General features: G+C 69.8%; 56 protein-coding genes, 2 tRNA genes, 1 other RNA gene and 1 pseudogene (1 of these 60 only partly in view). 27 read left to right on the top strand and 33 right to left on the bottom strand.

The annotated features are described in order from the left end of the window. Window positions 1–658, top strand: the 3' portion of a protein-coding gene (locus C9J87_RS00290) for an HAD family hydrolase (protein WP_010831317.1). It extends 140 nt beyond the left edge of the window; the window shows 658 of its 798 coding nt (coding positions 141–798); its start codon lies beyond the left edge, outside the window; it ends in the stop codon at window positions 656–658. Window positions 659–921: 263 nt separating this feature from the next. On the opposite strand, the gene C9J87_RS00285 is transcribed toward C9J87_RS00290, so the two are convergent. Continuing rightward, window positions 922–1,647, bottom strand: coding sequence for a Fic family protein (locus C9J87_RS00285; protein ID WP_107704442.1), 726 nt, complete (start codon window positions 1,645–1,647; stop codon window positions 922–924). 28 nt (window positions 1,648–1,675) lie between these two features. On the opposite strand from C9J87_RS00285, the gene C9J87_RS00280 reads away from it, so the two are divergent. The 4 genes from C9J87_RS00280 to C9J87_RS00265 all read left to right on the top strand — a co-directional run bounded on the left by C9J87_RS00280 (window position 1,676) and on the right by C9J87_RS00265 (window position 6,269). After that, window positions 1,676–2,530: a class I SAM-dependent methyltransferase gene (locus C9J87_RS00280; RefSeq protein ID WP_107704441.1), complete on the top strand. Its 855-nt coding sequence runs from the start codon at window positions 1,676–1,678 to the stop codon at window positions 2,528–2,530. Between the two features lie 27 nt (window positions 2,531–2,557). Further along, on the top strand, window positions 2,558–3,925 hold the full coding sequence (locus tag C9J87_RS00275) for a calcium-binding protein (protein ID WP_107704440.1): 1,368 nt from the start codon (window positions 2,558–2,560) through the stop codon (window positions 3,923–3,925). Then, on the top strand, window positions 3,922–5,199 hold the full coding sequence (locus tag C9J87_RS00270; protein ID WP_107704439.1) for a hypothetical protein: 1,278 nt from the start codon (window positions 3,922–3,924) through the stop codon (window positions 5,197–5,199). Before C9J87_RS00275 ends, C9J87_RS00270 begins: the two co-directional genes overlap by 4 nt. A 104-nt stretch (window positions 5,200–5,303) precedes the next feature. Then, on the top strand, window positions 5,304–6,269 hold the full coding sequence (locus tag C9J87_RS00265; protein ID WP_084622978.1) for an IS481 family transposase: 966 nt from the start codon (window positions 5,304–5,306) through the stop codon (window positions 6,267–6,269). 13 nt (window positions 6,270–6,282) lie between these two features. On the opposite strand, the gene C9J87_RS00260 is transcribed toward C9J87_RS00265, so the two are convergent. From C9J87_RS00260 to C9J87_RS00245, 4 genes are read right to left on the bottom strand one after another with little or no spacing between them, the layout of a single operon-like run. After that, complete coding sequence (locus C9J87_RS00260; protein ID WP_010831313.1) at window positions 6,283–6,681, bottom strand: hypothetical protein; 399 nt, start codon at window positions 6,679–6,681, stop codon at window positions 6,283–6,285. 1 nt (window position 6,682) lies between these two features. After that, a complete protein-coding gene (locus tag C9J87_RS00255; protein ID WP_107704438.1) occupies window positions 6,683–7,891 on the bottom strand; it encodes a hypothetical protein in 1,209 nt (402 codons plus the stop codon). After that, window positions 7,891–8,250, bottom strand: coding sequence for a hypothetical protein (locus tag C9J87_RS00250; protein WP_010831311.1), 360 nt, complete (start codon window positions 8,248–8,250; stop codon window positions 7,891–7,893). Before C9J87_RS00250 ends, C9J87_RS00255 begins: the two co-directional genes overlap by 1 nt. Window positions 8,251–8,265: 15 nt before the next feature. Continuing rightward, window positions 8,266–8,865 (bottom strand): hypothetical protein, encoded by a 600-nt coding sequence (locus tag C9J87_RS00245; RefSeq protein ID WP_010831310.1) that lies wholly within the window; start codon window positions 8,863–8,865, stop codon window positions 8,266–8,268. 228 nt (window positions 8,866–9,093) lie between these two features. Between C9J87_RS00245 and C9J87_RS00240 the strand changes: the two genes are divergently transcribed. The 7 genes from C9J87_RS00240 to acs all read left to right on the top strand — a co-directional run bounded on the left by C9J87_RS00240 (window position 9,094) and on the right by acs (window position 17,042). After that, a complete protein-coding gene (locus C9J87_RS00240; RefSeq protein ID WP_010831309.1) occupies window positions 9,094–10,212 on the top strand; it encodes a sensor histidine kinase in 1,119 nt (372 codons plus the stop codon). Then, window positions 10,209–10,922, top strand: coding sequence for a LytR/AlgR family response regulator transcription factor (locus tag C9J87_RS00235; RefSeq protein WP_198016925.1), 714 nt, complete (start codon window positions 10,209–10,211; stop codon window positions 10,920–10,922). The genes C9J87_RS00240 and C9J87_RS00235 overlap by 4 nt, the downstream gene beginning before the upstream one ends. Beyond that, a complete protein-coding gene (locus C9J87_RS00230; RefSeq protein ID WP_107704437.1) occupies window positions 10,919–11,287 on the top strand; it encodes a hypothetical protein in 369 nt (122 codons plus the stop codon). The genes C9J87_RS00235 and C9J87_RS00230 overlap by 4 nt, the downstream gene beginning before the upstream one ends. Continuing rightward, window positions 11,284–12,807 (top strand): sodium/solute symporter, encoded by a 1,524-nt coding sequence (locus C9J87_RS00225; RefSeq protein ID WP_010831306.1) that lies wholly within the window; start codon window positions 11,284–11,286, stop codon window positions 12,805–12,807. The genes C9J87_RS00230 and C9J87_RS00225 overlap by 4 nt, the downstream gene beginning before the upstream one ends. A 134-nt stretch (window positions 12,808–12,941) precedes the next feature. Continuing rightward, window positions 12,942–13,307: a DUF485 domain-containing protein gene (locus C9J87_RS00220; protein ID WP_036489953.1), complete on the top strand. Its 366-nt coding sequence runs from the start codon at window positions 12,942–12,944 to the stop codon at window positions 13,305–13,307. Next, window positions 13,307–14,914, top strand: a complete 1,608-nt coding sequence (locus C9J87_RS00215) for a solute symporter family protein (protein ID WP_036489951.1) — start codon at window positions 13,307–13,309, stop codon at window positions 14,912–14,914. The genes C9J87_RS00220 and C9J87_RS00215 overlap by 1 nt, the downstream gene beginning before the upstream one ends. A 154-nt stretch (window positions 14,915–15,068) precedes the next feature. After that, window positions 15,069–17,042 carry an acetate--CoA ligase gene (acs, locus tag C9J87_RS00210; RefSeq protein ID WP_107704436.1) on the top strand — a complete coding sequence of 658 codons (1,974 nt, stop codon included), beginning with the start codon at window positions 15,069–15,071 and terminating at the stop codon, window positions 17,040–17,042. 84 nt (window positions 17,043–17,126) lie between these two features. Here acs and nhaA read toward each other — a convergent pair whose 3' ends face one another. Then, window positions 17,127–18,515 carry a Na+/H+ antiporter NhaA gene (gene nhaA / locus C9J87_RS00205; protein WP_010831301.1) on the bottom strand — a complete coding sequence of 463 codons (1,389 nt, stop codon included), beginning with the start codon at window positions 18,513–18,515 and terminating at the stop codon, window positions 17,127–17,129. Between the two features lie 196 nt (window positions 18,516–18,711). Here nhaA and C9J87_RS00200 point away from each other — a divergent pair, with 196 nt between their 5' ends. Continuing rightward, complete coding sequence (locus C9J87_RS00200) at window positions 18,712–19,122, top strand: phage holin family protein (RefSeq protein WP_010831300.1); 411 nt, start codon at window positions 18,712–18,714, stop codon at window positions 19,120–19,122. 6 nt (window positions 19,123–19,128) lie between these two features. Here the strand turns inward: C9J87_RS00200 and C9J87_RS00195 are convergent, their stop codons facing one another. The 4 genes from C9J87_RS00195 to nth are packed head-to-tail and all read right to left on the bottom strand — an operon-like array spanning window position 19,129 to window position 22,233. Beyond that, on the bottom strand, window positions 19,129–20,304 hold the full coding sequence (locus tag C9J87_RS00195; RefSeq protein WP_010831299.1) for a MarP family serine protease: 1,176 nt from the start codon (window positions 20,302–20,304) through the stop codon (window positions 19,129–19,131). Between the two features lie 5 nt (window positions 20,305–20,309). Beyond that, window positions 20,310–21,011 (bottom strand): NUDIX hydrolase, encoded by a 702-nt coding sequence (locus C9J87_RS00190; protein ID WP_051204083.1) that lies wholly within the window; start codon window positions 21,009–21,011, stop codon window positions 20,310–20,312. Beyond that, window positions 21,008–21,517 carry a TlpA family protein disulfide reductase gene (locus tag C9J87_RS00185; protein WP_157953072.1) on the bottom strand — a complete coding sequence of 170 codons (510 nt, stop codon included), beginning with the start codon at window positions 21,515–21,517 and terminating at the stop codon, window positions 21,008–21,010. The genes C9J87_RS00190 and C9J87_RS00185 overlap by 4 nt, the downstream gene beginning before the upstream one ends. Beyond that, window positions 21,514–22,233 carry an endonuclease III gene (gene nth, locus C9J87_RS00180; protein ID WP_107704434.1) on the bottom strand — a complete coding sequence of 240 codons (720 nt, stop codon included), beginning with the start codon at window positions 22,231–22,233 and terminating at the stop codon, window positions 21,514–21,516. The genes C9J87_RS00185 and nth overlap by 4 nt, the downstream gene beginning before the upstream one ends. A gap of 136 nt (window positions 22,234–22,369) precedes the next feature. On the opposite strand from nth, the gene C9J87_RS00175 reads away from it, so the two are divergent. Both C9J87_RS00175 and C9J87_RS00170 read left to right on the top strand, forming a co-directional pair. Further along, window positions 22,370–23,047, top strand: coding sequence for a Crp/Fnr family transcriptional regulator (locus C9J87_RS00175; RefSeq protein ID WP_010831295.1), 678 nt, complete (start codon window positions 22,370–22,372; stop codon window positions 23,045–23,047). 11 nt (window positions 23,048–23,058) lie between these two features. Then, window positions 23,059–24,078, top strand: a complete 1,020-nt coding sequence (locus tag C9J87_RS00170) for an aminotransferase class V-fold PLP-dependent enzyme (protein ID WP_107704433.1) — start codon at window positions 23,059–23,061, stop codon at window positions 24,076–24,078. A gap of 91 nt (window positions 24,079–24,169) precedes the next feature. Here C9J87_RS00170 and C9J87_RS00165 read toward each other — a convergent pair whose 3' ends face one another. From C9J87_RS00165 to C9J87_RS19855, 5 genes are all read right to left on the bottom strand, one after another. After that, complete coding sequence (locus C9J87_RS00165; protein ID WP_010831293.1) at window positions 24,170–24,697, bottom strand: TIGR03086 family metal-binding protein; 528 nt, start codon at window positions 24,695–24,697, stop codon at window positions 24,170–24,172. A 39-nt stretch (window positions 24,698–24,736) separates the two neighbouring features. Next, entirely contained in the window at window positions 24,737–25,537 is an 801-nt protein-coding gene (locus tag C9J87_RS00160) for an MBL fold metallo-hydrolase (RefSeq protein ID WP_010831292.1), read from the bottom strand. A 64-nt stretch (window positions 25,538–25,601) separates the two neighbouring features. After that, complete coding sequence (locus C9J87_RS00155; protein ID WP_107704432.1) at window positions 25,602–26,450, bottom strand: NUDIX hydrolase; 849 nt, start codon at window positions 26,448–26,450, stop codon at window positions 25,602–25,604. A 4-nt stretch (window positions 26,451–26,454) separates the two neighbouring features. After that, window positions 26,455–26,916, bottom strand: a complete 462-nt coding sequence (locus C9J87_RS00150) for a RidA family protein (RefSeq protein WP_107704431.1) — start codon at window positions 26,914–26,916, stop codon at window positions 26,455–26,457. Beyond that, complete coding sequence (locus C9J87_RS19855; RefSeq protein ID WP_198016924.1) at window positions 26,916–27,071, bottom strand: hypothetical protein; 156 nt, start codon at window positions 27,069–27,071, stop codon at window positions 26,916–26,918. The genes C9J87_RS00150 and C9J87_RS19855 overlap by 1 nt, the downstream gene beginning before the upstream one ends. A 98-nt stretch (window positions 27,072–27,169) precedes the next feature. Here C9J87_RS19855 and C9J87_RS00145 point away from each other — a divergent pair, with 98 nt between their 5' ends. After that, entirely contained in the window at window positions 27,170–27,565 is a 396-nt protein-coding gene (locus tag C9J87_RS00145; RefSeq protein WP_010831289.1) for a low affinity iron permease family protein, read from the top strand. Here C9J87_RS00145 and C9J87_RS00140 read toward each other — a convergent pair. Next, window positions 27,562–29,010 (bottom strand): purine-cytosine permease family protein, encoded by a 1,449-nt coding sequence (locus C9J87_RS00140; RefSeq protein ID WP_107704430.1) that lies wholly within the window; start codon window positions 29,008–29,010, stop codon window positions 27,562–27,564. The two genes, C9J87_RS00145 and C9J87_RS00140, sit on opposite strands and share 4 nt — an antisense overlap. A 100-nt stretch (window positions 29,011–29,110) precedes the next feature. Continuing rightward, a complete protein-coding gene (locus tag C9J87_RS00135) occupies window positions 29,111–30,148 on the bottom strand; it encodes an LLM class flavin-dependent oxidoreductase (RefSeq protein ID WP_107704429.1) in 1,038 nt (345 codons plus the stop codon). Between the two features lie 97 nt (window positions 30,149–30,245). On the opposite strand from C9J87_RS00135, the gene C9J87_RS00130 reads away from it, so the two are divergent. Beyond that, window positions 30,246–31,601: an MFS transporter gene (locus C9J87_RS00130; protein ID WP_107704710.1), complete on the top strand. Its 1,356-nt coding sequence runs from the start codon at window positions 30,246–30,248 to the stop codon at window positions 31,599–31,601. Here the strand turns inward: C9J87_RS00130 and C9J87_RS00125 are convergent. Beyond that, the gene (locus C9J87_RS00125; RefSeq protein WP_010831285.1) at window positions 31,561–32,238 is read right to left on the bottom strand and encodes a 3-oxoacid CoA-transferase subunit B; all 678 of its coding nucleotides are present in this window, start codon (window positions 32,236–32,238) and stop codon (window positions 31,561–31,563) included. The genes C9J87_RS00130 and C9J87_RS00125 overlap by 41 nt on opposite strands. Next, entirely contained in the window at window positions 32,238–33,005 is a 768-nt protein-coding gene (locus C9J87_RS00120) for a CoA transferase subunit A (RefSeq protein ID WP_107704428.1), read from the bottom strand. The genes C9J87_RS00125 and C9J87_RS00120 overlap by 1 nt, the downstream gene beginning before the upstream one ends. Window positions 33,006–33,134: 129 nt before the next feature. On the opposite strand from C9J87_RS00120, the gene C9J87_RS00115 reads away from it, so the two are divergent. The 3 genes from C9J87_RS00115 to C9J87_RS00105 are packed head-to-tail and all read left to right on the top strand — an operon-like array spanning window position 33,135 to window position 36,147. Then, window positions 33,135–33,896 carry an IclR family transcriptional regulator gene (locus tag C9J87_RS00115; RefSeq protein WP_107704427.1) on the top strand — a complete coding sequence of 254 codons (762 nt, stop codon included), beginning with the start codon at window positions 33,135–33,137 and terminating at the stop codon, window positions 33,894–33,896. 32 nt (window positions 33,897–33,928) lie between these two features. Next, a complete protein-coding gene (locus tag C9J87_RS00110) occupies window positions 33,929–34,948 on the top strand; it encodes an ArsA-related P-loop ATPase (protein WP_232819789.1) in 1,020 nt (339 codons plus the stop codon). Further along, window positions 34,945–36,147, top strand: a complete 1,203-nt coding sequence (locus C9J87_RS00105) for an ArsA family ATPase (protein ID WP_107704425.1) — start codon at window positions 34,945–34,947, stop codon at window positions 36,145–36,147. Before C9J87_RS00110 ends, C9J87_RS00105 begins: the two co-directional genes overlap by 4 nt. A gap of 36 nt (window positions 36,148–36,183) precedes the next feature. Here C9J87_RS00105 and C9J87_RS00100 read toward each other — a convergent pair whose 3' ends face one another. Further along, window positions 36,184–36,471: a WhiB family transcriptional regulator gene (locus C9J87_RS00100; protein WP_107704424.1), complete on the bottom strand. Its 288-nt coding sequence runs from the start codon at window positions 36,469–36,471 to the stop codon at window positions 36,184–36,186. Between the two features lie 233 nt (window positions 36,472–36,704). On the opposite strand from C9J87_RS00100, the gene C9J87_RS00095 reads away from it, so the two are divergent. Continuing rightward, window positions 36,705–39,098, top strand: coding sequence for a penicillin-binding protein (locus C9J87_RS00095; RefSeq protein WP_036491832.1), 2,394 nt, complete (start codon window positions 36,705–36,707; stop codon window positions 39,096–39,098). 3 nt (window positions 39,099–39,101) lie between these two features. Here the strand turns inward: C9J87_RS00095 and C9J87_RS00090 are convergent, their stop codons facing one another. Further along, window positions 39,102–39,560, bottom strand: a complete 459-nt coding sequence (locus C9J87_RS00090; RefSeq protein WP_010831278.1) for a GatB/YqeY domain-containing protein — start codon at window positions 39,558–39,560, stop codon at window positions 39,102–39,104. A 26-nt stretch (window positions 39,561–39,586) separates the two neighbouring features. Between C9J87_RS00090 and C9J87_RS00085 the strand changes: the two genes are divergently transcribed. Both C9J87_RS00085 and C9J87_RS00080 read left to right on the top strand, forming a co-directional pair. Then, window positions 39,587–40,522 (top strand): metallophosphoesterase, encoded by a 936-nt coding sequence (locus C9J87_RS00085; protein WP_232819788.1) that lies wholly within the window; start codon window positions 39,587–39,589, stop codon window positions 40,520–40,522. Between the two features lie 80 nt (window positions 40,523–40,602). Further along, window positions 40,603–40,679, top strand: a tRNA-Pro gene (locus C9J87_RS00080). Window positions 40,680–40,734: 55 nt separating this feature from the next. On the opposite strand, the gene C9J87_RS00075 is transcribed toward C9J87_RS00080, so the two are convergent. After that, the gene (locus C9J87_RS00075; RefSeq protein WP_107704423.1) at window positions 40,735–41,175 is read right to left on the bottom strand and encodes a MarR family winged helix-turn-helix transcriptional regulator; all 441 of its coding nucleotides are present in this window, start codon (window positions 41,173–41,175) and stop codon (window positions 40,735–40,737) included. 90 nt (window positions 41,176–41,265) lie between these two features. On the opposite strand from C9J87_RS00075, the gene C9J87_RS00070 reads away from it, so the two are divergent. Both C9J87_RS00070 and C9J87_RS19850 read left to right on the top strand, forming a co-directional pair. Next, complete coding sequence (locus C9J87_RS00070) at window positions 41,266–41,877, top strand: sigma-70 family RNA polymerase sigma factor (RefSeq protein ID WP_107704422.1); 612 nt, start codon at window positions 41,266–41,268, stop codon at window positions 41,875–41,877. A 206-nt stretch (window positions 41,878–42,083) separates the two neighbouring features. After that, window positions 42,084–42,914, top strand: coding sequence for an ABC-2 transporter permease (locus C9J87_RS19850; protein ID WP_198652181.1), 831 nt, complete (start codon window positions 42,084–42,086; stop codon window positions 42,912–42,914). A 3-nt stretch (window positions 42,915–42,917) separates the two neighbouring features. Here C9J87_RS19850 and C9J87_RS00060 read toward each other — a convergent pair whose 3' ends face one another. From C9J87_RS00060 to ffs, 7 genes are all read right to left on the bottom strand, one after another. Beyond that, window positions 42,918–43,967 (bottom strand): aspartate-semialdehyde dehydrogenase, encoded by a 1,050-nt coding sequence (locus C9J87_RS00060; RefSeq protein WP_107704421.1) that lies wholly within the window; start codon window positions 43,965–43,967, stop codon window positions 42,918–42,920. Continuing rightward, entirely contained in the window at window positions 43,964–45,235 is a 1,272-nt protein-coding gene (locus C9J87_RS00055; protein ID WP_036489941.1) for an aspartate kinase, read from the bottom strand. The genes C9J87_RS00060 and C9J87_RS00055 overlap by 4 nt, the downstream gene beginning before the upstream one ends. 63 nt (window positions 45,236–45,298) lie before the next feature. Further along, the gene (locus C9J87_RS00050; RefSeq protein WP_010831271.1) at window positions 45,299–45,904 is read right to left on the bottom strand and encodes a DUF5063 domain-containing protein; all 606 of its coding nucleotides are present in this window, start codon (window positions 45,902–45,904) and stop codon (window positions 45,299–45,301) included. Continuing rightward, the gene (gene recR / locus C9J87_RS00045; RefSeq protein ID WP_010831270.1) at window positions 45,897–46,496 is read right to left on the bottom strand and encodes a recombination mediator RecR; all 600 of its coding nucleotides are present in this window, start codon (window positions 46,494–46,496) and stop codon (window positions 45,897–45,899) included. Before recR ends, C9J87_RS00050 begins: the two co-directional genes overlap by 8 nt. A 9-nt stretch (window positions 46,497–46,505) precedes the next feature. Beyond that, window positions 46,506–46,916 (bottom strand): YbaB/EbfC family nucleoid-associated protein, encoded by a 411-nt coding sequence (locus C9J87_RS00040; protein WP_107704420.1) that lies wholly within the window; start codon window positions 46,914–46,916, stop codon window positions 46,506–46,508. 40 nt (window positions 46,917–46,956) lie between these two features. Further along, complete coding sequence (locus tag C9J87_RS00035) at window positions 46,957–49,239, bottom strand: DNA polymerase III subunit gamma and tau (protein WP_198652179.1); 2,283 nt, start codon at window positions 49,237–49,239, stop codon at window positions 46,957–46,959. Between the two features lie 115 nt (window positions 49,240–49,354). Next, window positions 49,355–49,445, bottom strand: an RNA gene (gene ffs / locus C9J87_RS00030) — signal recognition particle sRNA small type. Between the two features lie 116 nt (window positions 49,446–49,561). Between ffs and C9J87_RS00025 the strand changes: the two genes are divergently transcribed. Next, a tRNA-Ser gene (locus tag C9J87_RS00025) sits at window positions 49,562–49,651 on the top strand. A gap of 76 nt (window positions 49,652–49,727) precedes the next feature. Here C9J87_RS00025 and C9J87_RS00020 read toward each other — a convergent pair. Further along, the gene (locus C9J87_RS00020) at window positions 49,728–50,957 is read right to left on the bottom strand and encodes a tyrosine-type recombinase/integrase (RefSeq protein ID WP_198652177.1); all 1,230 of its coding nucleotides are present in this window, start codon (window positions 50,955–50,957) and stop codon (window positions 49,728–49,730) included. Between the two features lies 1 nt (window position 50,958). Then, the gene (locus C9J87_RS19545) at window positions 50,959–51,546 is read right to left on the bottom strand and encodes a helix-turn-helix domain-containing protein (protein ID WP_157953071.1); all 588 of its coding nucleotides are present in this window, start codon (window positions 51,544–51,546) and stop codon (window positions 50,959–50,961) included. A 106-nt stretch (window positions 51,547–51,652) separates the two neighbouring features. On the opposite strand from C9J87_RS19545, the gene C9J87_RS00015 reads away from it, so the two are divergent. Next, the gene (locus C9J87_RS00015; protein WP_198652175.1) at window positions 51,653–51,844 is read left to right on the top strand and encodes a helix-turn-helix domain-containing protein; all 192 of its coding nucleotides are present in this window, start codon (window positions 51,653–51,655) and stop codon (window positions 51,842–51,844) included. Window positions 51,845–52,724: 880 nt separating this feature from the next. On the opposite strand, the pseudogene C9J87_RS00010 reads toward C9J87_RS00015, so the two are convergent. Together C9J87_RS00010 and C9J87_RS00005 are read right to left on the bottom strand one after the other, a co-directional pair. After that, window positions 52,725–53,037: pseudogene (locus C9J87_RS00010) on the bottom strand (transposase); the annotation flags it as partial. 157 nt (window positions 53,038–53,194) lie between these two features. After that, a complete protein-coding gene (locus tag C9J87_RS00005) occupies window positions 53,195–54,997 on the bottom strand; it encodes a putative bifunctional diguanylate cyclase/phosphodiesterase (protein WP_157953070.1) in 1,803 nt (600 codons plus the stop codon). Between the last annotated feature and the right edge of the window lie 161 nt (window positions 54,998–55,158).

Genomic DNA, 55,158 nt, shown 5'->3' with positions numbered 1-55,158 from the left:
CGTCTACCTCGTCGGCGGCGCCGACCACGACCAGATGGAGAAGATGCGCCGCTTCATGTCGGCGATGTGCGCGGGCTGGGACGTCGCCACCGTGCGCGAGATCGTCGCCGACACGCTGCACAACATCGTCGATCCGCTCGTCTACGACGAGGCGGTCAGCCTGATCGAGGAGCACCACCTCGCCGGCCGGGACGTCGTGATCGTCTCCACCAGCGGCTCGGAGGTCGTCGGGCCGATCGGCGAGATGCTCGGCGCCGACCGGGTCGTGGCGACCCGGATGGAGATCGTCGACGGGAAGTACTCCGGCGAGATCGAGTACTACGCCTACGCCGAGGAGAAGGCCCGCGCCATCGAGGAGCTGGCTCGTGTCGTCGGCTACGACCTCGAGAACAGCTATGCCTACAGCGATTCCGTCACCGACGTGACGATGCTGGAGGCCGTCGGCCACGCCCACGCGGTCAACCCCGACAAGGAACTCCGCAAGATCGCCGTCGAGCGCGGCTGGCCGGTGCTCGTCTTCAACAAGCCGGTCGAGCTGCGCAGCCGGGTGCCGTTCCCGCCGGCCAGGCAGACGCTGGCCGCCCTGGCCGTCGGGGGCGCCCTCGCCGCGGGCGGTGTCATGTGGGCGAACGCCCGCAAGCGGCGCGTCGACGAATAGCGGGCACACATCATCGGCGCGCGATGTCAACCCTTGTGAGTGGGCTCCGGACGGCGTACAAACGAAGACAACAACTCAAGAGTTTGCACGTGAGCCGGGTACCCACGCGGCGATCTAGCCTCTCGAAGAGGTCGCGTGTCACCGGGAATTGCCCGGGACCGCAGTTAGAACATGCACGCCTGATAGCCGAGTCTTCACGTGTCAGCGACGGCATCCGATCCCCGTGGTCGGATGCCGTTCGCATTTCCCGGCCGAGAGCTGGCCTATTCGGCCGTACGGCGCAGCGGGGACGCCTCAGCACCCGCGGCGAACGCCTCGGCGGCGTAGATCACCCACGCGTGCACGCCCCGCGGCCCGACCTCGGCGTAGGCCCGCAGGTTGGACTCGTACTGCGCGCGCAGGGCCAGGTGTCCCGCCTCGGGGACGACCAGCGACTTCGCATCGACGCCGCGCGCCACGAGCACCAGCCGCTCGAGCGCGCGGGCGACGATGCCGTTGTGCGAGGCGAAGGGCGCGGCGGTCGCGACGTCCGCGTGCACGATGGCTGCCACGAGCAGCGCCGGGGCGGCGGTGTCGGACAGCAGCAGCTCGGCGACCCCGCGCAGGCGGTCGGCGGAGGCCGCGTCCCGCGGGCGTCCCAGCGACTCGGACGGCAGCGAGCCGCCCGCGACGACCGCGTGCAGGCGGGCGATCGCCTGCAGCGGGGCAGTCCGGAGCAGCGGGGCCAGCGCCAGCTGGGAGGACGAGAGCCGCAGCGCGTCCTGGGCGATCGCGTCGCCGTCGCCGGCGCGGATCTCGGCCAGCGACGAGGCCGACCCCTCGAGCACGGCCGTGGCGTGGGCGCCGCGCAGCAGCGACTCGGCCGTCATCTCGGGTGAGGTGCGGCGCAGTCCGCGGTCGCGCAGCATCACGTCGATGCCGTCGCGCGCAGCGGCGTACGCCGATGGCACGCCTTCGAGGTCCACGAGCCAAGCGACGGGGTCGGTCATGGAGGAGGACGCTAGTAGCCTGAGCCGGATGACTGACGAGCAGCCCGACATGAAGCGGCTCTCCGGGGCCTTCGGACCCGTGGCCGAGGCCTATGACCGCGGCCGCCCCTCCTACCCCGCCGACGCGGTCGCGTGGCTGCTCGACGGCGACGCCAAGATCGTGCTGGAGCTCGGCGCGGGCACCGGCAAGCTGACCCGACAGCTCGTCGACCAGGGCCACGCCGTCTTCGCGACCGAGAAGGACCCGGCGATGCTCGCGGTGCTGCGGGAGCAGGTCCCCGAGGTGAGCGCCAAGGTCGCCGACGCCGAGCAGATCCCGGCCAACGACCGCAGTGTCGACGTCGTGGTCGCGGCCCAGGCCTTCCACTGGTTCGACCACGACCTGGCCGTGCCGGAGATGGCGCGGGTGCTCAGGCCCGGGGGCCACGTCGCGCTCGTCTGGAACTTCTTCGACAAGCGGATCCCGTGGGTGCGCAAGCTGCTCGACGTGATGGGCGAGCAGATGCACACGTCGGGCTCGCAGGAGGTCCTGGCCGAGAGCGAGCTCTTCGAGGACGTCGAGGCCAAGACCTTCGCCTTCTGGCAGGACGTCACCCGCGACACCCTCGTCGACATCGTCGCGTCCCGGTCCTACATCGCCTCGCTGCCCGCGGAGGAGCGCGAGGCCAAGCTCGACGCGGTGCGTGCGCTCTACGACGACTACGGCCGCGGCCACGACGGCATGCAGCTGCCCTATGTCGTCGAGTGCTTCCGCGCGAAGGTCATCGACCAGCGCGACGAGGCGACCGAGGTCGCAACCGAACCCGGGTCGGGCGCATCACAGGAAGGTCCGATCATTTCGGACGGCACTGACACCGACATGCTGCTGATCGACTTCCGCTAGGCAGCTCCACTGTCCCGGGGGCATCTCATGCGTCGTACGACGACACTCACCGCACTTCTGCTAGGAGCCACGCTCCTCGCCCCCACCGGCGGCGCCAACGCCGTCGGCGAGACCTGTCGCGGCGAGGCCGCGACCATCGTCGGCGCGAAGAACCAGACGGTCACCGGCACCGACGGTCGCGACGTGATCGTCACCAACGCGGCCGCCAAGGTCGACGCGGGGGCAGGTGACGACCTGATCTGCGTCACGGCGCCCTCCATGTCGGAAGGTGCCTACATCGACGCCGCCGTCGATGCCGGGCCGGGCAACGACGTGGTCGATGCCTCGGGGGCCGGGAGCACCCGGCTCAAGGCCGTCCTCGGTGCGGGCGCCGACGAGTTCCTCGGCGGCCCCTCCTACGACGTCGTCTACGGCGGCCTGCTGGCAGCCGACGGCTATGCCGGCGGCATCGACATCGAGCGCGACGTGATCGACACGGCGGGTGACATCGACGCCATCACCAGCGGCACGCCCGCCCCGGCAGGCCAGGTCACGACCACCCCGAATCCCGACGTGGTCGTCGGCGGCGAGGGAGATGACTCCCTCGGCGTCCACGGGCCACTCACGGCCGAGGGACGCATCGACGGCGGCGGCGGGCGGGACAACTTCGGCCTCGAGGTCGACGCCGCGACCTGGCAGGTCTCGACGGCCACGGGAGCCACCCGCGACGGGGTCGCCCACTCCCGCTGGACCGGGCTCGAGAGCGTCGGCATCCGCAGCGTCCAGCCGGGCGCGCGCCTCACCGTCGTCGGCGGCTCGGGCGAGGACGCCGTCTCGATCTACGGCGCCGCCGCGGCGACCTATGCCGTCGACCTGGCCGCCGGGGACGACCTGCTGGAGCTCTCGGTCGCACCCTCGACCGGCAGCAGCGTCGCGCTGGGCGACGGGCACGACAGGCTGACGACCCACACCGAGCGCGCTGTCGTCGACCTGTCCGAGGGCGTCTTCTCCCTGGACGGGTCAGCACCGTCCTCCCTCACCGGGGTGGAGGACGTCTTCGCCGAAGGCCGCGAGGCCGACCTCACCGGCGACGACGGGGACAACCGCCTCATCGGCGGGCCGTGCTCGGTGAAGCTCGACGGGCGCGGAGGCAACGACATGCTGTACCGGTTCCCCTTCGAGGGCACCCCGCCCGACTGCGTCGACGAGCCCGTCCGCCTCAAGGGCGGCGCGGGCAAGGACTTCCTGCGGGCCTCCAACAACGACGACCGGCTGTTCGGCGGTCCCGGCAGGGACAAGCTCGATGCCAGCAGCGGCAACGACCGCATCTTCGGCGACGCCGGCCGCGACGTCGGCATCGGCAGCAAGGGCCGCGACCTGTGCCGCACCGAGGTCCGCAAGTCCTGCGAGCGATGAGCACCGCACGCACCACGTCGCTGGCCGCGCTGCTGCTCGGCGCCTCGCTCGCCGTACCCACCGCCCCGGCCGCGGCCGCCGGGGAGACGTGTCGCGGTGAGGCGGCGACCATCGTCGGAGACGGCAGTCCGATCAGGGGCACCGACGGTCGCGACGTGATCGTCACCAACAACTCGCAGTCGGTCTTCCCCCGCGGCGGCGACGACCTCGTCTGCGTCACCGGCAAGCCGATGGGTGCCCGCGTCACGCGGCGCCTGACCGTCAACGCCGGTGACGGCGACGACGTCGTGGACGCGACGCTCGCGCCGCGCGGCTGGCCGGTCGAGGCCAACCTCGGTCCCGGCGCCGACGAGTTCCACGGCAGCCCGGTCTCCGACCACGACACCGTCTCCGCCGGCCCTCGGGGTGAGACCGACCGTGACGTCCTCCACGGCGGCGGCGGTCGCGACACGCTCATCAGCCACGGCGGCCCCGACGAGGTGTACGGCGACGCCGGCGGCGACTTCATCGACGCCCCCGACACCATGCCCCTCGGCGGGGTGATCGACGGTGGAGCGGCTCGGGACGCGGTGGTCCTCGACCTCGGTCGCGCCACCTGGCAGGTCGACCTGGCCACGGGGGCGACCCGCGACGACGTCCGGACCCACACGTGGTCCTCGATCGAGAAGCTGACGGCGACCCGGGCGGACGGCCACCTCATCCTCACCGGCTCCCCCGGACCCGACGAGGTCGCCGTCCTCACGCGTCGCGGCAGCATCCCGCTGGTGGACCTCGACACGGGTCGCGGGGACGACGTCGTGCAGGTCATCGGCGGCCTCGAGGACACGAGCGGGCTCGACCTCGGCCGCGGCAGCGACCAGGTCCGGCTCGAGCGCGACGGCTACCTCTCGCTGTCCCTGCGGGCCGGCACGCTGGTGATGGACGGCGTGGCCGACGTGCGCGGTGTGGAGCACGCGACGGCCTACGCCCGCGAGACCGTGCTGATCGGCAGCGACCGCCGCAACCGGCTGCGCGGGGGTCAGTGCGACACGCGGATCCAGGGTCGGGGCGGCCCCGACGACATCACCTGGGGCACGAGCACGACCATCCACATCGACTGCGAGATCGCGCGGTCCACGGTGCTCCACGGTGGCGGCGGGGCCGACACGATCGTCGGCTCCTGGGCTCCCGATCGGATCGACGCAGGCCCGGGTCGGGACACGGTGGACGGTGGTCGGGGCGCGGACCTCTGCGCATCGGCCGAGCGGCGTACGAGCTGCAAGGGCAGGCCCTAGTTGTACCCGGCCAGGACGTTGGTAGCAGCGTGCCTGGTTGAACGAACGAGAACCCCCGAGTGGGATGTGGCTTGTCTAAGGCCCACTCCAACCCGGAGGTTCTCGTGTCCCACGGTAGTGCTCGGTTGACCGTTCACGGTCGTCGACTGATCGTCCAGCGGTATCAGGCTGGCTGGCCCAAGGCCCACATCGCCGCCGCGATGGGGGTGTCTCGCAAGTGCGTGAAGACCTGGATCGACCGCTACGCCGACGAAGGCGAAGCCGGTTTGATCACGCGCTCGTCTCGACCGCACTCGATGCCGGCCAAGACCAGCGACGAGGTCGAACAGAAGGTCCTCGCTGCCCGTGTCGAGCATCGTGACGGGCCCGACGTCCTCGGTCCGAAGGTCGGGGTCTCGGCCCGGACGGTGTCACGAATCCTGCGGCGCCATGACGTGCCCTATCTGCGCGAGTGTGACCCGATCACTGGTGAGGTGATCCGGTCTTCGAAACAGACTGCTGTGCGTTACGAACGCGAGCGACCCGGCGAGCTGGTGCACATGGACGTCAAGAAGCTCGGCAAGATCCCCGACGGTGGTGGTTGGCGAGCCCACGGCCGTGGAGCCGACTCGATCCAACGCGACCGGTCCGCAAAGGTCGGCTACGACTACGTCCACTCACTCGTCGACGACCACTCCCGACTGGCCTACTCCGAGGTCCTGCTCGACGAGAAAGGCCCGACCTGCGCCGACTTCCTCGAACGCGCCATCGCCTACTTCGCTACCCACGGCATCACCCAGATCGAACGACTGATGACCGACAACGCGTGGGCGTATCGGTGGTCGCTGCGCAAAGTCTGCGCCGACCACGACATCAAGCAGAAGTTCATCAAGCCCCACTGCCCCTGGCAGAACGGGAAAGTTGAGCGCCTCAACCGGACCCTGGCCACCGAGTGGGCCTACCGCCAGGTCTTCATCAGCAACGACGACCGCGCCGCCGCTCTTGCGCCCTGGCTCGAGCACTACAACACTCAACGACGCCACAGCGCACTCGGAGGGCTTCCGCCGATCAGCCGGCTGCTACCAACCTGATGGCCGGGTACACCTAGTCGGGCGGCTCCTCCTCGTCCAGCTTGCTGAAGATGCCGCCCAGCTCGACGCCCGCGAGCTTCATCGCCTCGTTGATCAGCCGGTGACCACCCGCGTGCTCCTCGGGGGCGAACCAGAAGTCCTCCCAGGACAGCACTCCTTCACGCACGCGGCGATTGAGCGATCGGTACTCCACGGGTGCGGCGTCGCGACCGGTGATGGCGTGGAGGGTCGCTGCTAGCGAGGGGTCCAACCCCTCCTCACGTTCGCGGACGCGACTCTCCTCGAGAGCCACGTCGATCTCCTCGAGGAAGCCCAGCATCCGGCGCTCGGAGTCGTCCGCCGCCATGTTCCGCAGGAGTTCGCCCATCTCCGCGCGGGGTGGTTGCGGGGTGGAGGCGTCGTACATGTCCATGTCAGGCGCCTCTCGGCTTTCCCTCGGCGGGTGGCGCATACAGGGGGGAGGGCAATGACTTGCGCCAGGTCTCATACATTTCGTAGTAGCGCTTGCTGGACACGCCCGGCTCCGGCGCATCCAGCCAGTTCTGGGAGTAGTCGACCTGTCCGGTGATCGGGTTGCGCGGCACGTTCAGCGACGGGTCGCCGGGAATGTAGGGCAGGTGCGCCATGCCTGGCGGGGGTGTCACACACGCCTCGGCCCACGAGGGGTGGACATATCCGCTGTTGTTGACGAGGTCGTCGCTCTTGTCGTCGATCGCCTCCTCCGCGGCCTTGCCCTCCTCGGTCTCACTGAAGTCGGGCTTCACATCAGTGAGGTTGTTGGACACGTCGCTCAGGTCAGGAGCCTTGATGTCACTCAGCGGTGAGCCGAGAGCCACCGTCGGCAGCTGCTTGACCATCTCGGTGACCTTCTTGAAGGCGTCGAGGCGATCGGCCTGGGTCTGCGCCCACGTCTCGATCTCTGCCTTGAGCTCGAAGCACTTGTCGATCGTGGCGATGCACCACTTCACGTCATCGACCACGTCGGTGATCACGGACAGGCCGTGTTGGGCCAGATCCTTGATCAGTAGTGCGGCTGAGGCCCAGCCACCCAGGAAGCGCTTGCCCACGACCTTCGCCAGCTTGAGAAGCTTCTTGCCCATCTCGATGAGCATCTTCTCGACCTGGATCGCGATCTTCTCCGACACCTTGGCGATCGAGTTGAAGACGATCGATCCGGAGGAGACCGCGCTGCCGACGCCCGACATCACCAACTTGTAGGCAGCCAACTGCCCGGCGAAGGCGAGGTTGGTCTCGCCCTTGAAGGCGAGCGTGGAGGTGAGCGCCAAGGTCCCGAAGTTGTCGCCCCAGGCGTCCATCCCCTTCTTCAGGGTCTTGCACGCAGCGTCGTTCTGCTGGATTCGGTAGTAGTTCCCCGACAACGGGAACACGACATACTCGTCAAGGCTCTTCTCGGTCAGCCGCGGCAGTCGCTCGCTGCGACCGGCGTCCGACAGCCAGCCGTTCACCTTGTCGATCCCGGTGTTGCACTTGTCGCGGACGGAGTCGAAGCCGTCGCGGATCTCGCCGTAGGTCTTGTCGTGGCCCTTCAGTTGCTGCTTTCCCTCTGGAGGCTCGACGAGAATGTCGGACAGCTCCTTGAGGTCACCCAACCGTGCCGCCATCAGCTCTCCACCACGTCGAGATACGCCTTCAGGTAGCCCTGCCCCTGAATGCCGTCGGCCTCCTCGATTTCCTTGGCCGACACCGCCAACGATGCGACGAGCGCTTCCCAGCGCTCGTCGAAGGTCTCGCGGAGGTCTCCGAAGAGTTCGCCGCACGTGTCCATCATGTCGGCCAACGGTTTCAGCACGCACAGGTCGTAGTCGAAGCCGGACTTGTCGAAGACCTGGTCCTTCGCATATTTCTCGATCTCGCGCGCCTGGTCCCCCGCCGTCTTCAGATCCTCGAAGTACTTCGGCAGGTCATCCCACCTGATCACCAACGCGACGGCGTCGTTCGTGGTGCTGTCTCCATCACCCATGTCGGCTCTTCCTGCTCAGCTCGCGTAGACCGCGAGGATCTGTTCGGCGATTGCACCCAGGTCGTCGACAGACTTCATGTCGTCGGGAATCACCTCGGACACGGACACTTCGATCAGCCGCCCGCCGATCACCGTGCCTGCGTGGCCGGCCTCGGGAACCGGCTGGGTGGCCACGAGGCCAGGCTTTCCGCCCGGCAACTCAGCGTCACGGACTGCAAAGGCATCGGCGGGGTGGTTCCAGGTCTCTGCGTACTTCGTGAACGACTGCTTGGTCGGCTCCGATCCCCAGGTGATCTGGAACTCGACTCCGGGAAGGTCGGCGCCGCACGCCTGGATGCCCGTGGACCAGTCCGTGACCGCGGCAACCTCGGTGCCTGTGACCGCGGCCAGTTGGTCAGCGGTGATCGCGTTGCACCACTGCTTGGGCTTGTCGGGCGACAGAGCGGCTCCGGCACCTGCGACGGGTCCCTCGGCGGCCGACTCGGACAGGTCGTCCGACGACGTTTCCGAGGACGGTGCCTGGCTCGGCGCTGAGGTGCTGTCGGGGTCCGACGTCTCGTCGGAGTCATCGGTGCATCCCGCAGCAAGAACGGTGACAAGGAGGGCGGCGCACATAGGCATCAGTCGTCGCATGACAGGCACCTTCCCCACGCTGCGCGCCGTTCAAACTTCGAAAGCCTGGGGTGCCCCGAGCGATGAGGCTCCAAGGCTTTCCCGGTCGACAGCCCGAGTTCGGTCTTCACCGACGAGGTCTACAGCGAGTACGGCGAGGAGCTCGACGCGATCTTCGACCGGGCGGCGGCTCTGCTCTGCACCCGCGTGCTCAGTCGCTAGGGTCACCGCATGCGACGGTGGCGGCGTACTCACCTGGGCACGGAGGCCGACCGCGCCACGTTCCGCACCCTCCACACCGCCTCGCTGGCGGCACCGGCCCTCCGCGAGGGCCTCACCGAGGCCAGCGCCGAGCGCAGCGTGCGACACCTGCGGACCCTCCTCGGCACCCCCGCAGCGGCCCTGACCGACACCAGCGGCGTGCTCGCCTGGGAGGGCCTGGGCCACCACCACGTCGCCGAGACCACCCAGGTCATCGCTGACCTGTCCGACGGCGCGCCCACCCGGATCGCCGCGACCATTGAGTGCAGCGACCCGCGCTGCCCGGTCCGCCAGCTCGTCATCAGCCCGCTGGTCGTCGAGGAGGTGATCGTCGGCGCGCTCGTCGTCGGCGCGCCCAACGCGACCGGCAGCCTCGTGCGCGCCGCCAACGAGGTCGCCGCCTGGGTCTCCGGCCAGCTCGAGCTGGCCCGGCTCGACGACTCCCGCACCGCCCTGATGGAGGCAGAGGTGCGGGCCCTGCGCGCACAGATCAGCCCGCACTTCATCTACAACTCGCTCGGTGCGATCGCCAGCTTCGTGCGCACCGACCCCGACCGGGCGCGCGAGCTGCTGCTCGAGTTCGCCGACTTCACCCGCTACTCCTTCCGCAGCCACGGCGACTACACGACGCTGGCCGAGGAGCTCCGTTCCGTCGAGCGCTACCTGCTGCTGGAGCAGGCCCGCTTCGGTGACCGGCTCAAGGTGACGCTGCGGATCGCGCCGGAGGTGCTGCCCGTCGCCGTACCCTTCCTGTGCATCCAGCCGCTCGTCGAGAACGCCGTTCGCCACGGGCTCGAGGCCAGCGCCGACAAGGCCGACGGGGTCGGTCGGCTCTCGATCACGGCGCGTGACCTCGACCAGGAGTGCCTCATCGAGGTCGAGGACGACGGCACCGGCGAGGACCCCGAGCGGGTCCGGCGCGCCCTGGCCGGCGACGCCTCGATGGACTCCGTCGGACTCGGCAATGTCGACGCGCGGCTGCGCAACGCCTTCGGCGACGACTACGGTCTGGTGGTCGAGACGGCCCCCGGCGCCGGCACCAAGGTCATCGTCCGGGTCCCCAAGTTCGCCCCCGGAGTGCAGCTGTGAGCCCCTTGAACGTGCTCGTCATCGATGACGAGCGGCCCGCGCTCGACGAGCTGATGTTCCTGCTCGAGCGCGACCCGCGGGTCGGCCGCGTGCAGGGGTGCGACTCCGCGACCGAGGCCCTGCGGGTGCTGCAGGACCTCGTCGTCGACGCGGTCTTCCTCGACATCCAGATGCCCGGCCTCACCGGGCTCGACCTGGCGCAGGTCCTCTCCCGGTTCAAGGCGCCGCCGCCGATCGTCTTCGTCACGGCCCACGACGAGCACGCGGTGGAGGCCTTCGACCTGCACGCCGTCGACTACGTCCTCAAGCCGGTGCGCGAGGAGCGCCTCGCCGAGGCCGTGCGCCGCATCGTGGCCGCGACCGCCCCCGTCCCGAGCGGCGACACCCAGATCCCGGTCGAGCGAGGGGGCGTCACCCGCTTCATCTCCCGCAGCGAGGTCACCCACGTCGAGGCGCAGGGCGACTACGCGCGCCTGCACACGGCCCACGACTCCCATTTGGTGCGTACGCCGCTGTCGACCCTGGCCGACGACTGGGCCCAGGCAGGCTTCGTCCGGATCCACCGCTCGCTCCTCGTCGCGCTGGCCCACGTCTCCGAGCTGCGGGTCGACTCCGGGCGGGCCAGCGTCGTGGTCGGCGGCCGGGAGCTGCCGGTCAGTCGCCGCCACACCCGCGAGCTGCGCGAGCTCCTGACCCGCCAGCAACCGTGAGGGAACGCGTCCGGGTCACCGGCCCGCCCCGGCGCCGGGCACCGACCACGCATCGCTCGGGCACCCGCGAGATCGACGCCGGCACCGAGCTCGGTCGCGTCTACATGGAGTCGCTGCTGGGCGAGCAGCTGCGCCTCGCGCTGCGCATCCTCGGACTGCTCGCGGCAACCGTCGGGATCCTGCCGCTCGCCTTCCACCTCGTGCCCGGGCTCGCGGAGGTGCGGCTCGGGCCGATGCCGTTGTCGTGGCTGCTGCTCGGCTTCCTCGTCTATCCCTGGATGCTGACGCTCGGCTGGCTCTACATCCGCCGCTCGGAGGCCAACGAGCGCGACTTCGCCACGCTCGTCGAAGAGGTGGAGCGATGAGCACCGAGGTCGTCCCGGGCTTCGTCGCGGTCGTCCTCGTCACCGTCGCCACCTTGGCCATCGGCACGTGGGGGCTGCGGTTCTCGCGGACCACGAGCGACTTCTTCGTCGCCTCGCGCACGGTCCGGCCGGGGCTCAACGCGAGCGCCATCGGCGGCGAATACCTCTCCGCCGCGTCGTTCCTCGGGGTCGCCGGCCTGGTCCTCACCTTCGGTGCCGACATGCTCTGGTACCCCGTCGGCTGGACGGCGGGCTACCTCGTCCTGCTCGTGCTGGTGGCCGCTCCGTTGCGCCGCAGCGGGGCCTACACGCTGCCCGACTTCGCGGAGGCGCGGCTCGGCTCGCGCGGCGTGCGAGCGCTCTGCTCGGTGCTGGTCGTCGCCATCGGCTGGCTCTACCTCCTGCCGCAGTTCCAGGGTGCCGGGCTGACGCTGCAGGCCGCGATCGACGCGCCCACCTGGGTCGGCCCGCTCGTGGTCGCCGCCGTCGTGCTGATCAATGTCGGCTCGGGCGGGATGCGCTCGATCACCTTCGTGCAGGCCTTCCAGTACTGGCTCAAGCTCACCGCGCTGCTCCTCCCCGCCTGCGTGCTGCTGGCGGTGTGGGCCGGCGACGGCGCCCCCAACCCGACGATGGGTGCCGGGGCGGGCGCCGACTACTGGTCCCTGCCTCTCGGGGAGGGCGGCGCCCAGGGCCTCTACGTCACCTACTCGCTGATCGTCGCGACGTTCCTCGGCACCATGGGCCTCCCCCACGTGGTCGTGCGGTTCTACACCAACCCCGACGGCCGCGCGGCCCGCCGTACGACCCTCGTCGTGCTCGCCCTGCTCGGCGCGTTCTACCTCCTGCCCCCGGTGTACGGCGCCCTCGGCCGCATCTATGCCACGGACCTCGCGACGGCCGGCTCGGACGCGCTGGTCCTCGAGCTGCCGCGGCTGATGGTCGACGGCATCCTCGGCGAGGTGCTGACCGGGCTGGTCACCGCGGGCGCCTTCGCCGCCTTCCTCTCCACCTCCAGCGGGCTCTCCATCGCGGTCGCCGGGGTGCTCTCCCAGGACGTGACGGGACGCCGGTTCGGCACCCATCGCCTCTCCGGCATCGCCGCCTTCCGGGCCGGCGCGGTGATCGCGGTCGTCGTGCCCGCCTGGGTCTCGATCGCCGCGCCCGACGTCGGTGTGGCCCGCACGGTCGGGCTCGCGTTCGCGGTCGCCGCCTCGACGTTCTGCCCGCTGCTGCTCCTCGGGATCTGGTGGCGCGGGCTGACGGCCGCCGGGGCGATCGCCGGGCTCGTGGTCGGCGGGGTCGGGTCCGGTCTCGCGGTCGGCTGGACGCTGGTCACGTCCGAGACCACGGGGTGGGTCGCCGTGCTCCTCGGGCAGCCGGCGGCCTGGAGCGTGCCCGCGGCCCTCGCCACGATGGTGCTGGTGAGCCGCGCGACCCGCAGCCGGGTGCCGACGCACGCGGGTCGGTTCATGGTCCGGCTGCACACGCCGGAGTCCGTGGACCTCCAGCGCACCTGACCGTTCGTCGCGCCCAGACGACCGTTCGCCGACGCGCGCACGCCATCCGGCGACGTACTCGCACGTCACTCTGCCGTCGCCCCCGCGGCCAGTGCCACGGTGACGGTGATCACATCCACGCGAAGGAGACCGTCGTGTCCGAGACACCCCATGACCAGGCTGCGCGCCACGATCCGGTGTACGACCGGCTCGCCGCGACAGCCGAGTTCGAACAACTGCGCAGTCGCTATCGCGGCTTCGTCATCCCCGCGACCGTCGCGTTCCTGGCGTGGTACCTGCTCTACGTCGTGATGTCGAACTGGGCCGGCGACTTCATGAGCACGAAGCTCGTCGGCAACATCAACGTCGCCCTCGTCTTCGGGCTGCTGCAGTTCGTGACGACGTTCGGGCTGGCCTACTTCTACAGCCGCTTCTCGACCAGCCAGCTCGACCCGCTGGCCCGTGGCCTCGAGCAGGCCTACACCGACGAGGTCGGCACCGACGGAAAGCGTGGCCAGTGATGAGCGACCAGGCGTTGACCACCTTCCTCTTCCTGTCCGTCGTCGCGCTGACGATCGGGATCACCTTCTGGGCCAGCCGCCAGACCAAGACGGCCGCCGACTTCTACTCGGGCGGTCGCTCCTTCTCGGGCTTCCAGAACGGTCTCGCGATCGGCGGCGACTACATGTCGGCCGCGTCGTTCCTCGGCATCTCCGGCGCCATCGCGGTCTACGGCTACGACGGCTTCCTCTACTCCATCGGCTTCCTGGTCGCGTGGCTGGTGGCACTGCTGCTCGTCGCCGAGATGCTGCGCAACGCCGGTCGCTACACGATGGCCGACCAGCTCGCCTTCCGGATGAACCAGCGCAAGGTGCGTACGGCGGCGTCGCTCTCGACCGTCGTCGTGTCGATCTTCTACCTGCTCGCCCAGATGGTCGGCGCGGGCACGCTCGTCGCGCTGCTGCTCGGCGTCGACAGCCAGGCGATCAAGAACATCACCATCATCGGCGTCGGCGTGCTGATGATCTTCTACGTCACCGTCGGTGGCATGAAGGGCACGACCTACGTCCAGATCACCAAGGCCGTCCTGCTGATGCTCGGCTCGGCGCTGATCGTGGTGCTGGTGCTCGCGGAGTTCAACTTCAACCTCTCCTCGCTGCTCGGCGCGGCCGCGGAGAACTCCGGCAAGGGCGACGCGTTCCTCCAGCCCGGCCTGCAGTACGGCAGCACCTTGACCTCGCAGATCGACTTCCTGTCGCTCGGCCTGGCGCTCGTGCTCGGTACGGCGGGGCTGCCGCACATCCTGATCCGCTTCTACACCGTGCCGACCGCCAGGGACGCCCGGAAGTCGGTGCTGTGGGCGATCGGCCTGATCGGTGCCTTCTACCTGATGACGCTGGTGCTGGGCTTCGGCGCGGCGGCCATGCTCGACCGCGACGTGGTCGACCCGGCAGCGGGTGGCAACCAGAACCTCGCCTCGCCACTGCTCGCCGAGGCCGTCGGCGGTGGCGAGGGGTCCACCGGTGGCGCGATCCTGCTGGCCCTGATCGCGGCGGTCGCGTTCGCGACCATCCTCGCCGTGGTCGCCGGGCTGACCCTCGCGTCGTCCTCCTCGGTGGCCCACGATCTCTACAAGGGGGTCTTCAAGAAGGACCAGCCCGTCTCCGAGAAGGAGGAGGTCAGGGTGGCGCGGATCGCGGCCTTCGCGATCGGCGCGATCGCGATCGTGCTGTCCATCCCGGCCCAGCGGCTCAACATCGCCTTCCTGGTCGCGCTGGCCTTCGCGGTCGCTGCGTCGGCCAACCTGCCGGCGATCATCTACAACATGTTCTGGCGGCGCTTCAACACCCGCGGCGCCACGTGGAGCATCTACGGCGGCCTCATCTCCGCCGTGGGCCTGGTGGTGCTGTCCCCGGTGATGTCGGGGCTGCCCACGTCGATGTTCCCCGACGCGGACTGGGCGATCTTCCCGCTCAACAACCCGGGCATCGTGTCCATCCCGCTCGGGTTCCTGCTCGGCTACATCGGCACCATCACCAGCCGTGAGCCCGAGGCGGAGGACCGCTTCACCGAGCTCGAGGTCCGCGCGCTCACCGGTGCCGGCGCCGAGAGCGCCGTACACCACTGATCCACTCACCGGGTCGAGTGATGAGCTCCTGGCGGACGCCGCGACCTCATCGCTCGACCCGGTGCTGGATCTGCCTGAACGACGGGTGGTCGCAGTCGCGGCGCCCGAGTAGTTTCAACACCGACTGCCGACGCACAGAACCACAGGAGATGTCATGGCCGACCAGACCCTCGAGAACCTCAGCACCGAGGAGCGCCGCTTCGAGCCGCCGGCCGACCTCGCTGCCGACGCCAACGTCAAGGAGGAGGCCTACGACCGGGCCGCCTCCGACCGGGAGGCCTTCTGGGGCGAGGCCGCCGAACGCCTCGACTGGGGCCAGCGGTGGGACCAGGTCCTCGACTGGTCCAACCCGCCGTTCGCGAAGTGGTTCGTGGGCGGCACCCTCAACGCGGCCGTCAACTGCGTGGACCGCCACGTCGACGCCGGCAACGGCGACAAGGTCGCCCTCCACTGGGTCGGCGAGCCCGAGGACGACACCCGCGACATCACCTACGCCGACCTGATGGACCAGGTCTGCCGCGCCGCCAACGCGCTCACCGAGCTCGGCGTGCAGAAGGGCGACCGGGTCGCGATCTACATGCCGATGATCCCCGAGGTCGTGGTCGCGATGCTGGCCTGCGCCCGCCTCGGCGCCCCGCACACCGTGGTCTTCGGCGGCTTCTCCGCCGACGCGCTCGCCTCGCGCGTGATCGACTGCGGGGCGAAGGTCATCCTCACCGCCGACGGCGGCTACCGCCGCGGTGCGCCGAGCGCGCTGAAGCCGGCCGTGGACGAGGCCGTGGCCAAGGTCGCCGCCAGTGGCGTAGAGAGCGGCGTCGAGCACGTCGTCGTCGTCCGCCGCACCGGCCAGGACATCGCGTGGGACGACACCCGCGACGTGTGGTGGCACGACGTGGTGGACGCCGCGTCGGCCGAGCACGACGCGCCGATGCACGACTCCGAGCACCCGCTCTACGTCATGTACACCTCCGGCACGACCGGCACCCCCAAGGGCATCCTGCACACGACGGGCGGCTACCTCACCGGCACGTCCTACACGCACTGGGCGGTCTTCGACCTCAAGGACGACGACGTCTACTGGTGCACCGCCGACGTCGGCTGGGTCACCGGCCACTCCTACATGGTCTACGGGCCGCTCGCCAACGGCGCGACGCAGGTGATGTACGAAGGCACTCCCGACGCCCCGCACAAGGGCCGCTGGTGGGAGATCATCGCGAAGTACGGCGTCACGATCTTCTACACCGCGCCCACCGCGATCCGGACGTTCATGAAGTGGGGCGACGACATCCCCGCCCAGCACGACCTGTCGTCGATCCGCCTGCTGGGCTCGGTGGGTGAGTCCATCAACCCCGAGGCCTACATCTGGTACCGCAAGAACATCGGCGGCGACCGGACCCCGATCGTCGACACCTGGTGGCAGACCGAGACCGGGCAGATCATGATCAGCCCGCTGCCGGGCGTGACCGCCGGCAAGCCCGGCTCGGCGATGAAGGCCCTGCCCGGCATCTCGATCGACGTCGTCAACGACGAGGCCGAGTCCGTCGGCAACGGCAACGGCGGCTACCTCGTGATCCGCGAGCCGTGGCCGGCGATGCTGCGCACCCTGTGGGGCGACGACCAGCGGTTCATCGACACCTACTGGTCACGCTGGGACGGTCTCTACTTCGCCGGCGACGGCGCCAAGCTCGACAACGACGGCGACATCTGGTTGCTCGGCCGCGTCGACGACGTCATGAACGTCTCCGGCCACCGCCTCTCCACCACCGAGATCGAGTCGGCGCTGGTGTCCCACCCGAAGGTCGCCGAGGCGGCCGTGGTCGGGGCGGCCGACGACATGACCGGCCAGGCCGTCTGCGCGTTCGTGATCCTGCGCGAGGCGGCCGGCGACGGTGGCCCCGACATCGTCGAGGACCTCCGCAAGCACGTCGCGAAGGAGATCGGCGCCATCGCCAAGCCGCGCCAGATCATGATCGTGCCCGAGCTGCCCAAGACCCGCTCCGGCAAGATCATGCGCCGCCTGCTCAAGGACGTCGCCGAGCACCGCGAGGTCGGCGACGTGACCACGCTCGCCGACTCCACGGTCATGGACCTGATCAAGAGCAAGGAAGGGTCCTCCTCGGAGGACTGACCTCCCGGCGCTGGCGCGCCATCCGTCATACGAACCCGCACCTGTTGGTGCGGGTTCGTCTGACGCTCCCGGGCCGGACCTGCCTCAGGAGGCGCCGGAGTCCTCGGGCGAGGGGGCCCCGTCCGCGCCGGGACGTCCCGCCAGCAGGAGTACGGCGACGCCGACCGCCGCAGCGAGCAGCGACGCGACCAGGATCCCCACCTTGGCGTCGTCGGTGAGCCCCGGCGAGTCGGGGAACGACAGCCCCGCGATGAACAGCGACACCGTGAAACCGACGCCCGCGACGGCGCCGACACCGGCGACCATCGGCCACGTCGAGCTGTCGGGCAGCCTTCCCAGCCCGGCCTTCACCGCGATGAACGAGGCGAGCACGATCCCGACGGGCTTGCCGAGCACCAGCCCGGCCATGATCCCCAGGGCCACCGGCGACGTGAGCGCGTCACCGAACCCGCCCAGCGCGACGCCGGCGTTGGCCAGTGCGAAGATCGGCAGCACGACGTACGACGACAGCGGGTGCAGCGTGGACTGCAGCCGCTCGACCATCGGCACCGACTCGCCGAGCAGGAAGCGCAGGCGGCCGAGCTCGTCGGAGTCGAGGCGGTTGTCGCTCAGCGCCTGGCGGGCGTGGCGGCGCGCGACGTCCTCGTTGAGCAAGGGGCGTGCGGGGGTGATGAGGCCGATCGCGACTCCGGCCAAGGTGGCGTGCACGCCCGACTGGAGCAGGGCGAACCAGGTCGCCACGCCGATCACGACATAGACGGTCACGGCCCACACGCGCGCCTTCTGGAGCGCGATCATCAGCGCCAGCAGGCCGACGGCGAGCGCGAGCCACCACAGCTCGAGCGACGCGGTGTAGAACACCGCGATGACGATGATCGCGCCGATGTCGTCGACGATCGCCAGCGTCAGCAGGAAGAGGCGCAGCGCAGACGGGATCCGTCGACCCAGCACCCCGAGCACGCCGACCGCGAAGGCGATGTCGGTGGCCATCGGGATGCCCCACCCCGCACCGGCCTCACCACCGCCGGCAACCAGGAGGTAGAGCCCGGCCGGGACCACCATCCCGCCGATCGCGGCGATGATCGGCAGTGCGGCCGTCTTGGGGTCGCGCAGGTCGCCGTTGACGACCTCGTACTTGATCTCGAGCCCGACGACGAAGAAGAAGATCACCATCAGCGCGTCGTTCACCCAGTGCTGCAGCGACTCCTCGAGCCGGAAGCTGCCGATGTCGAGGCCGATCGGGGTGTGCCAGAAGGTGTCGTAGGACGAGGAGGCCGGGCTGTTCGCCCAGATCAGCGCGACGACGGCGGCGACGAGCAGCAGCACCGAACCGGCTGCCTCCACACGGAGGAACTCGCGGATCGGGCGGGCGACGAGCCTGGCCAGCGGCTTGTTGCTGGCGAGGTAGGACGGGCCGGTGTTCCAGACGTCGTCGTCGTCGAGCTCGGAGGATCCGTGGGGGGTGATCGGCATGCGGGCGGCGCCTTTCGGGTCGCTGAACTCAGATCCGCGACGAGAGACGTCACGGGCCGACCAGACTTCCCGGCTCACCTGACGTCCAGCCTAGCGGCGATCACCGGGCGGGCCGACCGGAGCGGTCGGCTTGTGTAGGGTCGGACGGGTCAACCCGCGCCGTACAACGCGGCAACACATTCGCGAAGGAACGCCCATGGCCCAGGTTCCGACCACGCCGACCGGCAGGGACACCGATCCCACGATCGGCGCTCTCGTCATCGACGCCAGCCGAGACATCTCGACGTTGATCTCCAAGGAGATCGAGCTGGCCAAGTCGGAGCTCAAGGTCAGCTTCAAGCACGGCGGCGTCGGCATCGGCCTGTTCGCGGCCGCGGGCTTCCTCGCCCTGCTCGCGATCATCATGTTGTCGGTGGCGTTCGCCTACTTCATCCACATGACCGGGCTCGACCTGGCGTGGTGCTTCCTGATCGTGATGGTCGTCTACCTCCTGATCGCCGGCCTCCTGGCCTTCATCGGCATCAAGCAGGTCAAGCAGGTCAAGGCCCCCGAGCGCGCGATCTCGCAGGGCAAGGAGATCCCCTCCGCCCTCCGCGGTCGCGGCTGACCGCGATCAGCCGGCGCAGCTCCCGGTGTCCACCTCGGCCGAGGACGTGACGCCCAGGGCGGCGCTCTCCGCGATCTGCCCGGCGGTGAGCGCATAGCCCGTGTCGCGATCGGTCACCGACGCCGCGAAGATCAGCCCCACGACGTCCCCGGACGAGTTGACGATCGGGCCGCCGGAGTTGCCCTGCCGGATGAGCGCGCGCAGCGAGAAGACGTCACGCAGCACCGTGCCCTCGCCGTAGATGTCGGGCGAGCGCAGCCGCTGCTCGGACCGGATGCGGCCGGTCTGGACGTCGTAGGGCCCGTCCTGCGGGTAGCCGAGCACGGCCACCCCGTCCTGGGCCTCGGCGTCCTTGTCGAACACGAGGTGGGGCAGGTCGCCCTCGTCGACCGCGAGCACGGCGACGTCGATGCGGGGGTTGTAGACGACGACGCTCGCGGGCACGGCGACCCCGCCGATCTCGACCTCCGGGTTGTCGACCCCTGCCACGACGTGGGCGTTGGTCATCAGCCGCCCGGGTGAGTAGAGGAAGCCGGTCCCCTCGACGCCGCTCCCGCAGTTGTTGCTCCCCCGCACCTTGAGCACGCTGGGTGCCGCGGCCAGCACGTCGGGGTCGCTCAGCAGGCGCTGCGGGCCGGGGCCGACCTTGACGATCCGCTCGGGAGCGAACGGCTCGAGGTAGCGCGGGAAGAAGGTCGTGCCGACCACGTTGTTGAAGGCACCCAGCACGTCGGAGGCGCGGGCGGGCAGCACCTTGTCGACCTCGGAGAGCACTCTCGACTCGCGCACGAGCGGGGTGATCGCGCCGATCCTCGACCCGGAGATCGCGACGCCGAGGGCCCACGAGACGAGCAGCACCGCCACCGCGCTGAGGGCGGCGCCGCCGATCGCGTCGACCGCACGGATCGGCTGCCACTTGATGCGGGCGCGGATGCGGGCGCCGACGTACTGCAGCAGGGCCTGGCCCAGGGACGCGGACAGGATCACGATGAACAGCGCACCGAGGGAGACCCACAGCGAGGGCTCGGCGTCGCCGAGCGCGATCGGCGCGACCCACACACCGAAGAGCCCGCCGCACAGCAGGCCCGCGGTCGCGAAGGCCCCGGTGACGAATCCTTGCCAGTAGCCCGACAGGGCATAGACGCCCACGAGTGCCAGCAGGCACCAGTCGAGGATGTTCACGCGGGCTACTCCTCGAGGCGGGTGTTCGGCCGCGTCTGGACGGCCGGTGTGGGATCACCTTGCAGCATGTAGTCCGGCAGGTCACGCACCTGGTTGGTGTCCCACTCCCCCGACCAGCCCACGAAGTCGAAGAGCCGGGCGATGATCCCGGCCGTGAAGCCCCACAGGATGACGTCTCGGTCGGGCCCGATCAGGAACCCCGGCCCGAGCCAGCCGGACGGGTGGCGGACGCTGATCCGGTTGGCGGGGTCGAGCAGGTCGTCGATGTCGACGTGGTGGATCTCGTGCACCTCGTCGGGGCTGACGACGCTCACCTCGCCGCGGTGGCGCCAGTAGCCGAGGACCGGTGTGACGGCGAAGTTGGACGGCGGCAGCCACAGCTCGGGCAGCTCGGCGAACACCTCGATCTCGGCCGGGTCGAGCCCGATCTCCTCCTGCGCCTCGCGCACCGCTGCCTCGACGGCACTCTCCCCGGGGTCGATGGTGCCGCCGGGGAAGGAGACCTGGCCCGGGTGGGAGCGCATGTGGTGTGCCCGCTCCGTCAGCAGTAGCTCGCCCCGGCCGTCACCGTCGACGTCGGCGAAGAGGATCAGCACGGCGCCGCGCCGGGCGTCGCTGTCCTCGGGCGGCATGAAGCGGGTCAGCTCGTGGACCGTGATCGACTCCGCGCCCTCCGCGATCGGCGCCAACCAGGACGGGAGGCTCACAGCTCCTCCCCGAGGTGCTCCTCGACCATCGACACGAGCTGGTCGACGGACTCGATCTCGACCGCCTCGACGTGGGCGACCGTGCCGTCGTCGGCGACGAACGCCACCGCCGGCAACCCGCGCAGCAGGGGGAACGCGCCACGCCCGTTGATGTCGCCGGCCTCGTCCTCGACGAGGGGATAGGTCACGCCGGTCTGCTCGACGAGCGCCCGGGCCTTCTCGGTCTGACGGTCCTGGAAGTCGATGCCGAGCAGGGCGACGCGGTGGCCGTACGTCGCGTGGAACTCCTCGAGGATCGGCATCTCCCGCCGGCAGGGGCCGCACCACGACGCCCACACGGAGATCACGGCCGGGCCGGTGAGCTCGCCGAGGTCGACGGGCGGTGCGCCGTCGAAGCCGGCCAGGGTGAGGTCGGGCAGCCGGTCGTCGGTGGCCTGGCTGGTCTCGCCCGACGTGCACCCGACCAGTGCCAGGCACGCGACGAGGGCCACGAGCGCGCGGATCACGCCGGCCCCTGGGTCTTGACCAGCTTCTCGGCCTCGATCGGATCGGTCGGGCCGACGCCGAAGGAGGGGCAGAGCCTGGCGAGCGGGCACGCGCCACACGCGGGCTTCTTCGCGTGGCAGCGACGACGGCCGTGCCAGATGACGTGGTGGGAGAGCATCGTCCAGTCGCGCTTGGGGAAGAGCGCGGCGATGGCGTGCTCGACCTTCACCGGGTCGGTCTCCTCGGTCCAGCCGAAGCGGCGCACCAGCCGGCCGAAGTGGGTGTCGACGGTGATGCCGGGGACGTCGAAGGCGTTGCCGAGCACGACGTTGGCGGTCTTGCGACCGACCCCGGGCAGCGTCACCAGGTCCTCGAGGCGGCCGGGGACCTGGCCGTCGTAGCGCTCGACGAGCGCCTGGCTGAGCTTGAGCAGGGCATCGGTCTTGGCCCGGAAGAACCCGAGCGGACCGACGATCTGCTCGAGCAGCTCGCGCGGCGCGCCCGCCATCGCGACCGGATCGGGATAGGCGGCGAACAGCGTCGGGCGCACGGCATTGACCCGGCGGTCGGTCGTCTGCGCGCTCAGGACGGTGACGACGAGCAGCTGGAACGGGTCGTCGAAGTCGAGCTCGCAGCGGGCCTCGGGGTAGGTCTCGGCCAGCACCCGGTTGACCTTGCGCGCCCGGCGCACCAGGGAGGTGTCGGGTGGGGTCACGAGGGCAGGACGAGGCGGCACGTGGGCAGCCTACGACCCGCCACCGACACGCCACGGGGTGGTCACATGTGGTCTGATGGGCCCCGATGGCCTCATGTGACACAGACCACGGCTAGGATTCCCACGTTCAGGCAGGCCCATAGGTTGGAGGACCCCGGTGGACAACGACGTGTTGCGTCAGGCTCCGCTGTTCAGCGCGCTCGACGACGAGGCAGCCACCGCGCTGCGCAACTCGATGGCCGAGACGAGACTGCGCCGCGGCGACGTGTTGTTCCACGAGGGCGATTCGGGCGACAAGCTCTACATCGTCGCCGAGGGCAAGGTGAAGCTCGGCCGCTCCGCTGCTGACGGTCGGGAAAACCTCCTCGCCATCATGGGCCCCGGCCAGATGTTCGGCGAGCTCTCGCTCTTCGACCCCGGCCCGCGCTCGGCCACGGTCACGGCCGTCACCGACGCCACCTTCGCCTCGCTGTCCCACGAAGACCTTCTGCGCTGGCTCGACGGTCGCCCGATCGTCGCCCGCGGCCTGCTCTCGCAGCTCGCGTCCCGCCTGCGCAAGTCCAACGACGTCGTGGCCGACCTGGTCTTCTCCGACGTCCCCGGCCGTGTCGCCAAGGCGCTGCTCGACCTCGCCGACCGCTTCGGCCGCACCGCCGACGACGGCGTCCACGTGCACCACGACCTCACGCAGGAGGAGCTCGCCCAGCTGGTCGGCGCTTCCCGCGAGACGGTCAACAAGGCACTGGCCGACTTCGCCTCGCGCGGCTGGCTGCGGCTCGAGCCGCGCTCGGTCGTGATCATGGACGTCGAGCGCCTCTCCAAGCGCGCACGCTGATCGATCCACTCATGAGTCTGGCCCCGGCGGAGTTCGCTCCTGCCGGGGTCTTTCTCAATTCCGCCACCCTCGGCCTCGCCCCGCTGCGCAGCGTCGCGGCGATGCGCTCCTACGAGGAGTCGCGCCAGGCCGGCACCATCGACGCGGTTGCGATCGATGCGTACGTCGACCGCGGCCGTGCGGCCTTCGCGACCCTCCTGGGTCGCGATCCGAGCGAGGTCGCCACGGGCTCGCAGGCCAGCCAGTTCGTCGGACTCGTGGCAGCCTCGCTGCGCCCGCGCAGCGTCGTGCTTGCCGCCGAGGAGGACTTCACCTCGGTCCTCTTCCCGTTCCTGCGCGCCGATCTCGACGTGCGCCTGGTGCCGCTCGAGCGGCTCGTCGACTCGATCACGTCCGACGTCGACCTCGTGGCGGTGTCAGCGGTGCAGTCCGCCGACGGCAGGCTGGTCGACCTGTCGGCGCTGGCGTCCGCGGCGCGCGCCTCGGGAGCCCTCACGCTGGTCGACGTCACCCAGGCCGCCGGCTGGCTGCCGCTGGCGGACCTGGAGGCCGACTACGTCGTGGGCGGCGGCTACAAATGGCTGCTCGGCCCCCGCGGCACCTGCTTCTTCGCGGTCAGCCCCACCGCGCCGGCGCTGCCCGAGCTCGCCGCGGGCTGGTATGCCGGCGAGTCCCGCTGGGACGCCATCTACGGCCCGCCCCTGCGTCTGGCCGGCGACGCCCGGCGCTACGACGTCTCCCCCGCCTGGGGTTGCTGGGTCGGCCACGTGCCCGCCCTCGACCTGCTCCTCGAGATCGGCATCGAGCGCATCCACGCCCACGACGTCGCCCTCGCCAACGCCTTCCGCAACGGCCTCGGCCTGCCCGCCGGCGACTCCGCGATCGTCTCCGTCGAGGCGCCGGGCAACATCGCCTCCCGACTCGCCGAGGCCGGCATCGTCGCGGCCGTGCGCGCCGGGCGGCTGCGCCTGTCCTTCCACCTCTACAACTCGTCGGCCGACGTCACTGCCGCGTTACGCGTCCTGAAATAGTCCTGCCGGGCTACCACCCGGGCGCCGGGTCGCCTGCGTCGTGCAAGGTGGCGACGCGGGACGTCCGACGATCCGGTCGCCTCCAGCCGGCTCAGGCGCGTGGATCCCGCCCGGCGAACGCCGCGAGCCGGTCGTACGGCGACGCATCGTCGGGCACGGAGACGGGCGGTGCGAAGACCGACCCACGGTTGTCCTCGGTCAACGCACCCGTCAGGAACGCCAACCCCGCCTCCGCGACCTCGTCGTCGAGGTCGCTGTCGCGCCCGAGCGCGCGTGCGAGGTCCCAGGTGTGCACGGCGACCTCGGCGGTCTGCCACCCGGCTCCTGCGGCCTTGTCTGCCGGCTCGCCGTGCCAGTGGTGGATCAGGTCGTCGGCGCCGGCGCGGAAGGTCGTGGCCCAGGTGCCGTCGGGGACGCGTGCGTCAGAGGACCAGTCGACCTCCTCCCCGCGCGACATCTGCAGGAACCGAGCCGGCCCGACGGCGAGGTGGGCCGCGAGGTCGCGCACGGACCAGTCGCCGCACGGCGTCGGCTTGTCCAGGTCGTCGGCGTGCACGGTGGCGAGCACGTCGCTGGCCTGGTCGAGGGCGCGGGACAGCGTGACGATGGGCTGGCTCATGCCTTCACGCTAGGCCCGCCGCGGGCCGACCACAACAGGTCAGGACGAGGCGAGGTAGGCCAGCTGCGCGCGCACCGACAGCTCGGCCGCGCCCCACAGCACCGGGTCGACGTCGTCATAGACCAGCTCGACGACGCGACGCGGCAGCTCGTCGGCCGCGATGCCCTCGGGGTGCGGCTGCGCGGTGAGGGTCGCGACGGCGTCGCGGACCTGGTCGAGGCGGGTACGGCGATGCGCGATGTAGTAGTCCAGCGCCCCGAGCGCGTTGTCGATGACCGGCCCGTGGCCCGGCCAGATGGAGGTGATCCCCTGCTCCGAGCACAGCGCGTGCAGGCGGTCGAGCGAGGAGAGGTAGGCGCCGAGCGAGCCGTCGGGGTGGGCGACGACGGTGGTGCCGCGACCGAGGACAGTGTCACCGGTCAGCACGGCCGACTCGGACGGCACCACGAAGGAGAGCGAGTCGGCGGTGTGGCCCGGGGTGGCGACGACGTGCACCTCGAGCGAGCCGACCGTCACCACGTCGCCAGCGCCGAGGCCCTCAGATCCCAGTCTGTAGGCGGGATCCAGCGCCCGCACCCCGCACCCGTGCGCAGAGGCGAACTCGCGCGCGGCCTCACTGTGGTCGAGGTGGTGGTGCGTCAGCAGCACCCCGACGACGTCCTGGCCGACCGCGGACACCGCGGCGAGGTGGGACTCGATCGACGGCCCGGGGTCGATGACGAGCGACTGCGAGCCCGAGGAGAGCACCCAGGTGTTCGTGCCGTCGAGCGTCATGATGTCGGCGTTCGGCGCCAGCACGCAGGTCGCTGAGGAGCCGAAGGTCCCGCCGTCCCAGGTCATTCGGGGTCCCCGCGACGTTGTTCGGAGGAGCGCAGCGGGGGAGAAGAACGTCGTGGGGTGAAGCTCATCGGGACTCCAGCAACGCCTCGTAGGCCGGCGGGGTCGAGAGGATGAAGTCGGCCCCCGACGAGATCACCTCGGGCGTGAACATGTCGACGGTCCGCGACCGCGATGCCGCGAGCGCCGCAGCGGACGAGCCGAGCTGCCCGATCTCCAGGCAGGTGAGGTACGTCGGCGGCAGCATCAGCATCTCGCCGGACTCGACGTCGGCGACCGCATCGAGCGCGTGCCGCCAGGTCACCGACGACGACTCGGAGGAGACGTCGCGCGTCGTCTGGGCGCCGGGAAGGACCGCGACGAAGAACCACGTGCGGTAGCGCTTCGGCTCGAAGACCGGCGTCAGCCAGCCCGACCAGGCGCCGAGCAGGTCGGTGCGCAGGACCAGCCCGCGGCGTACGAGGAAGTCCGTCATGGACAGCGAGCGCGTCTCGAGCGCCACCCGGTCCGCCTCCCAGTCGTCGCCGGTCGTGTCCTCGACGACGGTGTCGGCCGACGGTCCGGCCAACAGCACGCCCGACTCCTCGAAGGTCTCGCGGACGGCCGCACACACCAGCGCCCGGGCGAGCTCCGGCTCACAGCCCAGCGTCACAGCCCAGTCCGCGACGGACGGCCCCGCCCAGGCGACGTCCTCGGAGAAGTCGCGCGGGTCGACACCGCCACCGGGGAAGACGCACATGCCGGCGGCGAACGCCATCGTCGTCTGCCGGCGCAGGAGGTAGACCTCGGGACCGCTCGCCCCGTCACGCAGCAGCACGACGGTCGCGGCGTTGCGCGGCTCGGCGGGCGTCGCCTCCCCGGTCTCGTAGGCGCGAGCCTGGTCGACGAAGGCCTGGGGCAGCGGCGGCCGCTTCACAGCGTCAGCTCGCGACTTCGACGATGAGCTCGACCTCGACCGGTACGTCGAGGGGCAGCACCGGCACGCCCACGGCCGAGCGTGCGTGGCGACCGAGGTCGCCGAACACCTCGCCGAGGAAGTCCGACGCGCCGTTGGCGACCTTCGGCTGACCCGTGAAGTCTGGGGTGGAGGCGACGAAGACGACGGCCTTCACGACCCGGGTGATGTTGTCGAGCGAGCCGATCTCGGCCCGGATCGCGGCGAGCGCGTTGAGGGCGCACTGGCGCGCGCACTCATAGCCCTGCTCCTCGGTCACCGACCCACCGACCTTGCCGACGGCGATCATCTCGCCGTCGCGCGCGGGCAGCTGGCCGGCGGTGTAGACGAGGTTGCCGGTCCGGACCGCCGGGGCGTAGGCCGCCAGCGGCGGCACCACTTCGGGGACCGTGATCCCGAGCTCCTCGAGCCGGGCCTCGGCCCCCATCAGGCGGCCTTGGGTCGCTTCAGGAAGGCCACGAGACCGCCCTGGGCGTTGGTGTGGATCGCGACCAGCTCCCAGCCGTCCTGGCCGAAGTTGTTGAGCATCAGTGCTTCGTTGTGGAGCGGGATCGGCGCCACTTGGTATTCCCAGACAGTCATGCGCCGACCCTACTCAGGTGACATCAGGCGTCCACCCCAGGCCTGACGCAGGGCCCGTCCTGCTGCGGTCGCGGCAGCACGCGAACTAGCCTCCGTCCATGGAGCGCAACGACGCCGCCGGGGACCGCGGCCACGACAACACCCCCAACGCCTTCGAGCGGTTCGTCGACGCGGCCATCCAGCGCGTCAGCCGGGCGCCGTTCTTCGGGGTCATCCTCGTGGCCCTGGCCCTGTGGGCCGCGAGCAAGCCGTTGTGGTCGACGACCACCAAGTGGGAGCTCGCGCTGCACACGGGCTCGGCCGTCCTGTCGCTGCTGCTCCTCGTCCTGCTCCAGAACGCCGGTCGGCGCAGCGAGGAGTCGTCGCAGGAGAAGCTCAACGTGCTCGCAGAGGCGCTGGCCGACCTGATGGACCACCACGCACGCGACTCCGAGGAGCTGCGCGCGTCGGTGGAGCGGCTCCGCGAGGCGGTCGGCCTCGAGGAGCGGCACTAGGAGATGGCGGACGGCCTTCCCGAGGCGTCGGCGTTCGGGAGCGGGACCTCCTCGGGCGGCGCGAGCGGGTTGCGGCTGGCCCACACGTAGTACATGACCGCCGGCACCACGAGACCGATGATCCAGGAGATGTCGGCGCCTCCGAGGGCCTTGGTGACGGGCCCGGTGTAGAGCTTCTGCGCCAGGAACGGCACCTGGATCAGCACGCCGACGAAGTACGTCGTCAGCGCGACGGCGTTCCACCCGCCGTAGCGGCCCTTGGGGTCGTAGAGCGCGGCCAGGTCGACGCGCTCCTTGGAGACGAGGTAGTAGTCGGTGAGGTTGATGGCTGACCACGGGGTGAAGACCATCAGCAGCAGCAGCACGAAGTTCTTGAAGTTGTTCAGGAAGTCGGCGCTCGCCCACAGGGCGATGCCCATCGAGGCCGCGAGCATCAGCAGCACGAAGGCGGCGCGGGCGTTGCTGCCCATCGTCCGGCGCCCGGTCAGCGCGGTGGTGATCGTGGCCGCGCACATGAAGCTGCCGTAGGCGTTGAGGCAGGTGACCGTCAGCTTGCCGACGACGATGAGGAGATAGATCAGCCCGGCGACGATGGCTCCGGAGGCGAGCCCGCCGAGCCAGCCGACCTGGTTGGTGAGGAACGCGTCACCGGCGACCGCGGCGACGATCGCACCGAAGGTCATCGACAGCTGGGAGCCGAGCACGCTTCCGCCGTACGTCCACCAGAAGACCGAACGCTGCGACGTCTCCGCGGGCAGGTAGCGCGAGTAGTCGGCGACGTAGGGGCCGTAGGTGAGCTGCCAGCCGGCGGCCAGCGAGACGGCGAGCAGGAAGGTGACGATGTCGAACTGGTTGCCCGCGAACGCTGCGCTCACGTCGTGGTTGCGGACCAGCTGGACGGCGAGGTAGGCCAGCCCGAGCACCCCGAGGACGCTGGCGAAGCGGCCGACGGCGTGGATCCAGCGATAGCCCACGATCGCGATCACGGCGACGATCGCTACGAACAGCACGATGCCGATCGTCGCGTTCTCGACGCGCAGCAGCTCGTTGATCGCCTGGCCGGCGAGCACGGTGCCGGTCGCGGTGAAACCGAGGTACATCACGATGACCAGCACCAGCGGAACGATCGCGCCGTAGATGCCGAACTGCGCGCGGCTGGAGATCATCTGCGGCAGGCCGAGCCGCGGGCCCTGGGCCGAGTGCAGCGCCATCACGATGCCGCCGAGCAGGTTGCCGAGGAACAGGCCGATGATCGCCCAGAGGGCATCGGCGCCGAAGACGACCGCGAGCGCACCGTCGACGATCGCGGTGATCTGCAGGTTGGCGCCCATCCACAGCGTGAACTGGCTGAACGGCGTGCCGTGCCGCTCCTCCGCCGGGATGACATCGATCGTACGGCGCTCGACACCGCGCACGGGCATGGTGCTGTCGGAAGTCGTGGTCATGGTGACGCTCCTTCAGGGGGTGTGCCCCCCATCACACTCCCTGCCGACCGTTCCGCGACACCCCCGAATTTCCCGGGTCGTCTCGCATCCGAGACCGACGTCAGCCGGCGAGCAGCTTGAGCGTCGCCTCGCGGGCCGGGGAGGACCCCGCCGGGGTGCCGGTGTGCGCGCCCGCGACCGGGTGCACCATCACCTCGTCGACGCCGTACTCACGAGCCAGCATCTCGATCCGCTCGCGCGCCGCGCCCGGCTCGTCGACGACCCAGCGCCGCAGCATTGCGTCGGCGAGCGGCTGGTGCTGCGCGGGCAGCGTGACCTGCTCCGCGTCCTCGACGAGCAGCTGCGGCGCGAGCCGACCGCCGGTGCGCAGGGCGACCATCGCCTGGGCCTGCGGCAGCGCGAGCCGGCGCGCCTCCTCCGCCGTCTCGGCCACGGCCGCGTTGACGGTGAGGAAGGTGCGCGGCTCCGGGTGCGCCTCGGACGGCGTGTACGTCGACCGGTAGAGGTCCATCGCCTCGGCCGTGCCCCGGCCGGCGAAGTGGTGGGCGAAGACGTAGGGCAGGCCCTTCGCGGCGGCCAGTCGCGCGGAGTAGTCCGAGGACCCGAGCAGCCAGATCGTCGGCACGCTGGCCGCGTTCGGCGTCGCCCGCAGCGGTTCGCGCCGGCCACCGACGGCCATCTCGACGCCGTCCGGGTGCATGAGGGTGGCCACGTCGTCGACGTACTGCGGGAACTGCGCGACCGCGTCGTCCGCCGCCGCCGTCGCACCTCCACGCAGGACGTAGCGGGTGAGCATGTCGGTGCCGGGCGCGCGACCGATGCCGAGGTCGATGCGGCCGGGGAACGCCGCCTCCAGCAGGGCGAACTGCTCCGCCACGACCAGCGGCTCGTGGTTGGGCAGCATGACGCCGCCCGACCCGACGCGGATCCGCGAGGTGGCCGCGGCCAGCAGCGCGATCAGCACCGGCGGGTTGGTCGCCGCCACGGCCGGCATGTTGTGGTGCTCGGCCACCCAGTAGCGCCGGTAGTCGTGGGCGTCGGCCACCTGCACCAGCGATCTCGCTGCTGCCACCGCATCCGCGGTCGTCTGGTCGGTGCGCACGGGAACGAGGTCGAGCACGGAGAGGGCGAGAGTCACACCTGGCCCAACGACGAGCCCCGCCCACTATTCCTGCCCCCTCCTCCGCTTGACCTCACGTCCACGTGAAGTCCTAGCGTCTGCGATCGTGACCCTGATGTCCGAGACCGCTCCGAGTCCACGCCTGCTGAGCCCGACGTACGCCGCCATCACCATCGGCGTGTGCGCGCTGATCGGCTTCGTGGCGTTCGAGGCGATGGCGGTCACGACGGTGATGCCGACCGTGGTGCGCGACCTCGACGGCGCCGACCTCTACGCGCTGAGCTTCGCTGCTCCGCTGGCCAGCGGGGTGATCGGCATGGTCGCTGCGGGGATGTGGAGCGACCGGCGTGGTCCGGTGACGCCGGTGCTCTGGTCGATGGTGCTGTTCTCGGTGGGTCTGCTGATCTGTGGCGCGGCCCCGTCGATGGAGATCCTCGTCGGCGGCCGGCTCGTCCAGGGACTCGGCGGCGGCGCGCTGATCGTGGGGGTCTACGTCCTCGTCGGCCTCGTCTTCCCACCCGCCCTGCAGCCCGGCATCTTCGCGAGCTTCGCCGCGGCGTGGGTGCTGCCGGCACTCTTCGGCCCGGCACTGGCAGCCCTCGTCGCGGACGCCTTCGGTTGGCGCTGGGTCTTCCTCGGTGCCGTCGTGTTCGTCGCCGCGGCGGCGCTGTTGATCGCGCCCTCGCTGCGGGGCCGGCGGACCGACAGCGGCGTGTCCGAGGCCGGGCTCGGGCGGCTGGCCTGGGCGAGCGTCGGCGCGATCGCGGTGCTCGCGCTCGAGCTGCTCGGCTCGGCCCGCGGCGTCTCCGGGTTCGGTGCCCTCGGAGCGCTCGTCCTCGTCGTACTCGCCCTCAGCAGGCTGTTGCCCCCCGGCGCGCTCACGGGCCGGCCAGGACTCCCCTCCGTCATCGCCACGCGCGGCCTGATGAGCGCCGGCTTCTTCTGCGCCGAGGCCTACATCGTTTACGTCCTGCAGGAGCAGTGGGGGCTGACGCCGGCCCGCGCCGGCATCGCGCTCAGCGTCGTCGGGGTGACGTGGGCGCTGTCGAGCCAGCTCCAGGCACGGCTCGGTGCCCGGGTCTCGCACGTGCGCGCCATGGAGATCGGCTCGCTGCTCGTCCTCGCCGGCGTGCTCGCGCTGTCGCTCACGGTCTGGCTCGACGGCCCGGCCCTCCTCGCCGGGGCGACCTATGTCCTGGCCGGCGCCGGGATGGGCTTCGGCTATCCGCGCACCAGCGTGGCCATGCTCGACGCCTCCACCGACGCCGACCGCGGCTTCAACTCCGCAGCCCTCTCGATCGCCGACTCGCTCGGGGCGGCGCTGGCGCTGTCGATCTCCGGCGTGGTCTTCGCCGCGGCTGTGCGCGAAGGTGCGAACCCGTTCCTCGCGGTGTTCGTCTTCGCGATCGTCCTCGGCGTGCTGGGGGTGCTCACCTCGCGGCGAACAGCTCCGGCTCCGTCTTCGCCCTGACCTCGTCCTCGGTGACGCCCGGCGCGAGCTCGACGAGCTGGAGCGCCCGCTCGCCGAGGGTGCCCGAGGGGGCGACCTCACCGGTGGTCGGGTCGATCACGTCGATCACGCACAGGTCGGTGATGATCCGCTGCACGACCCGCTTGCCGGTGTAGGGCAGCGAGCACTCGTTGACGATCTTGAGCCCGCCGTCCTTGGCGGTGTGCTCCATCAGCACGATGACGCGCTTGGCGCCGTGCACCAGGTCCATCGCGCCGCCCATGCCCTTGACCATCTTGCCGGGGATCATCCAGTTGGCGATGTCACCGACGGCGGAGACCTGCATCGCACCCAGGATCGCGGCGTCGATCTTGCCGCCGCGGATCATCCCGAAGGAGGTCGCGGAGTCGAAGAACGATGCCCCGCGGCGTACGGTCACGGTCTCCTTGCCGGCGTTGATCAGGTCGGCGTCGACGGCGTCCTCGGTGGGATAGGCGCCCACGCCGAGGATGCCGTTCTCCGACTGCAGCACCAGCTCCACGTCGTCGTCGACGTAGTTGGGCACCAGCGTCGGCAGCCCGATGCCGAGGTTGACGTAGGAACCGTCCACCAGCTCCGAGGCCGCTCGGGCGGCCATCTCCTCACGAGTCCATGCCATCAGGAGCTCACCGTCCTCTTCTCGATCCGCTTGTCCGCGGCCTGCTCGGGCGTCAGCGCGACCACGCGCTGGACGTACACGCCCGGGGTGTGGACGTCGTTGGGGTTCAGCTCGCCCGGTTCGACGAGCTCCTCGACCTCGGCGATCGTGACCCGTCCGCACATCGCGGCGAGCGGGTTGAAGTTGCGGGCGGAGTCGCGGTAGATCAGGTTGCCGTGGCGGTCGCCCTTCCAGGCGCGCACCAACCCGAAGTCGGCGACGATCGCGTGCTCGAGGACGAACTCCCGCTCGCCCTCGGGGCTGGCGAAGACCTGGGTCTGCTTGGGCGGCGAGGCGACCGAGACGTTGCCCTCGGCGTCGTACTTCCACGGCAGACCGCCCTCGGCGACCTGGGTGCCGACACCGGTGGCGGTGAAGAAGGCCGGGATCCCGGAGCCGCCGGCCCGCATCCGCTCCGCGAGCGTGCCCTGCGGCGTGAGCTCGACCTCGAGCTCCCCGGAGAGGTACTGCCGGGCGAACTCCTTGTTCTCCCCGACGTACGACGACACCATCCGCCGCAGCCTCTTGGCCATCAGCAGGCGACCCAGGCCCCAGTCGTCGACGCCGCAGTTGTTGGAGACGGCCTCGAGGTCCGTGGTCCCCGCCGCCAGCACCGCTTCGATCAACACCGTGGGGATGCCGCACAGCCCGAAGCCACCGACCGACATCGTCGCTCCGTCGGGGATGTCCGCGACCGCGGCACCCGCACTCTCGACGACCTTGTCCATCCTGGTTCCTCCGCAGACTCGTTGGTGCCCCGATTCAAGGCGCACCATGGTCGGGCCGTCAACGCCCGACCATCCAGTGGCCGAGAATCTTTCGCTCTGCGATCTTCATGCCGTAGTAGCGTTCATTGAATGGACGCCCCGATCGACGTCGTGGGACGCGTCGCCGCCCTGCTCAAGGCCGTCTCCGCCCGCGAGCCAGCAGGCGTGACGACGTCCGAGGCGGCACGCGCCGCCGGGCTCCCGCGACCCACGACGCACCGGCTGCTGGCGTCGCTCGCCGACGCGGGCCTCGCCGAGCGCGACCCGGACGGCCACTGGCTGCTCGGCCCCGAGCTCTACTTCCTGGGCACGGCCGCCGCATCGCGATACGACGTGACAGCGGTGGCGCAGCCGGTCGTACGGCGACTGTCCATCGCCACCGGCGAGAGCGCCTTCTTCTCGGCCCGCCGGGGCGACGAGACCATCTGCCTGGTGCGCGAGGACGGCAGCTTCCCGATCAGGTCCCACGTCCTGCACGAGGGCATTCGCTTTCCGCTCGGAGTCGCCTCCGCCGGGCTCGCGATCCTGGCCTTCCTCGACGACGCCGAGGTGGAGTCCTACCTCGCCCGCGTCGACCTCGTGGACGAGTACGGCGACCAGCACACCACCGATGCCGTCCGCGACCGAGTCAGGCGCACACGCGCGGCGGGCTTCGCGATCAACCCGGGGCTGATCGTCGAGGGCAGCTGGGGCATGGCCGCCGCGGTCTTCGACGCCGACGAGCGCCCCCAGTGGGCGCTCAGCCTGACCGGCATCCAGCAGCGCTTCAGCGCTCCCCGGCGCCGCGAGCTGGGCGAGCTGCTCCTGCGCGAGGCACATGTGCTTTCCCGCACACTGCGTCCGCGCGCCTGACCGCGATGGGGCGGGCGCCCTATCCTGCAGCGGTGACCACACACGCGGAGCAGCCCTTCGACTGGTCGGGCGTCCAGCTGCACGTCGTCACCGGCAAGGGCGGCACCGGCAAGTCCACCATCGCCGCGGCGCTCGCCCTCTCGCTGGCCTCGACGGGCAAGGACGTCCTGCTCTGCGAGGTCGAGGGTCGCCAGGGCATCGCCCGCATGTTCGACGTCGACCCGCTGCCCTACGAGGAGCGCCGGATCGCGCGCGGGCTGCCGGTCGGTGACGTGGCGCCCGGCGCCGTACACGCCCTGCACATCGATGCGGAGTCGGCCCTCCTCGAATACCTCGCGATGTACTACAAGCTCGGCCGCGCCGGGAAGGCGCTCGACCGCTTCGGCGTCATCGACTTCGCGACCACCATCGCGCCGGGCGTCCGCGACGTGCTCCTGACCGGCAAGGTCTACGAAGCCGCGCGGCGCAACGCGCGCAACAAGAAGGCCCGCGCCTACGACGCGATCGTGCTCGACGCCCCGCCGACCGGGCGGATCACCCAGTTCCTCAACGTCAACGGCGAGCTCGCCGGGCTGGCCAAGGTCGGTCCGATCAAGACCCAGGCCGACACGGTGATGACGCTCTTCCGATCGCCCAAGACGCTGGTGCACCTCGTCACCGTGCTCGAGGAGATGCCGGTCCAGGAGACGGCCGACGGGATCAAGGAGCTGCGGGCAGCCCAGCTCCCGGTCGGCGCGGTCATCGTCAACCTCGTCCGTGCCCGCGACCTCGGCCAGGCCGACCTCAAGGCCGCTCGCACGGGCACCCTCGACCGCGAGAAGATCACCGCCGACCTCCAGGCGGCCAAGGTCGACGTCACCCACGAGATGGTCGACGCCCTGGTCCTCGAGGCCCGCGACCACGCCGAGCGTCGTGCCCTCGAGGACGCCCAGCGCGCCATCGTGAGCGCGCTCGACGTTCCCCACTACGAGCTTCCCCGCCTGGCCGACGGCGTCGACCTCGGCGGGCTCTACGAGCTGGCCGCCCAGCTGAAGGACCAGGGACTGGCATGACCACCCACCGCCCACGCGTCGGCCCGCTGGCCGCCACGACCGAGCGTGCCCCTCGCCTCGACATCGACGCCCTGATCGACGACCCCGCGACCGGGATCATCGTCTGCTGCGGCTCGGGCGGCGTCGGCAAGACCACCACCTCCGCTGCCCTCGCCCTGCGTGCCGCCGAGCGCGGGCGCAAGGTCGTCGTGCTGACCATCGACCCGGCCCGCCGGCTGGCCCAGTCGATGGGGATCGAGGCCTTGGACAACACGCCCCGACCGGTGCCACTTGCGGTGGTTGAGGAGGGCGCCCAGCGCCCGTCACGAAACCAAGGTGGCTCCCTCGACGCCATGATGCTCGACATGAAGCGCACCTTCGACGAGGTGGTGCTCAGCCAGGCCAGCCCCGAGAAGGCGAGGGCGATCCTCGACAACCCCTTCTACATCGCCCTGTCCAGCTCGTTCTCGGGCACGCAGGAATACATGGCCATGGAGAAGCTCGGCCAGATCCACGCCCAGGCCCAGCTGGACGGCAGCTACGACCTGATCGTCGTCGACACCCCGCCCTCGCGCTCGGCGCTCGACTTCCTGGACGCGCCGGAGCGGCTCAGCAGCTTCCTCGACGGCCGGTTCATCCGGCTGCTGCTGGCTCCGGCCCGTGGCCCGGCCAAGCTGATGACGGCCGGCGTCTCGATGATCACCAACGCGCTGACCAAGATCCTCGGCGCCCAGGTGCTGCGCGACATGCAGACGTTCGTGGCCGCCTTCGACACGCTCTTCGGCGGCTTCCGCCAGCGGGCGCAGAAGACCTTCTCGTTGCTGCAGGCCGACGGCACGGCCTTCGTGGTGGTCGCTGCTCCCGAGCCGGACGCGTTGCGCGAGGCCGCCTACTTCGTGGAGCGGCTCACCGAGGACGAGATGCCGCTCGCCGGTCTCGTCGTCAACCGGGCCAGCCCGCCGCTGTCGACCGTGTTGTCGGTCGAGGAGGCGACGGCCGCCGCCGACCGGTTGGTCGCGACCGAGCCCGACTCGACCACCGCCGGACTGCTGCGGCTGCACGCCGACCGTGCGCGCATCGTCATGCGCGAGGCACACCTGCGCGAGCGCTGGTCCACCGAGCACCCCGGCGTCGCGACGGCAGTCGTGCCGGCGCTGTCGACCGACGTGCACGACCTCGAGGGCCTGCGGCGGATCGGCGACCTGCTCGCCGAGGGGTGACCCGGGACGGGTGACCCGAGAGGGCGCTGCGAGGAGTCAGACGTTGACGGGGTTGTTGACGTGCTCGTTGCGAGCCGACTCGAGGACGTTGCGCCAGGAGGCCTGCGGCCGACGGCGCAGCAACGCACGGCGCTCACGCTCGGTCATACCGCCCCAGACACCCCACTCGATCTGGTTGTCGAGCGCCTCCGCGAGGCACTCAGTGCGCACGGGACACGAAGCACAGACCTGCTTCGCCTTGTTCTGCTCGGCTCCGCGCACGAACAGCGCGTCCGGAGTGTCCTGCTTGCACGCCGCTCGCGGCGCCCAGTCCTCAACCCACATGATTTTCCGCCATCTCGTCGGGCTCCCGATGGTCGCCCCCATAGCGACCACTCCTCGACCCTCGATGACCGTATGCAAGAAGCAGTGATTGATGAATGCACCTTCTGGCTAAAACTGATGGTCCGATATGACTAGACCAGATGGTCAGCCGTGCGTTCGAACGCCTGCCAACGGCTGGTGAGGTGTGGTACGGCGAATGGGCCGGTCTGGTCGGCTCCCGTACTCTGGTGGCCATGCCGACGCCCGATCGCAGGCCCTCTGTCCTGTCCCACCTCGCTGTCATGGGCGCCGTGGCCGCGATCCTGGGCGTTCTCGTCGCCGGCCTCGCCATCCCGTTCGCCGGAGTCCTCGGCGTCGCCGCGAAGGACGTCAGCAAGGGCATGGTCAACCTGCCCGACGAGCTCGAGGCCAAGGAGCTGGCGCAGAAGACACGCATCTACGACGCCAACGGCAACCTCATCGCCTCGCTCTACGACCAGAACCGCATCAACGTCGGCCTCCAGCAGATCTCGCGCAAGATGGTCGAGGCGATCGTCTCCATCGAGGACGACCGCTACTACCAGCACGGTGCCCTCGACATCCGCGGCACGATCCGCGCCTTCGTGACCAACCAGGCGAGCGGTTCGGTGCAGGGCGGCTCCTCGATCACCCAGCAGATGGTCAAGCAGACGCTGCTCAACCAGGCGGAGTCGAAGGAAGAGGCGGCCGCGGCCACCGACGACACCTACGCCCGCAAGCTGCGCGAGCTGCGCTATGCCATCGCCTTCGAGAAGAACTACACCAAGGACTGGATCCTCGAGCGCTATCTCAACATCGCCTACTTCGGCGACGGCGCCTACGGCATCCAGGCGGCTGCCCAGCACTACTTCTCCAAGAACGCCAAGAACCTCAACTACCTCCAGTCCGCGACGCTGGCGGGCCTGGTCAAGAACCCGACCGGCTACGACCCGACCAACTCCCCCGAGCGCTCGATCGCCCGTCGCAACGTCGTGCTCGACCGGATGGCGACGCTCAACGTCATCCCCCAGGAGCAGGCCGACAAGCTCAAGGAACAGCCACTCGGCCTGAAGATCCAGCCGTCCCCCAACGGCTGCCAGCAGTCCCGGGCGCCGTTCTTCTGCGACTACGCCGTCAACTACCTCCTCAAGGACAAGTCGCTCGGCGAGACGCTCAAGGACCGCAAGCGGCTCCTGCAGTCGGGCGGCCTGACCATCCACACCACGCTCGACCTGGACTACCAGGAAGGCGCCGACGCGGCCGTCTCCAACCACGTCAACCCGACCGACCAGGCGATCGGCGGGCTGGCGATGGTCGAGCCCGGCACCGGCTACGTCAAGGCGCTCGCGCAGTCCCGCCCGATGGGCAAGGACAAGGAGGCGGGCCAGACCTACCTCAACTACGTCGTCCCGCGGAAGTACGGCGACGCCAACGGCTTCCAGGCCGGCTCGACGTTCAAGGCGTTCGTCCTGGCCGCGGCGATCAACCAGAACATCCCCCTCAGCCAGTCGATCTTCTCCCCGATCAAGATGGACATCCCGGACTCCTCCTTCGAGACCTGCGACGGCCCCTACATCGGCGACGGCGGCTGGTCGGTGTCCAACTCGACCGGCGGCGACCAGGACTACAACCTCTACACCGGCACCCAGCTGTCGGTGAACACCTTCTACGCCCAGCTCGAGGCCCAGACGGGCATGTGCGAGCCCATCCAGCTGGCGCAGAAGATGGGCATCACCCTGCCCGAGGAGCAGCAGGTCCCCTCCTGGGTCCTCGGCGTCTCCGACACCGACCCGCTGACCATGGCCGAGGCCTACGCCACCTTCGGCGCCCGCGGCCTGCACTGTGACGCGCTGCCGGTCACCCAGGTCCTCGCCTCGGACAGCAGCACCGTGAAGGACTACAGCACGACCTGCGAGACGGTGATGCCCGGCGTCACCGCCGACGCGGTCAACGACGTGCTCCGCGGCGTGATGGAGCCCGGTGGCTTCGGCCAGAACATCGCGATCGACAAGCCCTCGGCCGGCAAGACCGGGACCAACCAGGGCAACATGTCGGTGTGGTTCGTGGGCTACACCCCGCAGATCGCCACTGCCTCGATGGTGGCCGGCGCCAACTCGCTCGGCCACTGGGTCAGCCTCAACGGCCAGTACGTCGGCGGCTCCTACATCGGTGAGGCGTTCGGTTCCACCGTGGCCGGCCCGATCTGGGGCGAGGCGATGGACGCCATCTCCGACAAGCTCGACTACGAAAACTTCCGCGCCCCGGCCGGTGACGAGATCGCCGGCGTGCTGACCGCCGTCCCCGACGTGTCAGGCCTGAGCCTCAAGGCCGCCCGCGCGGCCCTCGAGACCGCCGGCTTCGAGACCTCGCTCGGCGGCTACCTCAACTCCACGATCGCCAAGGAGGCCGTCGTGTCGACCTCTCCGGCAGCCGGCACCTCGCTCGGCTCCGGCGACACGGTCGTGATCTACCAGTCGACCGGCTACGTCCCGGCTCCCCCGCCCCCGCCCCCGACCAACACCGGCGGCAAGAAGGGCGGCGACGGTGGGGGCGACGGTGACGGTGGCGGTGGCGGTGACGACAAGGGCAACAACGGGAACGGCAAGGGCAACGGCAAGGGCAACGGCTAGCCCCTAGCCCAGCTGGCGGCGGACCTCCGCGGCGACGGCCCCGCCGTCGGCGCGACCCTTCACCTGGGGCGTGACCACGCCCATGACCTTGCCCATCGCGCGCATGCCCTCGTCGGCGGCGCCGGTCTGGGCGATCGCAGCGGTGACGAGCTCGGCGATCTCCGCCTCGGTGAGGGGCGCCGGGAGGTAGTCGGCGATGACCTCACCCTCGGCCACCTCCTTGGCGGCCATCTCCGTGCGCCCGCCGTCCGCGAACGCGACGGCCGCCTCGCGGCGCCGCTTCGCCTCGGTGGACAGCACGCCCAGGATGTCGTCGTCGGAGAGCTCGCGCTGCACCTTGCCCGCCACCTCGGCGTTGGTGATCGCGGTGAGCACCATGCGCAGAGTCGAGGAGCGGACCTCGTCGCGCGCCTTGATCGCGGTGGTCAGGTCGGCACGCAGACGGTCCTTCAGAGCACTCATGGGACCCATTGTGGCAGCCTTGCCACGTGCCCTCGCCCGAGTTGTTGCGTAGCCCCGTCGGCCTGACGTCGGCCGTGGGCCTGGGTGCAGGCCTGGCGCTCGCGTCGTACGCAGCCTGGGAGGCCCGGCAGTACACCCTGCGCGAGGTCACCGTGCCGATCCTGCCTGCCGGCAGGCAGGCGCTGCGGGTCCTCCACCTCAGCGACATCCACATGGCCCCCGACCAGCGGGCCAAGCAGGAGTGGCTGCGCTGGCTGGCCGACCTCGCCCCCGACCTGGTGATCGACACCGGTGACAACCTGGCGCACATGCGCTCGGTGCCGGTCGTGCTCGACTCCCTCGGGCCGCTGCTCGACCTGCCCGGCATCTCGGTCTTCGGCTCCAACGACTACTACTCACCCGGCTGGCGCAACCCCCTGCGCTACCTCCTGCCCGACCGCGGCCATCGCAACACCGACACCGCGCAGCTGCCCTGGCGCGAGCTCAAGGCGCGCTTCTCCGACCGCGGCTGGCTGCACCTGTGCAACGAGCGCGCCCGCATCACGGTCGGTGGCACGACGATCGCGCTGGCCGGTGTCGACGACCCCCACCTCGACTACGACGACCTCGCGGCCGTCGCCGGGCCCGCCGATCCGGACGCCGACGTGCGACTGGGGATCACGCACGCGCCGTACCTCCGCGTCCTGGACCAGTACGCCGCCGACGGCTACGACGCCGTCATCGCCGGCCACACCCACGGCGGCCAGGTCTGCCTGCCCGGCATCGGTGCACTGACGACCAACTGCGACCTGGAGCCGGCCCGCGCCAAGGGCCTGCACCGCCACCCTGCCGACTCCGCGCCCGGCGATCCGGGCTCCGCGTGGCTGCACGTCTCGGCCGGGATCGGGACCAACCCCTACGTCCGTTTCCGGGTCGCCTGCCGGCCCGAGGCCACGCTCATGACACTGATACCGAAGGCCTGACGGGCCCGATTTCAGGGGCCCCCAAACGCTCGGGTATGCTCGCCGTGCTTCGCAGCCGCTCGTCGATTGCGACAGCGGATCGGGGTGTGGCGCAGCTTGGTAGCGCGCGTCGTTCGGGACGACGAGGCCGCAGGTTCAAATCCTGTCACCCCGACCAAGTAGGACACCCGGATCCACGGAGACGTGGGTCCGGGTGTTCTGCGTCGGAGGCGCTACTCCTCGCCGCTGACCCGGGCGGTCAGCGTCCGCAGCGTCACCTGCAGGTCGGTGAACTCCTGCTCGCTCAGCCCCATGGCCGCCTTCATGTCGCACTGGATCCGGTCGCCGTGCCGCCGCAGCTCGTCGCCCTTGCTCGACAGCGAGACGACGACGAAGCGCTCGTCGGTGTGGTCGCGGTGGCGAGCGATCAGTCCACCGAACTCCATCCGGCGCAGCAGCGGGGTCAGCGTGCCGTGGTCGAGGCGGAGCCTGTCCGCGATCTCGCGCACGGTGCAGCTGTCGCGCTCCCACAGGACGATCAGCACGAGGTACTGCGGATACGTCAGGCCCAGCGCCGCGAGCGTGGGCCGGTAGGCGGCCGTGACGGCTCGCGAAGCGGCGTAGAGGTCGAAGCAGAGCTGGTCCGCAAGAGGTGGAGCCTCGATGTCGGCCATGTGACACATTCTGGCACGCAACGCGTTACCTTGTAGACAAGTTACTTTTGCGCAAGGTATCTGGGGCCGTCTTGCAGATGTGGAGGCACGATGCGCGGACGCACGGCCCGAACCGGGGCAGAGCATTCCCCGGACCCGCTCAACCAGCTGCTCGTGCTCGCCGGCCGTGCCGACGAGGATGCGTTCGCCCAGCTCTACGACGACTTCGCACATCGTGCCTACGGGCTCGCTGTCCGGGTCCTCGGTGACCCGCACCAGGCCCAGGAGGTCATCCAGGACGTCTTCCTCGAGGTATGGCGCAAGGCGGCGCACTTCGACCCGCGCCGCGGCAGCGCGACCGGGTGGATGCTGACCATCACCCACCGGCGAGCAGTGGACCGGGTGCGCGCCAGCAGCGCTGCCCGGCGCCGCGACGACGAGTGGCACGACGCCAGTCCTGCCGTGACCGACGTGGACACCACGTTCGACGAGGCGCAGGCCAACCTGACCGCCGTACGCGTGCGCGCTGCCTTGGACTCCCTCACGCCCGTCCAGCGGCGCGCGGTCGAGCTCGCCTACTTCGGCGGCCACACCTACGCCGACGTCGCCCGCCTCATGCATGCTCCGCTCGGCACCACGAAGTCCCGGATCCGGGCCGCGCTGGTCCGCCTGCGTGACCACCTCGAGATCCCCACCCTCGAGATCGGCCCGGGTTGGGCCTAGCGGTCCTCGGCGTCGTACCCGCCCGGGACGTGGCCCGACCGAGCAGTGAAGGTCCACGCAGGTGCGTGGAGCTTCGGGTCCCTGCGTCTTGTCAGGGCTGAATGTCCACGCAGGTGCGTGGAGTTCCATGACCGACGCGGGCGTGCCGCGACCGCGTGGAGGCTGGCTGCCGCGCCGGTCGCGCGGGTTCTGGCACACTTCGCCGCATGGCTGACAAGGACCCCAAGGGCGACGGCCCTTCGCTCGAGCTCCCGTCGTTCGGTTTCGGTCGCAAGAAGAAGGCCAAGCAGCCGGAGCCGGGCGCACCCGTCGAGGACTCCGCGACGACCGCTCCCCCGGAGCCGGTCGCGGAGCCAGAGCCGACCCCGGAGCCCGAGCCGACCCCGGAGCCCGAGCCGACCCCGGAGCCCAAGACGACCCCGGAGCCCAAGACGACGCCGCAGCCCGAGCCCACCCCCGAGCCGCCCGCGCCGCTCGCACCCGAGCTCGACCCGATCGTCCCCGAGGCTGAGCCCGCGCCGGCCCCCGACCCCGAGCTCGCCGCCCCGGTCGTTCCGCCAGCCTCCGCGGGCAGGCACGAGCCCAGCCCAGAGCCCGAGCCCAGCCCGGAGCCGGTGGCAGCTACGGAGCCCAAGCCGAAGCGCGAGTTCTCGCTGCCGGCCATCCCGGCCCTCCAGGCAGCGCTGGCCGTCGGTGCGTTGATCGGCCTGCTCGCCGTACTCCTGACCTTCGCGTCGCTCAAGCTCTGCGAGGTCGTGCGCGGCACCGACTCGTGCGGCGGGCCGGGCCTGCTGCTGCTGGTCGCGACACTGGTGATCCTGACCTACGTCGGCGGCTGGCTGCTGCGCGGTTTCGGGATCGAGGACCCGGGCAGCACCAGCTTCCTCGCGGTCGGACTGCTCGCCGTGGCGGCGATGCTGTTCTTCCTCGACGTCATCTACAACTGGTGGATGGTCATCGTCATCCCGCTGGTCGCCATGGCGACCTACGCCCTCTCGTGGTGGGTGACCACGAGGTTCGTCGACATCGACGAGTAGCGCTCAGGCGCGGGTCGCCGCGATCAGCTCGGCGATCTGCACGGTGTTGAGGGCAGCGCCCTTGCGCAGGTTGTCGTTGCTGATGAACAGCGCGAGCCCGCGGTTGTCGTCGACACCCTCGTCCTGACGGATCCGGCCGACGTAGGACGGGTCCTTGCCGGCGGCGTGCAGCGGCGTCGGCACCTCGCGCAGCTCGACGCCGGGGGCGTCGGCCAGCAGCGCGCGCGCCTGGTCGGGGGTGAGCGGCGAGGCGAACTCCGCGTTGATCGCCAGCGAGTGACCGGTGAAGACCGGCACCCGGACGCAGATCCCGGAGACGCGCAGCTCGGGGAGGTCGAGGATCTTGCGGGACTCGTTGCGGAGCTTCTGCTCCTCGTCGGTCTCGTTGAGTCCGTCGTCGACGATGGAGCCGGCCAGCGGCAGCACGTTGTAGGCGATCGTCTCGACGTACTTGTTGGGCTCGGGGAACGTCACGGCCGAACCGTCGTAGGCCAGCTCACGGGCCTTCTCGCCGGCAGCGGTGACGCCACCCATCAGCTCGTCGACGCCAGCGACGCCCGAACCGGAGACGGCCTGGTAGGACGACACGACGAGTCGCTGCAGCCCGGCGGCCTCGTGGAGCGGCTTGAGCACCGGCATCGCGGCCATGGTCGTGCAGTTGGGATTGGCGATGATACCCCGGCCAGCGGCCACGACGGCGTCGATCGCAGCCGGGTTGACCTCGGAGACGACGAGCGGGATCGCCGGGTCCTTGCGGAACGCCGACGAGTTGTCGATGACGATCACGCCGGCGTCGGCGAAGGTCTGCGCGAGCGCACGCGAGGTGGTGGCACCAGCGGAGAAGATCGCGATGTCGAGGCCGGTCGGGTCAGCGGTCGAGGCATCCTCCACGGTGACCTCGCGGTCGCCGAAGGGCAGCACCGTGCCGGCCGAGCGGGCGGAGGCGAAGAAGCGGATGTCCCCGGTCGGGAAGCCGCGCTCGAGCAGGATCTCGCGGACTGCGACGCCGACCTGACCGGTGGCGCCGACGATGCCCAGGTTGATGGCGCTCATCGCCCGCTCCCGCCGTACACGACAGCCTCGACCTCATCGGCGTCGAGGTCGAAGGCGCTGTGGGTCGCGCGGACGGCCTGGTCGACCTCGTCCTCGGTGACGACGACGGAGATGCGGATCTCGGAGGTGGAGATCATGCCGATGTTGACGCCCGCCTCAGCCAGCGCGGAGAAGAACTTCGCGGTGATGCCGGGGTGCGAGCGCATGCCGGCACCGATCAGCGAGACCTTGCCGATCTTGTCGTCGTAGAGCAGCTTGTCGTAGCCGACCTCGCCCTGGATCTTGGCCAGCGCGTTCATCGCCGTCTGGCCGTCGGTGCGCGGCAGCGTGAACGAGATGTCGGTCAGGCTGGTCGCCGCGGCCGAGACGTTCTGGACGATCATGTCGAGGTTGACCTGCGCCTCGGAGAGCGCCGCGAAGATGCGGGCGGCTTCGCCGACCTTGTCGGGTACGCCGACGACGGTGATCTTGGCTTCGCTGCGATCGTGCGCGACGCCGGAGATGATGGCCTGTTCCATGATGCCTCCGTCGGTGGGGTCTTCGACGACCCACGTGCCTTCGAGCTGACTGAATGACGAGCGGACGTGGATCGGGATGTTGTAGCGGCGGCCGTACTCCACGCAGCGCAGGTGCAGGATCTTGGCGCCGCAGGCAGCGAGCTCGAGCATCTCCTCGTAGGAGACCTTGTCGAGCTTCTGGGCGGCCGGCACGATCCGCGGGTCGGCGGTGAAGACGCCGTCGACGTCGGTGTAGATCTCGCAGACGTCGGCCTCCAGCGCCGCGGCCAGCGCGACCGCGGTGGTGTCGGTGCCGCCGCGACCCAGGGTGGTGATCTCCTTGGTGTCGGCACTGACGCCCTGGAAGCCGGCGACGATCACGATGTGACCGTCGGCCAGCGCGCTGGTGATGCGCCCGGGCGTGATGTCGATGATCTTCGCCTTGCCGTGCACCGAGTCGGTGATCACGCCGGCCTGCGAGCCGGTGAAGGAGCGGGCGGTGAAGCCGAGGTCGGAGATCGCCATCGCGACCAGCGCCATGGAGATGCGCTCACCGGCGGTGAGGAGCATGTCCATCTCGCGCGCCGGCGGCAGCGGGCTCACCGCACCGGCGAGGTCCAGCAGCTCGTCGGTGGAGTCACCCATCGCCGAGACGGCCACGACGACGTCATGGCCTGCCTTCTTGTTCTCCACGATCCTGCGCGCGACCCGCTTGATGGCGTCGGCGTCGGCGAGCGAGGAGCCGCCGTACTTCTGCACGACAATGCCCACGGTTTGGTCCTCGACGATCTCGGTAGACGACTGCTGCGTCGTGACGCTTCTGACGCGTGGATTCTACCGGGGCGGATCGACCGGGTCGTCCAACATCTCATGGGCGACCGTGAGGGCCTCCACGGTCTCCTCGAAGTCGGTGTCGAACCGGTCGTGCGCGACCACGGTCAGCAGCGCGTTGAGCGCCGCGCCGGCGAGGTTGCCCCAGTTGTTGACGTAGGAGAACTGCCACCACCACAGGGCCTCCTCGACGTTGCCCAGCTTGAAGTGGCGCAGGCCGTTGTCGAGGTCGATCGCGATGGACGTCAGGTCGTCGGAGAGCTGGCTCTGCACGACATCGGGCAGGTAGGGGTCGAACACGAAGCTGTAGGTGTCGACGCTGTCCAGCATCCGCGCCAGCCGCAGCCGCATGTCGTCGATGTCGGCCTCCGGGCCCACGTCGGGCTGGTATTCCTCCCGGGGCTGGAAGTCGAGCTGCGCGCCCAGCCGGGCGCCCGCGAGCAGCACCTGGCTGATCTCGAGCAGCAGCAGCGAGACGGCCTGGGCTCCGTTGCCGCCGCGCGCGATCGCACGCAGCGCAAGCAGGAAGCTCTCGATCTGGTCGGCGATCTGGGCGGCGAACTCGTCGGGGTCCGGCGGCGTCCGCTGCTGTGTGGTCTGGTCAGTCATCTGCTGATCGCCTTCCTGCGAATGCGCGCCCGAGGGTCACTTCGTCGGCGTACTCCAAGTCGCCGCCCACTGGCAGTCCACTCGCCAGCCGCGTCACGCGCAACCCCATGGGGTTGAGCATCCGGGTGAGATAGGTCGCGGTGGCCTCACCCTCGAGGTTGGGGTCGGTGGCCAAGATGACCTCCGTGACGGCACCGTCGGCGAGCCGGATCATCAGCTCGCGGATGCGCAGCTGCTCGGGGCCGATGCCGTCGATCGGCGAGATCGCGCCGCCGAGCACGTGGTAGCGGCCACGGAACTCGCGCGTGCGCTCGATGGCGACGACGTCCTTGTACTCCTCCACCACGCACAACAACGCCGGGTCGCGGCGCGGGTCGCGGCAGATGCGGCACTGCTCGTCCTGGGAGACGTTGAAGCAGATCGAGCAGAACCGCACCTTGTCCTTCACCTCGATCAGGACGTCAGCCAGGCGGCGTACGTCGGCCGGCTCGGCCTGCAGGAGGTGGAAGGCGATGCGTTGCGCGCTCTTGGGTCCGACGCCGGGGAGTCGACCCAGCTCGTCGATCAGGTCTTGGACGATGCCTTCGTACAACGAAGGACCCTAGAAACCGAGCTGGCCGCTGGGCGGCCCGCCCTCAGGGCCACCGAGACCGCCACCGGGGCCGCCACCGAGGCCCTCGAGCCCACCGGCCAGGGGGCCCATGGCCTCGCTGGCGATGGCCTCGGCCTTGGCCTTGGCGTCGCGGTAGGCGGCGATGATCATGTCGCTCAGGTCGGCGAGGTCGTCGGAGTCGGTGCCGTCGAACTGGCCCGCGGTGATGTCGACCCCGAGCAGCTCCCCGACGCCGTTGACGGTGACCGAGACCGCGCCGCCGGCGACCGTGCCCGACACCTTCTGCTCGGTGAGCTGCTCCTGCGCCTGCTGGAGCTGCTCCTGCATCTGCTGCGCCTGCTGGAGCAGGGCGTTCATGTCGAAACCGCCGCCGAGTGCGTCGAAGGGGTTCTGGGTCATGAGGTCTCCCGGTGGGGTGCGGTGGGTGGGGATGTCGTGCTCACGAGTGCTTGATCTCCTCGACGATCTTCGCGCCGAGCGCCTGCTGCAGCAGGGCCGTGCTGTCGAGCCCCTGGGTGTCAGGGGCCGGATCGTCGGGATCTGCCGCCGCATCGGCCAACGCGCGGTGATCGACCGTGGTTCCCGGGTCGGCACCGGTCTCGCGCGAGCGCTCGAGCGCCTCGCGAGCGGCGGTGAGCCCCGTGGAGCCGGCCGGGCCGGGCGAGGCCGGGGGCGTCTGGGACGGGGACGTCTGGGACGGGGACGTCTGGGTGTGGGCCGGCTGGGCCGCGTCGTCGGCTGCCCACGCGGGAGGTGAGTCGGGCGCAGCCGAGGCGGGCTCGTCGCTGGCCCACGCCGGCGCCTCAGCCGGTGGCGGCGTCGGCGCCGCGGGCGCGGTGGAGGACTGCTTCACGACGGGGCGCCCGGCATCGGGCTGCGCGCTCGGGTCGATGATGGCGTCGATGCGCCACTCCGCCCCGACGACGTCGATCGCCGCCTGGCGCAGGATCTCGTCGGAGCCCCCGGCCAGGAACGACTCCTTCGCACCGGCATTGGTGAACCCCAGCGTCAGCGTCTTGGCGTCCACCGCGATCACCTGGGCGTTCTGCGTCAGGTGGATCCAGGTCACGCGGCGCCGGGCCTTGGTCGCCTCGACGATGTCGGGCCACAAGCGGCGTACGTCGACGAGGCTGAGGTTGCTCCCGGCCCCGGTCGCCGCAGGCTCGGGTGTAGCGGGCGGCGCCACCACGGCAACCTGCTCCGCGGGCTGGTCGACGGGCGCGGTCGCCTCGACCGGCGGCATCGGTTCGTCGGCCGGCTCGTCGGAAGGGCCGTCGTCGAAGCGCGGCGGGGCGAACATCGGCTCGTGCTCGCCGTGCTCGACCGGAGCCGGCGTCGCCGTCGGCGGCTGGGCGGACCCGGCGGGCTGGGCCGGAGCCATCGCCGCCGGCTGGGCGGTCGGGGCGGGTGCGGCGGGCGCCGGGGTGGGGGTCGGGGCAGGTGCCGCCGGGGCAACCTGGTTCGGGGCGGGCTCAGCCGGCGCGGGCGACGCCGCAGCAGCAGTGGGACGGGCGGGTCGGTCGGCGGGCGTGCTCACCGCACCCGACACGTCGAGACGGCGCTCGATCCGGTCGAGCCGGGCCATCACGCCGTCGCTGGTGTCGTCGGCGCCCGGCAACAGGACCCGCGCGCAGATGAGCTCGAGGAGCAGGCGCGGCGCGGTGGCGCCACGCATCTCGGTCAGCCCGGACGCGACGATGTCCGCGGCACGGCTGAGCTCGACCGCACCGAAGCGGGCGGCCTGGGCGACGAGGCGCTCGCCGGCGTCCTGGGGCACGTCGAGCAGGCCGGAGGCGGGGGCCTCGGGCACCGCAGCCACGATGACGAGGTCACGGAGCCGGCGCAGGAGGTCCTCGGTGAACCGGCGCGGGTCGCGACCGGTCTCGACGACCTTGTCCACGACGCCGAAGACGGCCGCACCGTCGACAGCGGCGAAGGCGTCGACCACCTCGTCCAGCAGGGTCTCCGGCGTGAAGCCGAGCAGCGCGGCGGCCAGGTCGTAGGTGACGCCCGCGGATCCGGCGCCGCCCATCAGCTGGTCGAGGACCGAGAGGGTGTCGCGAGCCGAGCCACCACCGGCGCGCACGACGAGCGGCAGCGCGGCCGGCTCGATTGCGACCTTCTCCAGCTCGCACAGCTGGCTGAGGTAGTCGGAGAGCTGGCGCGGCGGGATCAGCCGGAACGGGTAGTGGTGGGTGCGCGAGCGGATCGTCGGCAGCACCTTCTCCGGCTCGGTCGTGGCGAAGATGAAGCGCAGGTGGGGCGGCGGCTCCTCGACCAGCTTGAGCAGGGCGTTGAAGCCCTGGTTGGAGACCATGTGGGCCTCGTCGATGATGTAGATCTTGTAGCGGTCGCGCACCGGGGAGAAGAAGGCCTTCTCCCGCAGGTCACGCGCATCGTCGACACCACCGTGGGACGCCGCGTCGATCTCGATGACGTCGATCGAGCCGCCGCCGCGCCGGGCCAGCTCGCGACAGCTGTCGCACTCCCCGCACGGGTCGGCGATCGGCGCACGCGCGCAGTTGAGCGCGCGGGCCAGGATCCGGGCCGAGGTCGTCTTGCCGCAACCGCGCGGTCCGGAGAAGAGGTAGGCGTGGTTGACCCGGTCGTTCGCGAGCGCGTTTCGCAGCGGCTCCGTGACGTGGTCCTGACCGATGACCTCGGCGAACGTCTCGGGCCGGTAGCGGCGATACAGCGCCAACGGTGACTGGGGGGACTCCACGACCTGAACCCTACGCACCGGCACCGACAGCGACCACAGGGGAACGACCGTGGGTTTCGTGACGGCTCGCGCGTGCTGTCGCTGCGCTCCCACGGGCTCGGACCTCGGGGCATGAAAAGGCCCCCCACGCACCCGACAGAGCTCGTCTGCCCTTGCTGCCTTCCGGCCCTGGGGGAGTTCAACAAGATGCCGCCACGTGGGGGGTTGGCGCAGAGTCTAGGTGAGGCGCCCGGCTGCGCCCAACCGGGCCCGCCCGGCGCCGTACGACGCGATCGAGGCACTCGATTTCACGCGCTGTCAACCGACCGGTACGCTCCTCGGCGGAGGATTCGCCTAGTGGCCTATGGCGCTCGCTTGGAAAGCGGGTTGGGTGTGAAAGCCCTCAGGGGTTCGAATCCCCTATCCTCCGCCAGTGGTAAACTGCGTCTGACCTGGGCCTTCTTGGTCCAGGTCAGAGTGCTTTGTCGGCTCATGTGCTGAAATATGTGCTAAGCCTCATCGAGATGTGCTGCAAAGCGATTCACCGCGGCCTTCTGCATCGTCGGTGTGACGTGGCTGTAGATGTTCATCGTCGTGGTGATCGTGGAGTGCCCAAGGCGCTCTTGAACGACCTTTGGGTGCTCCCCGAGTTCGAGCAGCAAGGTCGCGTGCGTGTGCCGGAGGCCCTTGAGAGTGACTCGCGGCAGTTCGTCTATCTCGGCCTGCGCCCCCTGGACGCGGGAGGTCCAGCGCCGGCTGACCTCGTTGGGCGAACGGATTTCGCCCGCGTTGTTGCCAAACACGTAGGCATCCGCGCGTGCGAGGTTCAGCGAAATGGCTCCCCGCTGCGCCTTGTACGCCTTGAGAACGGCGAGGGTGTCGGTGTCGAGGTCGAGGACTCGCGCTGATCCTGTCTTGGTGGTCTTCGCCTTGTTGCGTGTGGTCACATCGGCGGCCCGCCTGATGCCGAGCCTGCCAGTGGTGAAGTTCAGATCGCCCCAGCGCAGGGCCAGCGCCTCGGAGCGACGCATGCCGGTGTAGGCGATGGTGCGCCACAGCGGGAAGAGTTCGTCATCGAGCTCGCCGTGGTTCCAGGCCAGGAAGGCGTGGAGCTGCTGGCCGGTCCAAGTGATGATCTCCGGCTTCTGCGCGCGCACCTGGCTCGCGCTGGGTGGGTTGACGGCGCGCTTCTTCTTGGCGGGGTTCAGCAGGATTAACCCGTCATCGACGGCGGCGTCGAGCATCGCGGCGAGCAGGACGTGGACCTTGGAGACGGTATTGGCCGACAGTGGCTTCCCGTACCCTGGTCTGTCGCGACGGCCGGAGGTCTCGAGCTGTCGGTAATGGGCCGCGATCCTGGTGGCGGTGAGCTTGTCAAGCTGGACTGCGCCGAGGTAGGGCGTGACGTGGTTGCGGATGATCCTCTTGTAGCCCTGGATAGTGGAGTTCTGCAGCCGCAGCCCGGCTATCCAGTGTTCGGCGTACTCGCCGATGGTGGGGGCCTTGGCCTGGAACCGCGCGTTGGACTTCTTCTTCGTCAATGCCTCTGCGAGTACTCGTTGTGCCTCGTCGAGGCTCTTGAAGCCGCCGCGGGTGAGCCGTGTGTCGCCGAGCTCGGGCCGCTCGGGGTCCTTGGGGATATAGATCTGGAACTTCCAACGCTGGCCGCTCTGCGTTTCGTACGACGTGATCGATCCGGCGTGCCGGGACCGTGAACGCCGGACCGGCTTCTCGGACATGTTAGGCCCACCCGTCGGCCGTGTCGTCACGAGGGGCGGGCAGGGCATCGGGGTCGAGCGCGAGGAGCCGGACGCGAGCAGCGTCGCGTCGCGAGCGCAATGAGGCCGAGCGCTCCTCGTAGGTCCCGCGGTGCATCTGGGTGCCCTGGCCGTCCTCGGCGTACTGCATCATGAGGTTGTCGTAGTAGTGGATGGAGCTGACCGCGGAGTAGTACTCGTCCTTCCAGTAGCGAGCGAGGTCCTCGGTGGTGAACTTGGCCTGGCCCCGGACCCACGCCCGGATCTCCTCGTGGTTGAACTGGCCGCTGGGCACGCCAGTTGGCGGCGAGGCATCCTCGGGTGGGGCCAGCAACTCCGCCGGCGTCGTCTGCAGGATATAGGCGAAGACGGTCAGGTCATCGACGTCCACTCGCCGATCGCCGTTCTCGATCTTGCTCAACGCCGACGTCGACATCGCACGTCCGGTCTCCTTGACCCGCTCGGAGAACGTACGCAGGTCCATGCCGATCGCGTGCCGCGCGTTGCGTACGTTGGCCGCTACCTGCGCATTCGTGCTTCCAGCCGGGTTTCCTCGCTGACGTTGCTCCATATAGGAAACGTACATCGTCACACTTGAAACATCAAGCGCGAACGTGTACAGTCGAAGACCTCCACAGGACGCGTGGCAAAGGGAAATCGACATGAGAGCAGCGACCATGACCATCGAGACGCTCCGCAACGCGCCCAGCTTGGTCATCACCCGCACTGACGCCGCAGCAGCCCTCGGCGTTGACCCTCGGACGGTTACGGCCGGTATCGAGAACGGCACGATTCCCTCGGTCAAGCTCGGCCGCCGAGTGCTGATCCCACGGGAGAAGTTCCTCAAGCTCTTCGACCCCGACGATTGACTCGCGCCTGGCGAGTCGATCAAGGAGGAAATCGCACGCGCCCGTCAGATGCGAGTTTTGGTGGTTCGAGCTCACGTGTGCGTCCCCGAGTAGTGGCGGTCCGTGCCGCGTGGGCGGAGAAGAAGACCCTCGCCCCCGCCGCGCCGAAACTGACAGCGAAGAATTCATGGTGTCACAGGTGGTGGCCCCGGAGGAAGGTGCCCGCGGGCTTCCATCGGTCGCCGTCGCAGGGCGACCGCATCGCGTGAAAGGCGCGCGCGTTCTATGTCCACTCGGGGTCAGTTTCTGCATGGCTCCTATTCGTCCTCGGAGTGAGCGCCACGGCTGATAGCGAGCAGCTGGCGCGGGTGACGTCTCAGCCATGAGCCGCTCACGGAGGTCCTTCACGAACTCAGTCCTGGCCGTGAAGGGCGATACGGCGCGTAGAGCCGCCACTACTTGGAGCAGCTGCGTGATCTCGTGGTCGACGTGCTGATCGCCGAAGAGTTGCGTAGACCGACCCGTTTGGCTCTCGTGCCACGGCGTGCGGAAGTGAGTTAGATTCCGCGGCACCACCACCTGGCACAGGTTGCAGTGGGGGTGTGTGCGTTCGTCCACGCCGGGAGATTAAGGATTGGAATGGCGACGGAAACCGTCTACCGGGGAGTAGCCCGCCCGTCGGACGCACTGCTTGGGCCGTCCTGCGTCTCGCGTGAAAGTCAGGTCACAGCCCAGCGACAGCGGGGTCGATTTGGTCGCCTGGTCGCCAACGGCCCAACCGAACTCTAAGTTGCCGACGAACGCTAGAACTGTGTCGGTCGACGTAGCTACGGACCGAATAGGGGCTGTGTCCCGTGTGGAGTGGTGTAGATCGTCCGCGTGATTCTGCGGGAGGATCAGGCTATGCGCTCTGCACGTCGGGTGTCGTGGTCGCCTCTTGGACCGGTGTCGTGTTGATCGCCAGCACGGTGGGTGCCGGCGGGGTGAGTTGGGCCATGGATCCCTCGGAGAGGTAGCGGCGCTCGGCGACCTGCCACTCGTCGTGGGCCTCGATCAGCACACGGGCCGAGAGCCTGAGCAGGGCGGCAGCGTTGGGGAAGATCCCGACGACGTCGGTGCGGCGTTTGACTTCCTTGTTGAGCTGCTCGATAACCGATTGGTGGACCAGATCTTGCGCCAGTGGGCCTCGGGGGGTCGGCGAACGCGGTGATCTCGGACGGTCGCAGACATAGCGAAGGTCTCGACGATCTCCTCATCCAAAGGTCGATGCCTTGGACCTTCGAGGTCCTGCTGCTCGGCAGCACGACGAACTTGTCGCCGGCCTGCGGTGACGATCAGAAATGCTCATCGATTCGATCGGCCGGCCGGCGGTCAGGGCACGGTGATCGAGGTTCTCGTTGCGATCCAGTTGGGGATTTCGTCCAGGGGCATGGGTGTCGCGATGAGATAACCTTGTGCGGCCTCGCAGCCGAGCCTCTGGAGAGCGGTGTAGGTCTGTGAGTCTTCGATTCCCTCGGCGACGCAGGACATCCCGAGGTCGCGGCCGAGGTCGATCACGGATCGCACGATTGCGGCGTCGTCGTCGTTGTGGAGCATCGTGGTGACGAAGCTGCGGTCGATCTTGATTTGGTCCACGGGTAGGCGCCTCAAGCGGGACAGGGAGGAGAAGCCGGTCCCGAAGTCATCGATGGATACCTTCACCCCGAGCGATGACAAGTCTTGGAGGACGCGGCTGGCCGTGTCGGTGTTGGTGAGCAGGGCGCTCTCGGTTATTTCGAGGACGAGGCTGTCCCCGGGCAGGCCGCGAAGTGTCAGGAGTTCCTCGGTCAGGTCCCGCAGATGGTCGTCCCCGAGCGTACTCGGGGGCACGTTGACCGATATGTGGAGTTGTAGACCTGAGGCGCGCCAGCGGGCGAGTTCCTTGAGGGCGGCGTTCAGCACCCATGCCGTCATCGGGCCATCCAGGCCGGTCTGCTCGGCCAAGGGTACGAAGGCGCCCGGGGACAGTAGGCCGAGGCGGGGATGGTTCCAGCGCACGAGCGCCTCGACGCCTATCACCGTGCCGTCGCTGAGTCGCACCTGTGGTTGGCCACACAGGGTCAGCTCGCCGCGTCTTATGCCCGTTTGAAGGTCTGCGGCGAGTCTGAGTCGTTCGGGGGTCGCGGTGTCGAGCTCGGGCGCGTAGCGCTCGAAGGGACGGCCGGTCCGACAGGCGAGCCGCATCGCGATGTCGGCGTGGCGTAGCAGGTCCCGTCCCGTGGCACCGCGAACGTCGCTTCCCGCGGCTAGGCCTGCGGAGCCCCTTACGACGACCTCGACATCGCTCAACAGGAATGGACGCCTGAGCGTTTCGAGCAGGGCAGACGCGGTTTGGGTACTTGATCTCCGGTTGCTCCCGGTGGGCAATAGAACGGCGAACTCGTCGCCGCCGACTCGCGCGACCACACCATCGGCCCCCGTGGCAGCTTGCAGCCGTCTTCCTATCTGCGCGAGAAGTTCGTCACCGTGGTCGTGGCCCAACGCCGCGTTCACCGCCTGGAGGCCGTGCACGCTCATGCAGATCACCTCGACCGAGCAGGAGCGGCCGAGCCGCTCGGTGACGCAGTCCAGCAGCAGCTGACGGTTGGGCAGGTGGGTAAGCGAGTCATGTTGCGCGTCGTGTCGCAGACGCTCGATCAGCTGGGCCGTGTGCAGCTTGGCTGCCGTCTGGCGTGCGACCATGTCTAGAAGTCGGACATCCTGGTGACGGAAGGGACGTGAGGTCCCGTTTCGGTCGATGGAGATCACCAGTTCTTGTCCCGCGGCCAGGGGCGCGGACGCCACCACTGTGCGGTGGTTCGGTGCTAGTCCACGCGTTTTCGGTACGTTATCGCGGTCGATAGATGTCTGAACGGGGCTCCGACCCGGGTTTGTGCGGACCTGGAGCAGCCGGGTGTCGTCTTTTGAATCGGGCAGGTAGACCTCTGCCCGTGGGGCGACGAGCATCACAGTGACGGCGTCCAGTGCGGTGGAGAGGATCGAGTCGACATCGGGCGTGGACGCCAGTCTCTCGCCCAGTTTGTGTAGTGAGGCGAGGTTGCTGTGCCGCTCGGCGAGCACCCAGGAGAACCACATCAGCGTGAGCAGACCTGCCAGGGACACTACGAGCGGCGCCACCGCGGCGGAGCCTGTCAAGAATTCTGTGTAAGGGGCCGGTCGGTGTTCACAGGTGGGGTTCGATTCGGTCGGGGTAGACCAGGGTGACCTGTAACCGGTTTCCCGGACACCGATGCTGAGGCGAGAATCGTCTCGGAGAGGAGTCCGTTATGCCGGCACCCAAGGACCCGGAGTTCCGT

This window comes from Nocardioides allogilvus, from assembly GCF_003047285.1.
In the GTDB taxonomy this organism is placed as follows: domain Bacteria; phylum Actinomycetota; class Actinomycetes; order Propionibacteriales; family Nocardioidaceae; genus Nocardioides; species Nocardioides allogilvus.
The sequence above is the reverse complement of the archived record's forward strand: the minus strand, read 5'-3'. Positions and strand labels throughout refer to the sequence as shown.

Bases quoted from the DNA above. Each gene is read 5' to 3' on its own strand.
- C9J87_RS00170 (WP_107704433.1), top strand. From the start codon at position 23,059: ATGAGTCTGGCCCCGGCGGAGTTCGCTCCTGCCGGGGTCTTTCTCAAT.
- C9J87_RS00285 (WP_107704442.1), bottom strand. From the start codon at position 1,647: ATGACCGACCCCGTCGCTTGGCTCGTGGACCTCGAAGGCGTGCCATCG.
- C9J87_RS00260 (WP_010831313.1), bottom strand. From the start codon at position 6,681: ATGGACATGTACGACGCCTCCACCCCGCAACCACCCCGCGCGGAGATG.
- C9J87_RS00280 (WP_107704441.1), top strand. From the start codon at position 1,676: ATGACTGACGAGCAGCCCGACATGAAGCGGCTCTCCGGGGCCTTCGGA.
- C9J87_RS00255 (WP_107704438.1), bottom strand. From the start codon at position 7,891: ATGGCGGCACGGTTGGGTGACCTCAAGGAGCTGTCCGACATTCTCGTC.
- C9J87_RS00020 (WP_198652177.1), bottom strand. From the start codon at position 50,957: ATGTCCGAGAAGCCGGTCCGGCGTTCACGGTCCCGGCACGCCGGATCG.
- C9J87_RS00125 (WP_010831285.1), bottom strand. From the start codon at position 32,238: ATGGCATGGACTCGTGAGGAGATGGCCGCCCGAGCGGCCTCGGAGCTG.
- C9J87_RS00100 (WP_107704424.1), bottom strand. From the start codon at position 36,471: ATGTGGGTTGAGGACTGGGCGCCGCGAGCGGCGTGCAAGCAGGACACT.
- C9J87_RS00115 (WP_107704427.1), top strand. From the start codon at position 33,135: ATGGACGCCCCGATCGACGTCGTGGGACGCGTCGCCGCCCTGCTCAAG.
- C9J87_RS19855 (WP_198016924.1), bottom strand. From the start codon at position 27,071: ATGACTGTCTGGGAATACCAAGTGGCGCCGATCCCGCTCCACAACGAA.
- C9J87_RS00050 (WP_010831271.1), bottom strand. From the start codon at position 45,904: ATGACTGACCAGACCACACAGCAGCGGACGCCGCCGGACCCCGACGAG.
- C9J87_RS00140 (WP_107704430.1), bottom strand. From the start codon at position 29,010: ATGACCACGACTTCCGACAGCACCATGCCCGTGCGCGGTGTCGAGCGC.
- C9J87_RS00250 (WP_010831311.1), bottom strand. From the start codon at position 8,250: ATGGGTGATGGAGACAGCACCACGAACGACGCCGTCGCGTTGGTGATC.
- C9J87_RS00240 (WP_010831309.1), top strand. From the start codon at position 9,094: ATGCGACGGTGGCGGCGTACTCACCTGGGCACGGAGGCCGACCGCGCC.
- C9J87_RS00245 (WP_010831310.1), bottom strand. From the start codon at position 8,865: ATGTGCGCCGCCCTCCTTGTCACCGTTCTTGCTGCGGGATGCACCGAT.
- C9J87_RS00120 (WP_107704428.1), bottom strand. From the start codon at position 33,005: ATGGACAAGGTCGTCGAGAGTGCGGGTGCCGCGGTCGCGGACATCCCC.
- nhaA (WP_010831301.1), bottom strand. From the start codon at position 18,515: ATGCCGATCACCCCCCACGGATCCTCCGAGCTCGACGACGACGACGTC.
- C9J87_RS00040 (WP_107704420.1), bottom strand. From the start codon at position 46,916: ATGACCCAGAACCCCTTCGACGCACTCGGCGGCGGTTTCGACATGAAC.
- C9J87_RS19850 (WP_198652181.1), top strand. From the start codon at position 42,084: ATGGCTGACAAGGACCCCAAGGGCGACGGCCCTTCGCTCGAGCTCCCG.
- C9J87_RS00225 (WP_010831306.1), top strand. From the start codon at position 11,284: ATGAGCACCGAGGTCGTCCCGGGCTTCGTCGCGGTCGTCCTCGTCACC.
- C9J87_RS00095 (WP_036491832.1), top strand. From the start codon at position 36,705: ATGCCGACGCCCGATCGCAGGCCCTCTGTCCTGTCCCACCTCGCTGTC.
- C9J87_RS00200 (WP_010831300.1), top strand. From the start codon at position 18,712: ATGGCCCAGGTTCCGACCACGCCGACCGGCAGGGACACCGATCCCACG.
- C9J87_RS00015 (WP_198652175.1), top strand. From the start codon at position 51,653: ATGACCATCGAGACGCTCCGCAACGCGCCCAGCTTGGTCATCACCCGC.
- C9J87_RS00130 (WP_107704710.1), top strand. From the start codon at position 30,246: ATGTCCGAGACCGCTCCGAGTCCACGCCTGCTGAGCCCGACGTACGCC.
- C9J87_RS00160 (WP_010831292.1), bottom strand. From the start codon at position 25,537: ATGACCTGGGACGGCGGGACCTTCGGCTCCTCAGCGACCTGCGTGCTG.
- C9J87_RS00075 (WP_107704423.1), bottom strand. From the start codon at position 41,175: ATGGCCGACATCGAGGCTCCACCTCTTGCGGACCAGCTCTGCTTCGAC.
- C9J87_RS00150 (WP_107704431.1), bottom strand. From the start codon at position 26,916: ATGGGGGCCGAGGCCCGGCTCGAGGAGCTCGGGATCACGGTCCCCGAA.
- C9J87_RS00275 (WP_107704440.1), top strand. From the start codon at position 2,558: ATGCGTCGTACGACGACACTCACCGCACTTCTGCTAGGAGCCACGCTC.
- C9J87_RS00090 (WP_010831278.1), bottom strand. From the start codon at position 39,560: ATGAGTGCTCTGAAGGACCGTCTGCGTGCCGACCTGACCACCGCGATC.
- C9J87_RS00145 (WP_010831289.1), top strand. From the start codon at position 27,170: ATGGAGCGCAACGACGCCGCCGGGGACCGCGGCCACGACAACACCCCC.
- C9J87_RS00215 (WP_036489951.1), top strand. From the start codon at position 13,307: ATGAGCGACCAGGCGTTGACCACCTTCCTCTTCCTGTCCGTCGTCGCG.
- acs (WP_107704436.1), top strand. From the start codon at position 15,069: ATGGCCGACCAGACCCTCGAGAACCTCAGCACCGAGGAGCGCCGCTTC.
- C9J87_RS00060 (WP_107704421.1), bottom strand. From the start codon at position 43,967: ATGAGCGCCATCAACCTGGGCATCGTCGGCGCCACCGGTCAGGTCGGC.
- C9J87_RS00165 (WP_010831293.1), bottom strand. From the start codon at position 24,697: ATGAGCCAGCCCATCGTCACGCTGTCCCGCGCCCTCGACCAGGCCAGC.
- C9J87_RS19545 (WP_157953071.1), bottom strand. From the start codon at position 51,546: ATGGAGCAACGTCAGCGAGGAAACCCGGCTGGAAGCACGAATGCGCAG.
- C9J87_RS00070 (WP_107704422.1), top strand. From the start codon at position 41,266: ATGCGCGGACGCACGGCCCGAACCGGGGCAGAGCATTCCCCGGACCCG.
- C9J87_RS00270 (WP_107704439.1), top strand. From the start codon at position 3,922: ATGAGCACCGCACGCACCACGTCGCTGGCCGCGCTGCTGCTCGGCGCC.
- C9J87_RS00105 (WP_107704425.1), top strand. From the start codon at position 34,945: ATGACCACCCACCGCCCACGCGTCGGCCCGCTGGCCGCCACGACCGAG.